This window comes from Herbaspirillum sp. CF444 (assembly GCF_000282135.1).
Taxonomy (GTDB): Bacteria; Pseudomonadota; Gammaproteobacteria; order Burkholderiales; family Burkholderiaceae_D; genus Herbaspirillum.
In genome coordinates this window covers 57057-114021 of the sequence record NZ_AKJW01000115.1, presented here as the reverse complement: position 1 = coordinate 114021, position 56965 = coordinate 57057, and the positions used below count along the sequence as shown (strand labels likewise).

64 protein-coding genes (2 of these 64 only partly in view) are annotated in these 56965 nt (G+C 49.4%); 47 read left to right on the top strand and 17 right to left on the bottom strand.

Features of this window, described 5'->3' with window-relative positions; translation table 11 throughout:
- The 3 genes from PMI16_RS23790 to PMI16_RS26205 form a co-directional block, all read right to left on the bottom strand.
- Window positions 1-652 carry the 5' portion of a C-terminal binding protein gene (locus PMI16_RS23790; RefSeq protein ID WP_007884374.1) on the bottom strand. Its footprint begins 305 nt before the window's first position, so only the first 652 of its 957 coding nucleotides appear in the window; its start codon is at window positions 650-652; its stop codon lies off the left edge, out of view.
- A 109-nt stretch (window positions 653-761) separates the two neighbouring features.
- Window positions 762-2489, bottom strand: a complete 1728-nt coding sequence (locus PMI16_RS23785) for an IlvD/Edd family dehydratase (protein ID WP_007884373.1) — start codon at window positions 2487-2489, stop codon at window positions 762-764.
- A gap of 87 nt (window positions 2490-2576) precedes the next feature.
- Window positions 2577-2804, bottom strand: a complete 228-nt coding sequence (locus PMI16_RS26205; protein ID WP_157212793.1) for a hypothetical protein — start codon at window positions 2802-2804, stop codon at window positions 2577-2579.
- Window positions 2805-3285: 481 nt separating this feature from the next.
- Between PMI16_RS26205 and PMI16_RS23780 the strand changes: the two genes are divergently transcribed.
- The 3 genes from PMI16_RS23780 (at window position 3286) to PMI16_RS23770 (ending at window position 8756) form a co-directional block, all read left to right on the top strand.
- Window positions 3286-4350, top strand: a complete 1065-nt coding sequence (locus PMI16_RS23780) for an Ldh family oxidoreductase (protein ID WP_007884364.1) — start codon at window positions 3286-3288, stop codon at window positions 4348-4350.
- Between the two features lie 66 nt (window positions 4351-4416).
- Window positions 4417-5334, top strand: a complete 918-nt coding sequence (locus PMI16_RS23775) for an FCD domain-containing protein (RefSeq protein ID WP_007884362.1) — start codon at window positions 4417-4419, stop codon at window positions 5332-5334.
- A gap of 401 nt (window positions 5335-5735) precedes the next feature.
- Window positions 5736-8756: a RelA/SpoT domain-containing protein gene (locus PMI16_RS23770; protein WP_007884360.1), complete on the top strand. Its 3021-nt coding sequence runs from the start codon at window positions 5736-5738 to the stop codon at window positions 8754-8756.
- A gap of 75 nt (window positions 8757-8831) precedes the next feature.
- On the opposite strand, the gene PMI16_RS23765 is transcribed toward PMI16_RS23770, so the two are convergent.
- The 3 genes from PMI16_RS23765 to PMI16_RS23755 form a co-directional block, all read right to left on the bottom strand.
- Window positions 8832-9698, bottom strand: a complete 867-nt coding sequence (locus PMI16_RS23765) for a DUF5677 domain-containing protein (protein WP_007884359.1) — start codon at window positions 9696-9698, stop codon at window positions 8832-8834.
- 268 nt (window positions 9699-9966) lie between these two features.
- Window positions 9967-10209 (bottom strand): helix-turn-helix domain-containing protein, encoded by a 243-nt coding sequence (locus PMI16_RS23760; protein WP_034382082.1) that lies wholly within the window; start codon window positions 10207-10209, stop codon window positions 9967-9969.
- A gap of 601 nt (window positions 10210-10810) precedes the next feature.
- Window positions 10811-11023: a hypothetical protein gene (locus PMI16_RS23755; RefSeq protein WP_007884356.1), complete on the bottom strand. Its 213-nt coding sequence runs from the start codon at window positions 11021-11023 to the stop codon at window positions 10811-10813.
- A 26-nt stretch (window positions 11024-11049) separates the two neighbouring features.
- Between PMI16_RS23755 and PMI16_RS26825 the strand changes: the two genes are divergently transcribed.
- Window positions 11050-11307, top strand: a complete 258-nt coding sequence (locus PMI16_RS26825) for an MbcA/ParS/Xre antitoxin family protein (protein ID WP_081493471.1) — start codon at window positions 11050-11052, stop codon at window positions 11305-11307.
- A 41-nt stretch (window positions 11308-11348) separates the two neighbouring features.
- Here PMI16_RS26825 and PMI16_RS26200 read toward each other — a convergent pair whose 3' ends face one another.
- On the bottom strand, window positions 11349-11663 hold the full coding sequence (locus tag PMI16_RS26200; RefSeq protein ID WP_157212792.1) for an EexN family lipoprotein: 315 nt from the start codon (window positions 11661-11663) through the stop codon (window positions 11349-11351).
- 491 nt (window positions 11664-12154) lie between these two features.
- Between PMI16_RS26200 and PMI16_RS23750 the strand changes: the two genes are divergently transcribed.
- The 42 genes from PMI16_RS23750 (at window position 12155) to PMI16_RS26160 (ending at window position 46065) form a co-directional block, all read left to right on the top strand.
- Window positions 12155-12823, top strand: coding sequence for a hypothetical protein (locus PMI16_RS23750; RefSeq protein ID WP_007884355.1), 669 nt, complete (start codon window positions 12155-12157; stop codon window positions 12821-12823).
- Window positions 12823-13524 carry a PIN domain-containing protein gene (locus PMI16_RS23745; RefSeq protein WP_007884353.1) on the top strand — a complete coding sequence of 234 codons (702 nt, stop codon included), beginning with the start codon at window positions 12823-12825 and terminating at the stop codon, window positions 13522-13524. Before PMI16_RS23750 ends, PMI16_RS23745 begins: the two co-directional genes overlap by 1 nt.
- Window positions 13525-14016: 492 nt before the next feature.
- Window positions 14017-14574: a hypothetical protein gene (locus tag PMI16_RS23740; protein WP_007884349.1), complete on the top strand. Its 558-nt coding sequence runs from the start codon at window positions 14017-14019 to the stop codon at window positions 14572-14574.
- 216 nt (window positions 14575-14790) lie between these two features.
- On the top strand, window positions 14791-15447 hold the full coding sequence (locus PMI16_RS23735) for a DUF4272 domain-containing protein (RefSeq protein ID WP_157212791.1): 657 nt from the start codon (window positions 14791-14793) through the stop codon (window positions 15445-15447).
- Window positions 15448-15575: 128 nt separating this feature from the next.
- Window positions 15576-16040 (top strand): hypothetical protein, encoded by a 465-nt coding sequence (locus PMI16_RS26195; RefSeq protein ID WP_157212790.1) that lies wholly within the window; start codon window positions 15576-15578, stop codon window positions 16038-16040.
- A gap of 67 nt (window positions 16041-16107) precedes the next feature.
- Window positions 16108-16500, top strand: a complete 393-nt coding sequence (locus PMI16_RS23725) for a hypothetical protein (protein WP_157212789.1) — start codon at window positions 16108-16110, stop codon at window positions 16498-16500.
- A gap of 59 nt (window positions 16501-16559) precedes the next feature.
- Window positions 16560-17048, top strand: a complete 489-nt coding sequence (locus tag PMI16_RS23720; RefSeq protein WP_051994719.1) for an HAD family hydrolase — start codon at window positions 16560-16562, stop codon at window positions 17046-17048.
- 88 nt (window positions 17049-17136) lie between these two features.
- Window positions 17137-17469, top strand: coding sequence for an SMI1/KNR4 family protein (locus tag PMI16_RS23715; protein ID WP_034382080.1), 333 nt, complete (start codon window positions 17137-17139; stop codon window positions 17467-17469).
- A 71-nt stretch (window positions 17470-17540) separates the two neighbouring features.
- Window positions 17541-17825 (top strand): immunity protein Imm33 domain-containing protein, encoded by a 285-nt coding sequence (locus PMI16_RS25565; protein ID WP_081493470.1) that lies wholly within the window; start codon window positions 17541-17543, stop codon window positions 17823-17825.
- Between the two features lie 7 nt (window positions 17826-17832).
- Complete coding sequence (locus PMI16_RS23710) at window positions 17833-18321, top strand: hypothetical protein (protein WP_081493469.1); 489 nt, start codon at window positions 17833-17835, stop codon at window positions 18319-18321.
- Between the two features lie 303 nt (window positions 18322-18624).
- On the top strand, window positions 18625-19665 hold the full coding sequence (locus PMI16_RS23705; protein WP_157212788.1) for a hypothetical protein: 1041 nt from the start codon (window positions 18625-18627) through the stop codon (window positions 19663-19665).
- A 901-nt stretch (window positions 19666-20566) separates the two neighbouring features.
- A complete protein-coding gene (locus PMI16_RS23695) occupies window positions 20567-21955 on the top strand; it encodes a saccharopine dehydrogenase C-terminal domain-containing protein (RefSeq protein ID WP_007884340.1) in 1389 nt (462 codons plus the stop codon).
- The gene (locus tag PMI16_RS26190; protein ID WP_157212787.1) at window positions 21952-22362 is read left to right on the top strand and encodes a hypothetical protein; all 411 of its coding nucleotides are present in this window, start codon (window positions 21952-21954) and stop codon (window positions 22360-22362) included. Before PMI16_RS23695 ends, PMI16_RS26190 begins: the two co-directional genes overlap by 4 nt.
- The gene (locus PMI16_RS23690; protein WP_007884338.1) at window positions 22362-23480 is read left to right on the top strand and encodes a glutathionylspermidine synthase family protein; all 1119 of its coding nucleotides are present in this window, start codon (window positions 22362-22364) and stop codon (window positions 23478-23480) included. Before PMI16_RS26190 ends, PMI16_RS23690 begins: the two co-directional genes overlap by 1 nt.
- Window positions 23481-23489: 9 nt before the next feature.
- Window positions 23490-23870, top strand: coding sequence for a DUF350 domain-containing protein (locus PMI16_RS23685; RefSeq protein ID WP_007884336.1), 381 nt, complete (start codon window positions 23490-23492; stop codon window positions 23868-23870).
- 288 nt (window positions 23871-24158) lie between these two features.
- Window positions 24159-24881: an ankyrin repeat domain-containing protein gene (locus tag PMI16_RS23680; RefSeq protein WP_007884329.1), complete on the top strand. Its 723-nt coding sequence runs from the start codon at window positions 24159-24161 to the stop codon at window positions 24879-24881.
- A 1182-nt stretch (window positions 24882-26063) separates the two neighbouring features.
- A complete protein-coding gene (locus PMI16_RS23670; RefSeq protein ID WP_034382073.1) occupies window positions 26064-26483 on the top strand; it encodes a hypothetical protein in 420 nt (139 codons plus the stop codon).
- Between the two features lie 204 nt (window positions 26484-26687).
- On the top strand, window positions 26688-27182 hold the full coding sequence (locus tag PMI16_RS26185; RefSeq protein WP_157212786.1) for a hypothetical protein: 495 nt from the start codon (window positions 26688-26690) through the stop codon (window positions 27180-27182).
- A gap of 383 nt (window positions 27183-27565) precedes the next feature.
- Window positions 27566-28426 (top strand): hypothetical protein, encoded by an 861-nt coding sequence (locus tag PMI16_RS23665; protein ID WP_007884325.1) that lies wholly within the window; start codon window positions 27566-27568, stop codon window positions 28424-28426.
- A 137-nt stretch (window positions 28427-28563) separates the two neighbouring features.
- Window positions 28564-29124 (top strand): GNAT family N-acetyltransferase, encoded by a 561-nt coding sequence (locus tag PMI16_RS23660; RefSeq protein WP_007884309.1) that lies wholly within the window; start codon window positions 28564-28566, stop codon window positions 29122-29124.
- A gap of 74 nt (window positions 29125-29198) precedes the next feature.
- The gene (locus PMI16_RS23655; protein ID WP_007884306.1) at window positions 29199-29537 is read left to right on the top strand and encodes a hypothetical protein; all 339 of its coding nucleotides are present in this window, start codon (window positions 29199-29201) and stop codon (window positions 29535-29537) included.
- A 274-nt stretch (window positions 29538-29811) separates the two neighbouring features.
- Window positions 29812-30270, top strand: a complete 459-nt coding sequence (locus PMI16_RS25560; protein WP_081493468.1) for a DUF2846 domain-containing protein — start codon at window positions 29812-29814, stop codon at window positions 30268-30270.
- 80 nt (window positions 30271-30350) lie between these two features.
- A complete protein-coding gene (locus PMI16_RS23650; RefSeq protein WP_034382069.1) occupies window positions 30351-30710 on the top strand; it encodes a hypothetical protein in 360 nt (119 codons plus the stop codon).
- Window positions 30711-30762: 52 nt separating this feature from the next.
- The gene (locus PMI16_RS25100; protein ID WP_051994718.1) at window positions 30763-31071 is read left to right on the top strand and encodes a hypothetical protein; all 309 of its coding nucleotides are present in this window, start codon (window positions 30763-30765) and stop codon (window positions 31069-31071) included.
- A 77-nt stretch (window positions 31072-31148) separates the two neighbouring features.
- Window positions 31149-31541 (top strand): DUF7079 family protein, encoded by a 393-nt coding sequence (locus tag PMI16_RS26180; RefSeq protein ID WP_157212785.1) that lies wholly within the window; start codon window positions 31149-31151, stop codon window positions 31539-31541.
- A 77-nt stretch (window positions 31542-31618) separates the two neighbouring features.
- Window positions 31619-31987 (top strand): hypothetical protein, encoded by a 369-nt coding sequence (locus PMI16_RS23640; protein WP_007884304.1) that lies wholly within the window; start codon window positions 31619-31621, stop codon window positions 31985-31987.
- A gap of 498 nt (window positions 31988-32485) precedes the next feature.
- Window positions 32486-32938, top strand: coding sequence for a hypothetical protein (locus PMI16_RS26175; protein WP_157212784.1), 453 nt, complete (start codon window positions 32486-32488; stop codon window positions 32936-32938).
- 118 nt (window positions 32939-33056) lie between these two features.
- Window positions 33057-33404: a hypothetical protein gene (locus PMI16_RS23635; RefSeq protein ID WP_034382064.1), complete on the top strand. Its 348-nt coding sequence runs from the start codon at window positions 33057-33059 to the stop codon at window positions 33402-33404.
- A gap of 139 nt (window positions 33405-33543) precedes the next feature.
- Complete coding sequence (locus tag PMI16_RS26820) at window positions 33544-33951, top strand: HAD family hydrolase (RefSeq protein ID WP_081493467.1); 408 nt, start codon at window positions 33544-33546, stop codon at window positions 33949-33951.
- A gap of 55 nt (window positions 33952-34006) precedes the next feature.
- A complete protein-coding gene (locus PMI16_RS25550) occupies window positions 34007-34390 on the top strand; it encodes an SMI1/KNR4 family protein (protein ID WP_081493466.1) in 384 nt (127 codons plus the stop codon).
- 46 nt (window positions 34391-34436) lie between these two features.
- Complete coding sequence (locus PMI16_RS23625; protein ID WP_237719941.1) at window positions 34437-34742, top strand: DUF6881 domain-containing protein; 306 nt, start codon at window positions 34437-34439, stop codon at window positions 34740-34742.
- Window positions 34743-35245: 503 nt separating this feature from the next.
- Window positions 35246-36667: a lysozyme inhibitor LprI family protein gene (locus PMI16_RS26170; protein WP_007884299.1), complete on the top strand. Its 1422-nt coding sequence runs from the start codon at window positions 35246-35248 to the stop codon at window positions 36665-36667.
- Between the two features lie 117 nt (window positions 36668-36784).
- A complete protein-coding gene (locus PMI16_RS23620) occupies window positions 36785-37603 on the top strand; it encodes an alpha/beta fold hydrolase (protein WP_007884297.1) in 819 nt (272 codons plus the stop codon).
- Window positions 37604-37724: 121 nt separating this feature from the next.
- On the top strand, window positions 37725-38054 hold the full coding sequence (locus PMI16_RS23615; RefSeq protein ID WP_007884295.1) for a hypothetical protein: 330 nt from the start codon (window positions 37725-37727) through the stop codon (window positions 38052-38054).
- A 243-nt stretch (window positions 38055-38297) separates the two neighbouring features.
- Window positions 38298-39035, top strand: coding sequence for a hypothetical protein (locus tag PMI16_RS25095; protein ID WP_007884293.1), 738 nt, complete (start codon window positions 38298-38300; stop codon window positions 39033-39035).
- Between the two features lie 103 nt (window positions 39036-39138).
- Complete coding sequence (locus PMI16_RS26165; protein ID WP_157212782.1) at window positions 39139-39405, top strand: hypothetical protein; 267 nt, start codon at window positions 39139-39141, stop codon at window positions 39403-39405.
- A gap of 152 nt (window positions 39406-39557) precedes the next feature.
- Entirely contained in the window at window positions 39558-42224 is a 2667-nt protein-coding gene (locus tag PMI16_RS23605) for a CHAT domain-containing protein (RefSeq protein ID WP_007884291.1), read from the top strand.
- A 124-nt stretch (window positions 42225-42348) separates the two neighbouring features.
- Entirely contained in the window at window positions 42349-42648 is a 300-nt protein-coding gene (locus tag PMI16_RS23600; RefSeq protein WP_034382053.1) for a hypothetical protein, read from the top strand.
- 186 nt (window positions 42649-42834) lie between these two features.
- Window positions 42835-43377, top strand: coding sequence for a hypothetical protein (locus tag PMI16_RS23595; protein ID WP_007884289.1), 543 nt, complete (start codon window positions 42835-42837; stop codon window positions 43375-43377).
- A 149-nt stretch (window positions 43378-43526) separates the two neighbouring features.
- Window positions 43527-45113, top strand: a complete 1587-nt coding sequence (locus PMI16_RS23590; RefSeq protein ID WP_007884281.1) for a phosphorylase family protein — start codon at window positions 43527-43529, stop codon at window positions 45111-45113.
- Between the two features lie 108 nt (window positions 45114-45221).
- Window positions 45222-45617: a DUF7079 family protein gene (locus PMI16_RS26815; RefSeq protein ID WP_443134903.1), complete on the top strand. Its 396-nt coding sequence runs from the start codon at window positions 45222-45224 to the stop codon at window positions 45615-45617.
- Window positions 45618-45684: 67 nt separating this feature from the next.
- Window positions 45685-46065 carry a hypothetical protein gene (locus PMI16_RS26160; protein WP_157212781.1) on the top strand — a complete coding sequence of 127 codons (381 nt, stop codon included), beginning with the start codon at window positions 45685-45687 and terminating at the stop codon, window positions 46063-46065.
- Between the two features lie 205 nt (window positions 46066-46270).
- Here PMI16_RS26160 and PMI16_RS23585 read toward each other — a convergent pair whose 3' ends face one another.
- The 10 genes from PMI16_RS23585 to PMI16_RS23555 form a co-directional block, all read right to left on the bottom strand.
- Window positions 46271-47260 (bottom strand): DUF3644 domain-containing protein, encoded by a 990-nt coding sequence (locus tag PMI16_RS23585; RefSeq protein ID WP_034382047.1) that lies wholly within the window; start codon window positions 47258-47260, stop codon window positions 46271-46273.
- Between the two features lie 70 nt (window positions 47261-47330).
- Complete coding sequence (locus tag PMI16_RS26155) at window positions 47331-47681, bottom strand: hypothetical protein (RefSeq protein ID WP_157212780.1); 351 nt, start codon at window positions 47679-47681, stop codon at window positions 47331-47333.
- Window positions 47682-47882: 201 nt separating this feature from the next.
- Window positions 47883-48347 carry a hypothetical protein gene (locus PMI16_RS23580; protein WP_051994715.1) on the bottom strand — a complete coding sequence of 155 codons (465 nt, stop codon included), beginning with the start codon at window positions 48345-48347 and terminating at the stop codon, window positions 47883-47885.
- The gene (locus PMI16_RS26355) at window positions 48319-50355 is read right to left on the bottom strand and encodes a hypothetical protein (RefSeq protein ID WP_007884279.1); all 2037 of its coding nucleotides are present in this window, start codon (window positions 50353-50355) and stop codon (window positions 48319-48321) included. Before PMI16_RS26355 ends, PMI16_RS23580 begins: the two co-directional genes overlap by 29 nt.
- A 3-nt stretch (window positions 50356-50358) precedes the next feature.
- On the bottom strand, window positions 50359-52071 hold the full coding sequence (locus PMI16_RS25540) for a hypothetical protein (RefSeq protein ID WP_007884278.1): 1713 nt from the start codon (window positions 52069-52071) through the stop codon (window positions 50359-50361).
- Entirely contained in the window at window positions 52064-53353 is a 1290-nt protein-coding gene (locus PMI16_RS23575; protein WP_007884277.1) for a site-specific integrase, read from the bottom strand. The genes PMI16_RS25540 and PMI16_RS23575 overlap by 8 nt, the downstream gene beginning before the upstream one ends.
- 37 nt (window positions 53354-53390) lie before the next feature.
- Window positions 53391-53708 carry a GFA family protein gene (locus PMI16_RS26810; protein WP_007884276.1) on the bottom strand — a complete coding sequence of 106 codons (318 nt, stop codon included), beginning with the start codon at window positions 53706-53708 and terminating at the stop codon, window positions 53391-53393.
- Window positions 53709-53757: 49 nt separating this feature from the next.
- A complete protein-coding gene (locus tag PMI16_RS23565) occupies window positions 53758-54288 on the bottom strand; it encodes a C40 family peptidase (RefSeq protein WP_007884273.1) in 531 nt (176 codons plus the stop codon).
- A 17-nt stretch (window positions 54289-54305) separates the two neighbouring features.
- The gene (locus tag PMI16_RS23560; RefSeq protein ID WP_007884272.1) at window positions 54306-55508 is read right to left on the bottom strand and encodes an acetylornithine transaminase; all 1203 of its coding nucleotides are present in this window, start codon (window positions 55506-55508) and stop codon (window positions 54306-54308) included.
- Between the two features lie 293 nt (window positions 55509-55801).
- Window positions 55802-56833, bottom strand: coding sequence for a CDP-6-deoxy-delta-3,4-glucoseen reductase (locus PMI16_RS23555; RefSeq protein WP_007884271.1), 1032 nt, complete (start codon window positions 56831-56833; stop codon window positions 55802-55804).
- A gap of 12 nt (window positions 56834-56845) precedes the next feature.
- Here PMI16_RS23555 and PMI16_RS23550 point away from each other — a divergent pair, with 12 nt between their 5' ends.
- On the top strand, window positions 56846-56965 hold the beginning of the coding sequence (locus PMI16_RS23550) for a sugar nucleotide-binding protein (protein WP_007884269.1). Its footprint extends 771 nt past the window's final position; the window shows 120 of its 891 coding nt (coding positions 1-120); it begins with the start codon at window positions 56846-56848; the stop codon falls past the right edge of the window.

Genomic DNA, 56965 nt, shown 5'->3' with positions numbered 1-56965 from the left:
ACACCGACGCATCGATCATGCCGCGCGTCTCGTCGTTGAGCGGCGTGTGCAGCGAAACGACATGTGCCTGCCGGAACAATTCTTCCTTGCCGACGCGTTCCACATAGGCCGGAAAGTCGCCGTCGATGATGTGCGGATCGTAGGCGATCACGCGCTTGAACAGATTGCGGCTGATATGCGCCATGCGCTTGCCGATGCGGCCCAGGCCGACGATGCCGATGGTCATTTCGGAACAGCGCTGGATCTTGCCCGCGGTGGTGTAATGCCATTGGCCGGATTTGACGTCGCGGTCGTAGCCGGTGATGTTGCGGATCAGGTCGAGCGTCATCGCCAGCGCATGGGTGGCGACTTCGCCGACGCCGTAGTCGGGCGAGTTGCCGACCCAGACGCCGTGCCTGGCGGCGTCGTCGGTATTGATGGTGTCGAAGCCGGCGCCGTAGCGGCTGGCGATGCGGATTTCAGGACGCGCGGCGAACACCTTGGCGTTGACCGGCGCATATTGCACCAGCAGGCCTTCGCAGCCTTCGGCGGCCTTGATGACTTCGTCTTCGGTGCGGCATTGCGCCGTCACGACTTCAACGCCGGCTTCGCGATACAGCGCGAGTTCAAGTTCCACATCGGGAAAATCGTAGTCGGTAATCAATACTTTCATTGCGTCATGTCTCCGTGACTCTGGTTGCAAGCAGCGGAAGTACGCCATCTGATGTGACGCTAGCTTCTTCCGCCGTCTTGTTGAATGATTAAATCCCTACACCTTGAAATCAGTGATTGTCTTTCGGTATTCCCGAGCCGCTCTTGCCGACCAGGAAGTCGAGATCGGCGCCGAGATTGGCCTGCTGCACGTGATCGACGTAAAGCTTGACCCAGCCGCGGTCGGCCGGCGCTTTCGGCGCCTGCCATGATGCGCGGCGGCGTTCCAGTTCTTCGTCGCTGACGTGCAGGTGCAGCTTGCGCGCTTCCACGTCGAGCTCCACCATGTCGCCGTTCCGCACCAGCGCCAGCGGGCCGCCGGCGGCGGCTTCCGGCGTGACGTGGAGAACCACGGTGCCGTAGGCGGTGCCGCTCATGCGCGCATCGGAGACGCGCACCATGTCGGTGATGCCCTTGCGCAGCACCTTCGGCGGCAGCGGCATGTTGCCTGCTTCGGCCATGCCGGGATAACCCTTGGGGCCGCAATTCTTCAACACCAGCACGCAGTTCTCGTCGACGTCGAGATCTTCGTCGTCGATGCGCTTGTGCAGGTCGTCGCTGTTTTCAAACACCACGGCGCGGCCGGTGTGTTTCAGCAGCGCGGGCGTTGCGGCGGATGGCTTGATGACGGCGCCGTCCGGACACAGGTTGCCGCGCAGGATGGCGATGCCGGCGGCCGGCTTGAAGGGCGCATCGAAGGCGTGGATGACGTCGCGGTTCCAGTTCGGCGCGTCCTTGCAGTTGTCCCACAGGGTCTGGCCGTTGGCGGAGAGAGCGCTCTTGTCGATCACGCTTTCGAGTTCGCGGATCACCGACGGCAAGCCGCCGGCGTAGTAAAAATCTTCCATCAGGTATTTGCCCGATGGCTGCAGGTTGACCAGGCAGGGCAGTTTCTGGCCGATGTTGTCCCAGTCTTCCAGCTTGAGGTCGACGCCGATGCGGCCGGCAATCGCCAGCAAATGGATCACGGCGTTGGTCGAACCGCCGATGCCGGCGTTGACGCGGATGGCGTTTTCAAACGCGGCCTTGGTCAGGATCCTGGACATGATCAAATCTTCCTTGACCATCTCGACGATGCGGCGACCGGAGTTGCGCGCCAGCACGTTGCGGCGCGCATCGACCGCGGGGATCGCGGCGTTGCCCGGCAAACTCATGCCCAGCGCTTCCACCATGCTGGCCATGGTCGATGCCGTGCCCATGGTCATGCAGTGACCGTGCGAACGGTGCATGCAGCTTTCGGCTTCGAAGAATTCTTCCTGCGACATCTGGCCGGCGCGCACTTCTTCCGACATCTGCCAGACGCCGGTGCCGGAGCCCAGTTCGCCGCCGCGGTATTTGCCGGACAGCATCGGGCCGCCGGAAATGCCGATGGTCGGCAAGTCCACGGAAGACGCACCCATCAGCAGGGCAGGCGTGGTCTTGTCGCAGCCCATCAGCAGCACCACGCCGTCGAGCGGATTGGCGCGGATCGATTCCTCCACGTCCATGCTGGCCAGATTGCGGAACAGCATCGCGGTCGGGCGCATCAGCGTTTCGCCAAGCGACATCACCGGGAACTCCAGCGGAAAACCGCCGGCTTCCCAGATGCCGATCTTGACCTGCTCGGCCAGCGCGCGGAAATGCGAATTGCAGGGCGTCAGTTCGGAATAGGTATTGCAGATGCCGATGACCGGACGGCCATCGAACTGATCGTGCGGAATGCCGCGGTTCTTGACCCACGAACGGTAGATGAAGCCGTCGCGGTCTTGCCGGCCGAACCATGCCTGGCTGCGGCGCGTAAATTTCCTGGTGTCGCTCATGTTCTTTCCTTTTTTCCTTGCGGCCCGCTCATCGATTGCGAGGGGCGGGCCATGAATGCTGTCTGAATCGGATGGCTGTCGGAAGAATCAGTGGCGAATATCGCTTTGGTCGAAAAAGTAACGGGAGAAATCCATCAGGTGATACGCCAGCATGGCGTCGCCGTTGCCGGCATGGCCGAGGCGGCAGAGGTAGCGGGAGGTCGAGGCAGCGCAGGCGCCGGATTCCGCACGTGCAGAAAAAGACGCCGCTGCCAGGCCGCGCATGCGCGGCTGCGGAACGATGGAAGTACACCCCCGGCCAGTTAAGATCTTCAATGCCTGTCTCCAGTGCTGCGGTATGGTCCGCCGGCAGTTTCTGCTCTTGTATTTTTATGCGTTGCAAATCGGAATGTAAAAACGACGTGCTTCGAAAAGATGCCAGCGAGTCTATTTCAGCATTCGGACTTTGGTCAAGTGGTAATACCAGATTTGTCATACATCTTTTCATCGGCGTCCGACGCGTGCTTCTTTTGCGTCCTATGATGCCCAATGGTGCGCTGCGGCGTAGGTGAATTATTTTCGTGCATCGTTTTCTTTCTTGACACTGCCGGGGTGATATGAAATTCTTTTCCTTATCTGGTCTGACCACATGACCTCTTTGTGTGCGTCGGCAGGAAAAAATACAAGAGTCGAGACGATATCGCTTCTGCTCCATGCGCGCGCGGATCTGCGCCTGCGTCGGGGGCCTCCATGAATTCAAGTTTTGCGCGGGTATCTGCCTGCTACCGATTATCGCAATGAAAGGATGGTTTTTTCCATGGCTGCACCCGAACGTTTTTCCGCCGTCGAACTCAAGCAATTCTCCACGCAACTGCTGCAAAAGGCCGGCTTGCAGCTGGAGCCGGCCGCTTCGGTGGGAGGCACGCTGGTCGACGGCGACCTGCTCGGACACGACACGCACGGCCTGGCGCTGCTCGCCCCTTACGTCAAGGAAATCGAGAAGGGCGCGATGGCCACCTCAGGCGAACCGGAAGTGGTGTCCGATCGTCCCGCGGCGCTGGTCTGGGACGGTCGCCGTCTGCCGGGGCCATGGCTGGTGCACAAGGGCATCGACGCGTTGATGCCGCGTGCGCGCGAACTGGGCACGGCCTCGCTGGCGATTCACCACAGTCATCACATCGCCTGTCTCGCCGCGTATTTGCTGCGCGCCACCGAAGAAGGTTTCCTGATGGTGTTGTCGAGTTCCGATCCCGCCGTGCACAGCGTGGCGCCGTTCGGCGGCACGCGCGCGGTGTTCACGCCGAATCCTATCGCTGCCGGCATTCCGACTTCCGGCACGCCTTTCCTGGTCGACATCTCCGCATCGATCACGACCAACGGCATGAGCAATCGTCTGCACAAGGCCGGCAAACAGTTCGAAGAAGAGTGGTTGCTCGATGCGCAGGGAAATCCCAGTCGCGATCCTGCCGTGTTCGCCGCCGATCCGCCGGGAACGATTCTGCCGTTGGGCGGTTTGTCGGCGGGGCACAAGGGTTTCGGCTTGGCTGTGCTGATTGAGGCGTTGACCGGCGGCCTGTCCGGTTTCGGCCGCGCGGATCCGCCGGCGGGGTGGGGGGCGACGGTGTTCATGAGTCTGTACGATCCGGCGGCCTTCGGCGGCGAAGCGGCCTTCAGGCGCCAGATGGATCACATCGCCGAAGCGTGCCGGAGCAATCCGCCGCGTCCCGGCGTCGAGCAGGTACGCATGCCTGGCGACCGCGGCATGGCGCGTCGCGCGCAGCAATTGATGCAGGGCGTGGCCTTGCATCCGACGATTGCGCCGATGCTGCGCGAAACGGCGCAGCAATATGGTTTGACGTTCCCGGCAGCGCTGGCAAGCTGAATAGTTGCCTGTGGGTGAGATACAATCCGGCGCCAAGATAAAGAAGATTTTGAATCGGAACCCCCTATGCCAATTGAAGCGATCGAGCCGCAACGACTGTATCGCCAGATCAGCGACCAACTGCGCAAGCTGATTGTCGACGGCGAGTTTCCCGTCGGTTCGCGTCTCCCGTCGGAGCGCGATCTATCCGTACAACTGGGGGTGAGCCGACCGTCGTTGCGCGAAGCCCTGATTGCGCTGGAGGTCGAGGGCTATATCGAGGTGCACATGGGTTCCGGGATTTACGTCTGTCCACCGTCCCCCGCGCCTGAAGGCGAGATCGATCTGTCGACCGAAGAAGGTCCGCTGGAACTGATCCGTGCGCGCGCCATGCTGGAAGGCGAAGTGGCCTATGCCGCCGCCAAGAACGGCAAGAAGGCGCAGATCGATGCCATCGAAGAAGCCTTTCGGCAAATGATCGAGCACACCAGCGCCGGCACCAATCCGCTGGAAGCCGATCGGTTGTTCCATATCCGCGTCGCCGAAGCGACCGGCAACAGCGTACTGGTCGGCCTGGTGACGCAATTGTTCGATGCCCGCCTGGGGCCGCTGTTCAATCGCCTGCACAGCCACTTCGACACCATCGAAGTATGGAACGACGCGATCGAAGAACATTCGCGCGTGATGAAAGCATTGCGCGCCCGCGATCCCGAGATGGCGCGCGCAGCGATGCGGCGCCACATGGATATCGCGTTCAAGCGCTATAGCGCCAGCCTGGTCGGGCAGGCGGGTTTGTCTAGCAAAAAAGTCGTCGCGGAGAAGACTTCCAAGGTAGCCAAGGCCAAGCTCGCCGTGAAGAAACCGGCGGCGAAAGAGGGTGTCGTCAAGGTCGCGATCAGGAAATCCGCAAAGCCGGCGACGGTAAAGAAGACATCCGCAGTGAAAGCACCGGCCAAACGTGCGTCGGTTGCCTCGCCACCTAAACGCCGCAGCGCCCGTGCCTGAAACGCCAGAGGAGCTGGGAAGGTATCAGCCCAGCTTGCCGACGTTCTTGTCCCAGTTGCGGCCGTCGAAATCGACGAAGGTCAGCTTGTCGCTGTTCAGGTCGAAGTCATCCAGGCAACGCACATCGACCTAAAGGAAAGTAGATAACCTATGGACATGGTCATAGATGCGGTTGTACGGTCTATTTGCGATATTGGTCTTATGTCCATGGGGACGCAGTAATTCTGGTCAAAACGGACATCATTATGTCCATAGAGAACGTGTTTAGGTGACTATCTCTTCACCGATAGACGTTTCGCTATAGTCAAAAAAGCAGCATCTCAACGCTCCAACATACTTTTCAGTGGCAACGCTATGAGCGATGAGTATTCCATCATAACCACTAAATGTTACGAGTGCCTATGAACTTTGATGAGTTTGAGCGTGAAGGAAAATTCGCCTACTATGCGTTCGCAAATGCCGTTGCGGACATTTTGGAGGCAGCTATCGACGCCGAAGGTGGTTATCGGCTGCAGCAGATTCAGAGGCGAGCAAAATCCTCTGTTTCGTTACGCAAGAAACTTGAAATGCGAGAGATTGCTATGACCGAGCAACTCGAAACAAACATCAAGGATCTAGCGGGATGTCGTGTCGTGTTCTATACAAATAGCGATGTTACCCGGCTTATTCAATCTGGTGTTATTCACGAAAACTTTGAAGTTATTGAGGTCAAGCTGCACCATCCCCGACGAGATGATGCGGAGGCGTCAGAATTTTATATTTCGAATCACTATCTGGTGACCCTTCGCCAAGAGCGCATTGCATTGCCTGAATATGCAAAATTCGCTGGCTTACGTTGCGAGATTCAGATTCAGACAATTCTCAATCACGCTTGGGCGGAAATGGCCCACGATACTATTTACAAGGTTCCTGTTCTAGATAATTTTGGCAGCAGAGCGTTCCAGGGCATACAGAATCGTCTTCAAAAAGTCGCGCAAAAATACTTGTTGCCAGCTGGGTATGAGTTTCAGAAGATCGCTAGTGATTTTAAGCGCCTGGTTGACGGCAAAGCGCTATTTGATGGCGACGCGTTGGAAGCAATCGTCGGCGCGGTGGACAATAATGTTCGAGGTGATGCTCTTGAGGCCTTCGCAGAACATGTATTGCCATTCTATGATGATCTGCCAGGAATATATCCTCATGTCACTGAGCGATTGATTGAGGCGGCTACACGTGCCCGGGCTTCAGAACCGGTGGAAATAGAGACGCCTTACGGTGCACTACCGGCCAAGACCTTTGGCAATATTCTTAAAGCGATCACCGATATTCTAATGCACTATAGGTATGTAGATGTAGAAGAAACATTTAATGCATTTTGTTCGCTTTACGGTTTGGCGCGTAGTGACGACGAACGCAAGCATTTGAACGAGCTTGGTAAATCGATTGCAGAACATCAAATGCATGTTTGGCGTGAACATGGCCCCGCAGTCCAGAATCTGTTGATAGATTGCATTAAGACCTTCAGTGACGAAAAATGTCGGGAACTAGAGGACGGCCTGATCCCTATATTGGGAGAAATTCTTGGTTCTGAAATCAGAGGGACAACGAACAGCTCAAGTGCTATCACTATCCATCGGGGATCGGTTGTAGCATCCGATGCATTGACTGCGGCGCGAGAAGGCGCCATCGATCTACTAAAGAAAATTTACCGTTTCACGACTAGTCAAGAGACTCTTTCCCAGATATTGATTCAACTGGAAAACGCTACGCGCTCTCCACATAGCGGTATGTACTCCAACGCCTTGGCAAAAATTATCATGGCGAATACGTTGACCACTATTGAGTTTCAGACGGCCATTTTGCCCGGGTTAAGTCTGCGCCTAAAGCAGGCAATAGAAGACAGAGTGCACCGTCATTACTGGCGTTACGTAGATCTACCAGAGTCAATGCGTGAGGATCTCGAGCTTGTCACCCTGCGAACCCAGATTTTGGCGGCCGCGATTACTTTTCGGGACGCCGCTAATACCGACACGGACTTTTTGATTTACAAAGTTTTGATTGGCTACAACTCCGTATATCCGCCCGCTTGGGATGACAAAGATTTTTTTTATGCGGAAGCGGAGGAATATCGTACTGCGGAAATTGAAGCGTTATTGGATACTGTCTCCGAAGCCACAGCAGATCTCTGGTTCGACCGTCTGAGTCGCTATGCGGAAACCGATTCAGATGACGCAGCAACATTTCCGACGTTCGGTCGTTTTTTAGAACGCTTGGGAGAAACCAAGCCAGATATTCTTTTAAGTTATATTGATCGATTTGCAAAACCATTTGCAAATTTTCTTCCCGGGATGCTTACTGGACTAGTACGCAGTGAGAAACAAGCAGAGGCGCTGCGGCGTATTAATCATTGGATAGACCACGGAGAACATCTGAATGATATAGCCTGGTATTTGCGTTTCTCCGTTCCATTTGATGAGGCAATGCTACTCCGAGTCTTCAATAAAACGATCACTAACGGTGATAGCCATGTGATGCGTAATGTACTCATTGCAGGTGTGCAGCAGTATGGTACGCAGCCTGGCACCATCATCTCTAATATCTTTTTGCCAGCTTTAAATTATCTTGCAGCGAATGCGGATTTCTCCTGGGTCCGCATGCCATGGTTTTCTTGGCTGGGAAATACATTGGTCAAAGACCTTGATGAAGATCAGGCGAATCAGGTGTTAAGAATTCTGATTCGTTATCCTGAACTGGAAGGCAGTGCTGAATATATCGCTGCTGCAATTGCCGAAAAGTGGCCAGCAGCCGTTGTATCTTTCATCGAGGCGCGACTTGCGTTTGCACGTACCCAAGCAGCACCTCCTCACTATGTTGCTGTACCGTTCTCTATATATCAACTGCAAGCACCGCTTAGCAAGAACGTCGATATTGTATTAAGCGGAGCTCGGAGATGGTACGACATAGACTCGGCTGGATTCGAATATGAAACCGGCAAGCTTATTGCGTCTATATTTCCAGAGCTTTCGAACGGACTGGGGGACAGACTAATAGGAATGATAGAAAGAGGGACTGAGCGTGATATGACATTCGTCCTCAGTATTTTGGCTGCTTTTGACGGAAAGGCATTTGTTTTCGATCTTGTTCGCCGAGTTGTTGCTCGCTTACCGGCCGCAAGTCAGTCATTGGCTAAAGCACGGCAAACATTACGGGAGACAAGTGTTGTCTCAGGGGAGTTCGGTTTTGCAGAGCTTTATGCTGCAAGGCAGATTTTGTTAGAAGGATGGCTCGCAGATGAGAGCGCCTTGGTAAGAGATTTCGCCAATGAACATATCATCGAGTTAAAAGCTCAAGTTGCAGCGGAAAGTCGATCAGCAGAAGCTTCGATTGCATTACGCAAGCTCGAATATGGGGAGGGATTGGATGATCCTGAACCAGAAGACTGATACCACATGGAGCTTTAGAAAGGCAAGCAGAAGAAGATGACTAAAACTAGTTCGATATTTTTAAAATAGATACCATCAAAATTCGAAGTCGTTATCCGCTAAATCTTTTTCAGAATACAACTTATTCCAATCATCGGAACTGATATGCCACTTCTGAATAAGACTTATCGCTGCAGTATCGTTATTTAAAAACTGCTTTGCTGTCGATGAGATTTGTGAGAATTTCACTAGGAAGTGCGTCATATAAAATAAGCATATCTGTACACAGAATCGCGCCATGTCGCTCTGCGTCTGCATATTTCGGGCCTGCGATATTTGTATTGCGCTGATATAGCTTGAATGACTAAATCCAGATAGATGACTATACGTAGAGTCAAAGTACCGAGGATGGATACCTGCATCTATGGCCAGTACTTTCCAATCTCGCAATTGGCTCCATCCCCCAGAGAGAATTCGTTGTGCTTGTTTTTCGGTATAAAAGGCATTCAAATGTGGAGAGCTTTTGATACTAATTTGAAGTTGCTCCATATCTCGTTTTTCCGATGCTAGCTTTAGCTTGTCTGCCGACGTGCCCGGACGTAATTTCTGGCGATCAGCTAGACCGCTTAGCTGCCAAATTTCGCAACGAAATTTGGATAAGGTGAGGTCTTCTTGCCCAAAAATATATGCAAAAGTCAAAAATGTTTCTATCGCTGCTCGAGTAACAATTTGCGCCGAAGAAAAGTCGATGTAATAGGAGGGCGGATGCCCGGGGGGCAGGTCTACATATATTTGACATAGGACCTTAACGGACTCCAAGTGTCGAAACATTTTGAGCGCCAAGGAGTGGGTGTCGCCTCGCCAAGGTTCAAACTCTTGGAATTCGTCAACGCTTCCTTGTACAGCATTGAACAGCGCAGTTAGACCATCAGAATATTCAGACGTTAGTTGATCTAGATTCATGGGCGCTGCTTCGGGTATCCGCGGAAATTCTCAATGATAACAGCTGACAGTTTCATACTTTCCTCCTCTAAGCTGTTGGAATTTTTATGCAGACTATCAGGGTTTTTGCATACGGGAGCGTATGCCTGTGCATCGACGAGCACTTCTTCGCAGCAACGCTGTACTCCAATACCGTTGATACCGCCGGATATTAGAAAACGGTAGGTCGCTGTTCAGGAAATATAAATAGAGAATGAGCGCGTAATCGCTCGACAAGGACTGATATTGATTAGGGTAATGTATCGTCAGACATGAGAAGTTGAGCCGGCTCGACATCGAGAGCGATGGCGATACGTTCAATATTGTAAATAGTGACGTTTTTCTCAGCCCGCTCCAACATCCCCACATACGTGCGATGTACCCCAGCCGCCTCAGCTAAAACTTCCTGAGACAAGCCGAGTGCCACTCTCCTACGCCGAACATTTCGGGCGAAGATCTCAACTAATAGGCTTTTTTGAGGCTTGACAGGCATCCATAAAGTGTCTGTCGTTGCATACTATGATTCTACATACTATGATTAGCGTTTTTTATTGTGCAGCTATGAGCACCGGTTCTCGCTCTATTGATTGCTCACCGACTTTTTATGTTTGTCACAGATACTAGCTGGGAACTTCACGACGCACGCCGATCGCTTTTGGCACCGTTTCGGATATGGGATAGCGTAGCAATTACATATTCGGAACCTTGCTACCTGGTGCAGTTTCCCTATTCACTTGGTACGGAACGAAATGCCTTGGATCGCCAGATGATTTCTTCGGTCGAGCGTCTGCTTGAGGCGACCGCAAACCACGGCCCCACGCGATGTTTAGTTTATTGCGTAGAGTCAGTCTATGAGAAAGACCATTTTAAGATCAGATTGGAGGAAGTCTCCGCGATCGGATGCTATAGGGATGACGACGGAGAAATGACTCATTTTGTTCAATATGATCAAAACCATCGCCCACATCCAGTGTATCCAGGCCAACCAGAACTTCCCCAATATGCTGAGATTCAGCTTCTTGCTGATTTTACTTCCAAGAGGCGCAGCGCATCCGAATAAGAAAACTTCGCCGGCATGAAAGGACTCCGAGAGTTCATTCCTCGATTCTTATGTGTGGAAAGGCTGTTTTCCCTTGTCCCTTCCTGAGATTGGGATCTCTGGACTTCTCTGCGATCTCGGCCCACTCGGCTGCGGTAACACCCCGAGTTTTTTTTGAGCGGCGCTTTATTTCTTCAGGGTCTTGTCTTGTCGCAAGGCCTTTGTCCCTCAAAGCCATCAATCTTTCGGTTGCTTTATCGATAGACATTTAGATTCTCCTGTTGGATAAAAACTATGAAGCAAAGCCATCCTCTTCGGCGCCAGATAGAACAGGATTTGTTCCGATCCGAATTACTAAAATTAGTGGAAGCAATGGTGTTGCAATCAGCACAGGGACATACATTTGATGCCAATCATTGGTTAAACGACTGGCTGGACTCACCAGTACCCGCGTTAGGAAATCACCATCCAACCGAATTCCTGGGTACTGCCGAAGGACAAGACTTAGTCCGGACACTGATCACGCGCATGCAAAGCGGAGCGTTTTCATAGTGATCGCCCTCGAGCAACAATCTCTATTGCTGTAAACACTATCAATACTTCGCCGCCGCTTCACGCATGCTTTTTTGATGAGTATCATATGCACTGTCTACACTTGCGACGCGAGCATTTTCACAGTTGATTCCTACGGTAGTTTCTGACCACGCAGCTCGTTGGGATGGCGACATAGTACTTACCTCACCAGACTTGAGCGCGGTACATTTCTGAAGAGTTGTCTTTGCTTCTTCCAGATTGCCCTTGTAATAGTCTACCGACTTCGCACTTTCAGTCTTTTCGCCACAGGCGATTAGAGATAAAAAGAGCAACGTGGAAAAGACAGACCAAGGTCTATATTGTTTGATGGTCATTGAGCCTCTTTGCGAAATTAGTGTTTCTTTCTGTTAATTGCTAATCATAGTATGCATAACTATAGTATGCAAATAATTTAATGAGGCATGTCGTTCAAGAAATTCTTATGATTTTTTGATGAGAAAATTCTCCCTAAGGCTGGCTAAACTTAGCGGAATTTGCTTCGATGAAGCGAGGTATCCAGCCCTTCCTCGGGGATCGGTATAGTCAGTGCAAAGAAACCGTGGAAGAACATGTAAGCTGAGGACAATGAATAAAGTTGGTCGGGCTGCATATTCCAGTGAATTTGGTCACATAGTTCAACAACATGGATATCGACCGTTCAGCAACGCGGACAGTCGACCCGCGAATAGACGTGCTCGATAGACAGATACTTGAATTAGTTTTCAAAGTCTGCAATCGACGGCGAATATGCATGGGTGCTAAACTTTCAGCTCGTGTTTTTACCTATTTCCGCCCCACCATAGCGCTTAAGCGCAGAGGATAAGTTATGCGCAATCTACCGAGTATCGAGGTTTTTCAGGATCTCTCACTTACTGCCGTCGATGGCGATGGGATCGCCTTGCGCAAAGCCCTAATCAATGAAGCGAAAGGCCTCTGGCACCATGATCTTGAGATGGAATCTCGTGCTATTGGACTTGGGACAGGTTCTGAAAACACATTACTCGCACTTCGTCGTGATGGGGACGAACTAATTCCAGCCGCGGTTGTGACTCTGTTTCCAGAAGGCGATGGTGGCTATAAGGTGACGAATGTCGTTCCGAGTGAGTTATATGCGCTGACTCATCATCAATATAACTCAGTGTTAAAAGACTTTATTGAGTGCGTTGCAAAACCCACCGCTCCTGCGATTGAAATACGCTTAAGCAAAGGTACGAAAAGTCTAATGGACTGGACAAGTGCGGAGGCAGCGAGCGCTCTTGGTATTTTCAGTCGCGCAGCTAACAAATCAACAGGGTCATCTCATCCAGCGGACAGGGATCGATGGATGGCGTTCATTGTTCAACATCACCAAAGCCGCAGGAACGATCTCGATCCAAGTGTTCTTGCTAGGTGGCTATCGGAAGCAGATGGTTGGCCCGAGGATATGGCTCACGAACTTGCTATCGAATTCGAATCAGCGCTTGATCTTCTCGCATACTACGATGGGCATCGATAATGGGATTCGACACACTCGTGCAGGACGTAGCTGCGTTAGGGGCTCCGGTCCTTTGTGCTGATACCTGTTCCATCCTGGACGTGATGCGCGATCCAACAAGGGACGACGCGCGAGCGCATGTCGCGAGCGCAACATTAGAGTTAATATCTAAGATGGAAGTGGGGGGAGGATTGGTCTGCCTGTTAGCAGACCAAGTGAGAAATGAACTAGCGACTCATCTGCAACAAATCCAGGACGACGCGAAAAGCCAGCTTAGTAAGCTGACAGAGCGTATCAATCGCGTCAATTCAATTTCTGCATTGTTCGGCCGGCCTGGAACAACTGACCTAACGCATCTTATAGGCCACGAGATACGCGCTCGCGAAATTGCTGACCGGTGGATCGATTTTTCTAAAGTAGTCCCACAGCGCCAACAAGTAGCAGGCCTTGCTTTTGCGCGCGTGACTGCTCCTAAAGCACCCGCGCGACAAGGCAAGGACTCGATAAAAGATTGTGTTGTCATCGAAACTTACTTTGATGTTATCCGCGCCTTACGCAAGACAGGATTGCAGTCCACGATTGTTTTCCTGTCGTCGAATACGAGAGACTACACGAATACCAAAGACAGTAATCTTCACGATGAGTTGCTGCCGGAGTTCAAAAGTCTCCACATTGAGTATGCGTCGAACGCTGGAGCAGCGAAGCATATACTTGGCTTCTAATCTGGAAATTTCCTTATCTCGGTCGTAGACAACAGCGTTGCCTATGGACGATTGGGAACATCAATGGCAAATCAGTATTTCACTGTTTCAGAATTTCTTGCTGAGGAGTATTTTGTCCAAACCGGCGCAATTTGCCGAATCTGCGCACTGCATGCAAAGCCAGTGTTCACGTCTGGCGAGACTTTGCGGAGTGCCGCCCATATGCTCTTTTAACTCATAATCCGTTGGTGCCGTGTTCGACTCACGGGGGGGCCACCAGCATTGAAGCGGCTTAGCGCCTTATCGCGCTAAGCCGCTTTTTCTTTTGCTGGGGGATTTTTTGCCCAATCTCACCATGTTTTCTCTCACGATCTGGTAAATTGCCAGGTGGACATGTTCGTTTTGAGTGTCCTCAATCGGCCAGTAAGAGACATTAATTAACATGTTGATTCTATCCGGACATCCAATTTTCTAGAAGCGATACCAATGCGTCAGTCCATAGGAAACGATTCAATGAAGAAGACAGATAGTCGAGCTTTCATTTTTTTATCTATTGTTGGAATAGGTGTCGCAGGACTATGGGCGGCATATATCTACATGGACTCCTATAGCACTTTCGAGACCATAGGAAATGTGGACGTCCTATCTCTTGGTCTGTTTGTAGCCATTCCACTCTTCGCCTTATTAAATATCAACTATTTCAAAACGGAATTGGGTCACAAACCTCTGTTGCGGCGAGGGCTTTGGCTTCTGACCATTGCACTCGCCGTCGCCGTCCCAACTAGGAATTTACTGAATATCGCCTTTGACTACAGTGCACTACAAGAAATAATTGTTAAAGTCGATGAGAAATCAACCTTCCATGGACGACGAGCGCATTACAAACTCATAGTGGAGAGTTCGGTTCTTGGGCCAGGATTGCGAGACTTTGAAGTGGGAAAAACACTTTATGACGAAGTAAAAACTGGAGAGAAGCTCGCTTTGCAAGTTCATCCCGGTGCGCTCGGACTTCTATGGTTTTCAGGGATATGGAAGAAAGTAGCTTTAATACAAAAAGAGGAAGTTGCGTAACATAGACACTGGCTGAAATTGGTCGCTGTCCGCAACCGGCCAGGAGTGGACATGCATAGCTGGTGACCAACGAAAAATGAAGGGACTTACATGATGCTTGATGGTTCTCACGCCGGTATAAAACGAAGGATAGTCGTTGGTGCGGCGCTATTTGGGATACTACCTTTGGCAATTTGTGCCCCGTCGGTGGAAGATCGAAGGAAAAAGATTAAGTCCATGGATCAGAAAAATTCTCAAGAAGCCTTACAACGACGCGCGCGCTCCGAAGCTGTACTGAGGGAAGATGGTGTCCCAATCAACCAATACCTCCCAGTTATTGAAACTGAAGATGACGCCAAACGGCGCTCGAAAGCCGAAATCTCTCAGCGAGCTCTCTGCGTCCTTCTCGTCGCGCTCAAGGGCGAAGGTTTGGAGCAGCCTATAGTCGAAAGGATTGCTCAGGACTTCAAGCTGCGCGATTCGCTGACTCCAAAGGAGCGAGTCTTCATTGCCGCTAAGACCTCATCTCAAAATGACCGCGTGCAGTTCTCTTGGAAATACGAGGCCGCATGGGTTCTACTTTGGGCCTTAGGCTACGTGAACGTTCTGGACAGGCCGACGAAAATTTGCGATGTGCAGTTTGCAGTCAAAACGATGCGTGATCATGGCCCCAGCGGTTTTGAAGCTGGCGCTAAGCTGCGTTCTCTTCGAGACATTCTGGATCAGGCTGATCTAATCTACCGCTATCACTGGGCGGTTGTGGATGCACGGATTAAGGGGCGTCCAGCACCTGCAAAGCTGGAGGCAGGAGTGGTACTTGAACGTCACTACGCCTTGAACTGGCTCATAGGCTACATGGATCAAGAGTGGGACGATATTTCCACGGACACGTAACGCCAAGCTCCTGCTATGAGCGGAATGACAGCAGTCGGCCAGTAGCAGCCGTTCAAGCTATTTAGCGAATACGAAAACTGTAACGCGAAACGGAGTCAGCCAAATCCGAACTTCAAGGAATAGACGACATGAACTTCGAATCATCAATACTACTTTCGACATTCTCGTTAGGAGTTACAGAAAAATACTATGGTCTATGCGATAGATTTCCGTATAGAGCTGGAGCCCTGTACGCAAAAATTGCGGCCAAAGAGTTACTCAATGCAGCACAAGGAAAAATCCAAATCTCAAAGCTGCCTGGTCCTGGAGCAGTGTTTCAGCTTGTCGGATTACCAGATGACGTATCTCTCAATTTCATCGTTCAAAGCGGTGGAACGGTTGAAACTGATTTCTCTCTATTAATTGACGGTCAAAAGGCAAGAGGTACTTTCGCAATCTTGTGCAACGAGTCCGTGAAAAATCAAGGTTTTCCTGCGCCGAATCCCGCATACCCTCGTCCCATAGGTAGCTCTGCGGAGGAGATGGTCTCTATTTTTCAAAGTCTTGGAGAGCTAGTGCTTGTACTTGCAAAGGGAGCAGTAAAGGTAGACTAACCATTCCGTAAATGTAGATGACCGCAATCGGCCAAGAGCAGACTTAAAGAAAAAAATAGATAGCGACATGGGAAAATCAGCTATGAAGAGAGATCTCCAATTATTGTATGCAGTCGGATTTGCGTTTTCTTTGCTCACCTTTCTTATCTCGTTAGGAAAAGGAGCACCAATATATAGCCATGACGTGAGTGTCTTATCGGCTCTCGATATATCCGTTGCGACCGGATTAGGCGTCATCATCACGTTCTCACTAGGAGCATTACTTATAAATAACTTCATCTATGCTCGTCAGAAAAAAAACTGGCGAGATTTCTGGTCAAAAGACATGCTTGAATATTTTTATGGCTCCGTAATCACAGAAACGTGGCGAATCGCCCGCGGAAGGATGATGCTGTTTCTCGCTACTTTTTTCGTCACGTGGTTGTTGGGTATATTTTGTGTTTTTTTGCGAACCCTTTAGTGGATTTTCGCAATCGTCCAGAAAACAGCATTAAATCTTAGAGATGATCGCTGCATACTATGCCCGTTAAGCTAGTTATATTTGATTTGGACGAGACGTTGGTTCATGCACGCTTGGAGCCTTTGGTACAGCCTGCCGACTTAAGATTTTCCGGCTATTTCATATATATCCGCCCCTATGCGGCTGATCTGGTTAAATTCGCATCGACCAAATTTTCAGTTGCTGTATGGTCCTCCGCGAGTCCTGACTACGTTGAGTTTATAAGTAATGCACTTTTTGAGGACCAACATACGCTTCTCTTTCGCTGGGATGTGCAGAAGTGTGTACAAAAGGTAGATTCCCGTACCAACGGCTACGTGTACATCAAGGATCTTCGGAAGGTAATGAAGCATGGCTATCAAGTAGAGGAAATTGTTATCGTTGATGACAGTCCTGAGAAAATTCAACGACAGCCTCGTTCTCACCTCGTTGTTAAGCCGTTTCACGGTGACAAGCAAGATAAAGAATTGCACTCGGTCATAGCAAAGCTAGGAGAACTGGCTGTTTAGATGGCCACAATCGGCCAGAAGCTGCCTTTATTTAGGTCGTTACAGCATCACTATTTCAAACACTACTAACGTCGAATAGGGGAAGTCCATGGATTTTAGTCAGATAGTAGGAAAGGTCTTTAGAGCGCAATCCGGCGAAGAATTTGGCACGATACGTGCGCTTGGTGAGGGGCCTTTGCCTAATTGGTTGGGAACCATAAAACAAGTTCCTTTTGCGATAGACGACTCTGGAAACTTCTTTGTTAGAGACAATCAGAGCATTTATTTTTTAGACCACGAGACTGACGAGCTAACAGTATTGGCAATATCCGAGGCCGATTTCTTAGCGGGCCTTTGCTCTCCCCAGCCGGTTGAATTGACGAAGGGTCAAGTAAAGTCAGCTTGGATAAATCCTGAGTTTCTCAAGAAAATATCCAAGTAAGCCATTGCTCACGGACGTCCGTAATCGGCCAGTAGCAGACAATCTCTATAACTTACAAAATTGGGAAACCTATGAATTGGTTATTCGCAGACCCACCTAATATGGCCGTTATCTCGCATCGACGAATCGTTGAAAGAGAAAATTCAATTTCATTTGTTTCACATGATGAAGATGATGGCGGTTGGCAGTTTCTTCCAAATTCGGACGGAGCATTGGACGCCTCCGAAGCGGTGGTCGCTAGCTTCAAAAGCATCGTTGATATTGACTCTTCCATCGTTGAGCTTGCTGACCTTCCCTTGGGGTGGTGTGCTCGGCGCCCGTCACAGACGGAGCAATGGATTCGAGAGAAAATATAGAGCTGCTATGACCGTAATCGACCCGAAGCTAGGACAGCAAAGCGATTTAATTATCAAAGCCAGTGTAGTAAAGATAGCCTGGCTGCTCGTTCTCCTGGGCTTGCTTACTTTATTTTCGGCATTTTGTATCCAGCTTCAGCCTGTTTGGGGGTGGATTGGCACAATTCTCTTTGCGCCGTTATTTGTTTTATCGTTCTATGTATATCGTCCCAGTGCAACATATCTCCGACTAAGCACAGAAGGTATGGATATTGTAAATATGGGCCGGCGATTTAAGCTGCACTGGTCAGATGTCGAAGGTTTCCACCTCGGGAATGTCAAGGGAGATAGGCAGATTGGTATCTTGTATACCGACGCATATCTTGAGCAGCAAACAGCTCATTTCATCCATGACTCTGATCATGCTTGGCTCCGTGACCTCTATAGTTTGCCACTTGACTCCCTTTGTAAAATATTGAATCAATGGAAGTCCACATATGATCAGCGCCAAGCTTAGTGAAATCGGATGTCCGCAACCGGCCAGAACCAGACCCTCGTAAAGAATAAAAGCCCCTTATAGGCAGGCGATTCTATTCTGAACATTCGAAGATACGTAGGGAATTAATCCGCATGCTCAAACTGCGGGAAAACGGAACGCCTGCATTCTTGGTAGGTTGGAATCGCTCGTAAGAATAGACAAAAATCCGTCAGTGGATTGTCAGTTGCTTGTGTAAACATCCAATAGAAATGGCAGCAAGGGATGCTGCTGCTTCCGTACAAGCAAAAAATGAATGCAACAAAACAGTCATCAATATGAGCGATGAAAAAAATAATGAGGGTTGGGTATGTCGTTGCGGCTGCCGCGGTACTTTTTTCCGGTTGCGCATCGACGGTCAGGAACTATGGTCCAGACGATCATTTTTCTAGTACGGAAGCGGCGTCCGGTTCCAGTTCTACACGCGAACAATGTGCGCGTATCAATGATGCCGTGTGGATCGAAGGGAGGACATTTCAAGAATGCATCCGCTATTTTCCTTCCAAAGATTTTAGCAATGGAGCGGTACGCAAAGTCATCGTCTTTATGGCGGGTGACATCCTTTCCACGAGCGGGGTAAGCGCAGCCTATCCAGCGGGGACACCACGCAAGCGCGTCGAGAAAGCAGACCTTGAACAGAGTCGCGGTGGGACTGCATATCTGATATTGGGCAGACCGGGAACCGATGGCAGCAGCGGCAACCAAAACTGGCGACGCACGCAGTACGAAACGCTCGTGATAAATGCCGCGTTGGACAAAATAAAATCCAGGTATGGCATCGAAGAGTATGGATTGATCGGACAATCGGGCGGTGGCGGCCTGGTTGGCGCCCTGATAGCCGAACGTCAAGACGTGCTGTGTGCTGTGTCGTCGTCGGGAGTGACTGCGGTCAAGTATCGGGTCATTGCCGCGGGTCGATCCAGCGACTACACCGGCAAGTCGATGGCAGAAATATGGGATCCAGTTGAACAACTGGACCGGGTGCACCCCATGCCTGGTTTCCGCATGTTCGTGACTAGCGACCAGCGAGACGCTGACGTTGGTTTCAGTTCACAAGATCACTACGTGCAGGCCGCCAAGAAAATGAAATTGCCGATCACGCAAATCATGGTGCTCGCCACTGGCGCTGTACATCATCAGACCTTCGGCATCGGAAACCGCGTCGTAGAGGATTGCATGCTCGGTCTGTCTACCGATTATATATTTCGCACCTATAGCGGCATGTCGAACGACTATCCGCATATGGAAGAGCTCGCCCACAAAGCGCAAGTACAGGCTGGGCAGGAAAGGATAAACCAGGAGGGGGCGCAAATAGAGAATAAATAATAAATGAGCCGATCACACGCAGTCTTTACCGAAATCGATAAAAAATATTAAAAAGGGATGTTATGTTTTATTTTTTAATACCAAATCCTACGTTGATTAACCGAGTGAAATGGCTAAACGCGACTTTCCTTTGCATGGTCGCAGCAGTGGGGTTATGGATTTTTTTGTTGGCATTTAGATCGGTCCTGCCAGAATTTGTCGTTGCGACGTTTGCATACGCAAGTTTTTTGGCGCTTCCTGCGTATTTATATTATTTGTGGATCTTGGACGACTTGGCATTCAAAGCAAAGAAGAATGGAAGTCTATGGGTAGTGGGGGCCTTACTGGGGCCTTTAGGCATCCTCATCACCTACTTTAGGATGCGCTCGATAGCGAAGAAAATGCTTACTTCAGAGTTATCCAAATCGGCGTAATTTCGCTTTGATGTAGCCCACATGGGCGCTGGACTATGTATTCTTCCGGCCGAGGCTGTGTAAAAACACAAATTTGCAAAAAAATCTTGGGTAGGGAAGCCCTTCTGGATATCGAGAAAATTGAATAGCGACCTATCTGAGAGGTCGATTTTTGAGTCAGCTAAAAATTCCTACGTTTTTACACAGCCTCGGCCAGTTGCGGACATGTCACATCAATATTTACGTGTTAGCAGTCAGCCAGGCTGCGAATGGATTTTCCGAATTGATCGAAGTTGTTTTCCTGCAGCCAACATCGGATCGAGTTTCGTCGATTGGCCCATTCTCTGACCAACATTGAGTGCCATCTGATGTCTCGCGTTATTTGCTTAAACACTGCTCCATATCGCTTAGCTGCGTATTGAATTGCATCGAATTCTGCCCCGCTCTTTCTTCACTTTAAATTGGTTTGGTAATATATCTAGACTAAATAAAAGAACACAAGAAAAACAATGGAAAAATCTCCCTCAGCTATTCTGATCGTGGGATTCGGTTGTATAGGTCAGGCGTTGCTTCCTCTCATCATCAGAGAGTTTTCGCTGAGACCGAATCAGATTCAAATCATCGCGGCAGATGCGACGGGGAAAGCAGTTGCCGACATATTCAAGGTTCAGCTTGAGGTCTCACCGTTGATGCCAATAAACCTGGAGTCGATGCTTAAGGATCGACTACACCGTGACGACTTGCTGATTAATCTTTCGGTTGAAGTTTCGTCTCTTGCATTAATAACCTGGTGCAAGCAGGCCGGGGTCCTCTATCTGGATACCTGCGTCGAACCCTGGCCCGGCGGATACTCAAATACCGAAAATTTCGCTGAGACGACAAATTATGCGTTACGGGAACAAGCATTGCATTTGGCCGAGCGAGGGGCGCCAACGGCTGTCATCGCACATGGCGCCAATCCCGGTCTTGTCACCCATTTTGCTAAGGCTGGCCTTCGCGAGCTTGCAAAACTTCGCGGTATTTCTTCGCAACTATCTTCGGCGGAAACAGCTGCAGCTATCGGGGTAAAGGTGATCCAGATCGCAGAGCGCGATACTCAACGCGGGACCTGTCTCATTCCGGAAGAGGATTTCGTCAATACATGGTCCGTGAGCGGGTTTCTGGCTGAGGCGCTTCAATGCGCCGAAGCAGGATGGGGAACTCATGAGCAGTCCCTGCCGCCGCATGGCGTGCATCACGACTTCGGGGAGAGAAGTGCGATCTTTATGCTGGCGCATGGCATCGATGTGCGCGTGAAGTCTTGGGTTCCATCCATGGGCGAGCAAAATTCTTATCTCATTCCCCACCATGAAGCCGCATCTTTGGCTAGTTTCTTGACGGTGCCTTCAGGGAGGTATGCCTCGCCGGTATATCGGCCAACGGTTTATTACGCCTACACCCCCTCTCCTGCAACATGCCAGTCGATTCAATCGTGGAAAGCACGCGGCAGACAGGCGCTGAAGCACGGCTATTTCTTGCGCGACGAACTGGAAGACGGTTTCGACGAACTAGGGATCCTCTTCATAGGCGAATGGGGAGCATATTGGTACGGATCGACTTTGAGTCTCGGCGAGGCCCGTCAAATTGCACCGTTTAATTCCGCAACCTCAATGCAGGTCGTGGCCGGAATCCTCGGCGCCTTGGCTTGGATGAAAAATCATCCGAACGAAGGAGTCGTCGAGGCGGAAGACATGGATTCCGAGCAAGTACTCGACGCGGCCACTCCCTTTCTCGGTGAAATCTGCGGATTCCAGACAAGCTGGCAACCGGCCGCGAATTCAAATCTCCAATTTAATGATTTCCTGGTCAGTAGCATGCCTATGGAAATGACAAAGCGACTTGAGGAGTATGTCAATTGAGGCGTTCTAAAAGTGTCCCACTGATCGTCATCGGTACGATGGTTGCCTTGAGCGGCTGCGGGCCAGACGGCAAACAAGTTGAGCTTAAACAGCAATCGTACAATTCCCTGAGCGAATGCCAGGACGACTGGGGCGATATTAAAAATTGCTCCCTCGTTGATGATGGCGGCAATCGTGGCAGCGGAGGTAGTGGAGGCAGCGGCGGTTACAGGGGGCCTCGCTACTATTGGGATCGAGAAATCGGAAGACCCATCGTGGTTGACGCCAATGGCGAAGGGCATCCGGTCAGCGGCACGCGAATCAGCGGGTCTTCAGGTTCTACCGGCACAAACAGCAGCTTTGCCGGCGCGCATATATCGCGCGGCGGCTTCGGCTCATTTGGGCACGGTTTTTCGATGGGAGGCTAATGAAAAGACTGCAAATAGCGCCGAGAAAGAATTATGGCGAGAAGTTGAGAGAGCAAGGCCTCTCCTTCTACAATTGGGACAACTATTGGAAAGAAGATGCCTGCTATCAATTCACGTTGACCCAAATTGAGGAAATAGAAGCCGTTACTGAAGAGCTGCATCGTATGTCGATAGAAGCCATGTGGTTCGCAGTAAACAACGGGATGCTTGGAAAACTGGGTATCTCGGAAGAATTTCACGCAGGCGTGCGCGCCTCCCTGGAACGTAACGATTTCTCTCTTTACGGCCGTTTCGATCTTGCGTACGACGGCGTATCGCCGCCCAAAATGCTTGAATACAATGCCGACACGCCGACCTCCCTTCTGGAGTCGGCGGCTTGCCAATGGTACTGGATGGAAGACGTCTATCCGGATACTGACCAGTTCAATTCCCTGCACGATAAACTTGTGGAACGTTGGAAGCAGTTTCCCGGAAATGACACAGTCCACGTAGCCACCATAGCCGAAAATGAAGAGGATTGGGTATGCGGGACTTATCTGATCGATACCATCACCCAGGCCGGGCGGGAGGCGAAACACATCAATATCGAAGACATTGGGTGGGATCGTTATCGTAACGCGTTTGTCGACGCTGATGGCGTGACTATTCGCAATCTGTTCAAGCTATATCCTTGGGAATGGTTGGTACGCGAGAAATTCGGAAAACATATCATCAACGGTCAGACGAAATTCGTCGAGCCACTCTGGAAAGCAGGGCTTTCTTGCAAGGGCCTGCTTCCGATTTTGTGGCAACTTTTCCCCAATCATCCCAATCTGCTGCCGGCATATTTTGAATCGGACAAGCTGACTTCTTACGCCAAAAAGCCTTTGTTCTCGCGCGAAGGGGCCAATGTCGAATTGGTGAAAGACGGACGAGTACTTGCTCGGGACGATGGGCCATACGGTGCGGAAGGTTTTATCTATCAGCAGCTGTGCATGCTTCCTCAGTTCGATGGTCGTTACCCAATTATCGGATCCTGGGTTGTCGATGGCGCCTCCGCCGGCATGTGCATTCGCGAGGACGATTCTCCCATCACCACAAACATGAGCAATTTCGTTCCTCACTTCTTCGTCGAATAAGGACTTCTAATGATTAACGCTATTCTTGCCTTTGTCTCCTATCTCGCGACCGCGGTCATACTGCTTGCAGTCTTTGTGTTGATCTACGTATGGGTGACGCCATATCGCGAATTCAAGCTGATTCACGAAGGAAATACAGCGGCTGCAGTTACTTTGGCAGGCGCAGTGCTGGGATTCACTTTCCCGCTTGTGGCCTCGATCTATTACACCCAATCGCTTCTGGAAATGGTGGCTTGGGCGGGGATTACCTGCGCGGTCCAGTTGCTGGTGTTCATTGGCCTTCGCGGGCAAGCGAAGATGATTGAAGATGGACGTGTGGCGCCGGCCATTCTTGTTGCGACGTTTTCGGTTACGATCGGATTGCTCAATGCAGTCTGTATCAGTCATTGAAGATCGCAGCCTTTCCATAGCCCCAAATCCCTCTTCGGAGAAGAACGAGCAGGGTAATTGTCGAATGTCTTGATCCAATGAGTGATGAAGAGCGGGTAAATCGTGCGCTAGCAATGCCACCATGCCGAATGGCCGATGTCCCTCTATCCGAATTTCCAGCAGGGCATCATCCGAGAGTAATGGCTCAATGAATAGAGCTACGGCCACTATGGGCTATGTCTCAAATCGGCCAGAAGCTGACTTCTATTAAATTTGTAAATGTCTTCGTATCTTTAAAGTAGAAAGAGCATGAATTCTTTGAGACTGAAAATTGTATCGACGATGTTTCTAGTAGTGGTCTGTTCACTCGGATTTGCAAATGAACTGACCGTTCTTGGAAAAACCGCCCAAGATGCCTTCCAGGATAAGGGCGTTGTCGATCTTCTACGCGCAGTTACTAGGCGAGATGCCAAAGAAGCAGATCGGCTAGTCAAAACAGGCGTAAATGTTAATGCAGCCGGCTATGGCGGGGTCACTCCATTACTGTGGATGCAGTTCAACAAGAACAAAGACGCGATGAAGCTGCTCTTGGAACTTGGTGCCAATCCGAACCAGCGAATGATGCCTGGAGGCTCACCCCTTTGGCTGGCAGCAGGTGCAGGGAATATCGATCTCCTAGAACTGTTACTACAACATGGAGCAGATCCCAATATACCAATAGGGGCTAATAGCCCATTGAACGAAGCAGTATTAGGAAATCACCTGGATTGCGCCGAGTTACTTTTAAAGCATGGTGCAGACATTAACTTTCATGACGGACTTAATGGGCCGACCGTAATTAGTGCGGCAGTGGTTTCTGGCCGTTTGGATTATGTTAATTGGGCACTTGATCATGGCTATACGTACGATTTGAAGTTTTCGCGTCGTCTAGTTGAGTTGGAGAGGCCTAGATTTGGTCAGGCAGAACAGAAAGCAAAGGCACTAGCGAAAATTGATCAACTGATAGCATCAGGAATAGGAACGGCAAAGTAATTGTTCACGGAGGTAGCCTTAGATGTCCGTAACCGGCCAAAATCGGACGTGCGTATAGCTTGTAGTCACGCCATCGTTTTCGCAAAGAACTCAAATGAAAATAGTCTTCGCAAACATATTGGGATTGATATTTTTTAGTGCCGCGACCTCCGTCTACGCTTCTGGCGTTTTGGAGGATACATTGGAGTATGACGGTGTAGTCGCCACTGCGTGGACATCCGGAGCCACGTTGGACTTTCCTTATAACGACACTGTTTGGCGTTTCTCTCGAGAGGATGACAGATGTTCGGTACTTGGATCGCCGAGGGCCAGATGGAAAATATTCGAGGGACGGCTATGGTTGATCGGCCTCTTACGGTGTAGCGGTCCAGTAAGTCTTCACGATGCCTACGGCGTTTCCGATGAGCAGGTATTCGCGGACTGGATCACGTCGGATATTTCAACTTCTCGAGGAAATCTACTTTGTCGTTTTAGCTTCAGGGGCGGAATTACGGAGAGAACACTCACATTGACAATTGTGAGAGGGGTGCTGCTCCGAGTAACGGAAAAGGATAACGCTGACAATCCGAGAATAGTAGACTTTGATAAATATCTTGGCGAAGCCGACAAGGGAAGCATGAAAGGGATGATAGGGCCTTGCAACTAGTTTGCGGAGTCCGCAATCGGCCAGAAGCGGCCATCGAGCGATGGCCGGTATGCCACGAAGATCTGAAAGTAATTTGTCAGCTTGCCTCGGTAATATTCCTGCCACTTCGTTGTGTCAGCCGTCTATACATAATCATGAACTGAATTGATCGATTACGATGTTCCGCATTATGTTCGTAGTAAGTGGCTCTCTGTTTTGATGCTTTGAAAGCCCCAGTCCATTCCCATTAACTACGTCCAGCTTCCAGAGAACTTACTTAACACACAAAATTTTCCGTTTCCTCAATTTCCATCAAATACATAATGATAAGAACCAAGTTAAAACGACTTTTCGGGATATTGATAATAGTGATTATGACGGGATGTTCGACTACAACCCCACACCCCAATGAGGTTGCAGCGGTTAGTCAAGTTATGATTACAAGGACTCCGACACCACCGTTACGCCTTCCGACATTTAGCGAAGGATTCTTAAGTGGCTTATATAAGAGCTACCCCGCCCTTTTATCATATGGTCCTAAGCCAGATGAAGAAAAAATGGTTCAGCTTGTTCCTCCAACTATCCCAGACTTCGGAGAGATTCTTGCTCAGGAAATATACAAAGATATTCCGAAAGCATTCAAAGCATGGCCTACGACGAAGCTCTCTACTCAGGCTTCCTCCGAGAGCATTCGCCCCGGTGATACGGCGACACTGGAAGTTTCAATATCGAAGCAGTATGCCTCATGGGTGCATGGCCACCTCATGACGTTCGCCCAAATTACATTATATTCAGCCTCAGGTGAGGTACTGATGAAAGAAAAAATACATGTAAATAGCCTCTACGTTCAAGGTAGCAAGAAAGTCGACGAGATCGCCCAAAAAGGGAATTCCGTTCTTATGTCCGAGTATCAACTTGCGTCTTCCGAGATCGTCAGAAAGCTCGCTGAACAGCTAACTTTACTTGGCTTTCGATGAAAAGTAGCAAAAGCACCTTCGGGTGCTTTTTTATGTTTGACAATTTTTCTAGTTTTTCCAGTCTAAAATTTCTACGTTTTTACACAGCCTCGGCCAGAAGCCATTTGACCTGGAATGATGAGCCTCAGCATTTCCGCATGTAGGCTGAAGAAAACAAGATCAACAATTGGAATTCCGCTTTAGCGGAATGATTCCGGAGGAATAGTGATTCCACGCCATATCTTTGCCGTTCCATTGCTGGCGCTGTCGGCTTGCGCACATTTATCTACAGATGCACCTCGTTTCATGCCTGCGCCACCTGCGCCAAGTGGATTCGGCACAGTCTATTTTTATCGACTAGGGGCATTCCCAAAGTTACGAACACCCGCCGTGAGCATTGATGCCATCAAGGTCTATGATCCCCCCGAAGAAGCTTATACGTGGGTCTATGTCAAAGAAGGGGCCCGAGATTTTCGCGTCGAGTGGGCTTGGGATACGAAATGGCCCAAAGTAGAATTCAACGATTGGATTATTGCCGGTCAATCTTATTTTTATAAAATTTCAGGCAGCTTCGAAAACAAAGGGGTGACTGGCTACAATGAAGTGACCCATGTGTTGGGTAGCTCGACACAGCGCATTCCATATGAACGTGCACTGACTGAGCTACAAGGATGCTGTCGGTACCTCCCCCCTGACGTGCACGAAATACCTAAACCGTAAAACACCGCGCTGCATGTCGGCAACCGGCCAAGACCAACCAGCGTATTTACCATCGACAGTAACAGTAATGAATAAGTTAAATAGACTAAAAATTGCGTTCCTCATGCTATGTGTAACTTTGGCTAGATGTGCCGCTTTGGAAGGCGTATCTAACCGAAATTCATACCCATACAAAACTGATGCAGGCATGAAGGTTCTTTATGTTAGCGAAGCTCGAGATGAATGTTGGCTTCAATTGAGCGGGCAGATAGACGAAAGAATTCGTACAGTTTTCACGAGCGTCCGCAATCGGCCAAAAGCTGACAGTCGCGATTACGTTTCATTTGGGCTTCGCGCTAGGCCGCTTCAGATGAGCAGTTAAACAATATCTATTGAGAAAGACGATGAGCTACGACTTGTTTTTTAATTTTCCGCAGGCGGCGCAGCGTAGCGCCGTGGACGAATATTTCACCAGACGTCAGCTGTATAAGATTGATAGCGCGGTGGTTTATGAGAATCCAGATACCGGAGTCTATTTTGTCTTAGAGTTCCGTAATGAGGAAGGCGACCCGAACCGCGTAGTCGGCGCCTCGCTCAATCTCAACTACTTCAGGCCTCACATATTCGGTTTGGAAGCGGAGCCAGAAATTCGCGCTTTTGTCGAACGCTTCGATCTCGCCATTGATGATCCGCAAATGCACGGCATGGCTCAAGGCCCTTATACAAGCGCAGGTTTCTATTCCGGATGGAACGCAGGAAACGCTTTCGGCTATCGCGCCATTACCGCGGAAAACAAAGGGCCGTTCCTTAGCTATCCAGAAAAGAAAGCCGAGGCCGTTTGGAGTTGGAACAAGCAAAAGCGCGCGCTTCAAACCAGGATTGGCGAGAGTATGTTCGTGCCGACAGTGATGTTTGCCACTATTGACGGTCGCGTGCAATCGATAGTGGTGTGGGGAGATGGTATTCCAACGTTGATGCCGTTAACCGATGTGGTGCTCGTGGTACGCGACAAGTTCGCTCCCAAGCCGCTGTTCCGCGCAAAGCAAGGGAAAGATCATTGCCTAGTTTCGCCGGGTGATTTGAACGGGCTACTCGGCCCGTCAACCGACGAGGGCTATGCATTGCCGGTCCGCGTTCCGAACTACATCGATCCGGGAGCAGATATTGTTCGCTGGATAGGCAAATTACAAGCATTCAGTGGCGATCTGAAGCTAGTGAGGCCTGATCAGGTACTGAGCGAAGAGTTGCTTAAGGCAAGTGCCTGAGTTGCGCGTCATTTTGGCCGATCAGTAATACCTATGCTTAGGGGCTCTAACGACGTCTACAATCGGCCAGACGCGGCTGCTCTAAATTTAGTATCGAGCATGTCCGAATGCAATACCAGTAAAGTGAATATTTCAAAATGCCTTTTGAGCAATCAAATCAATTATTAACTGAGCGGCTTCTGCTTAAACGTCCATGCCGACAAGATGCAAACCGGATTCTTGCATATCGCCTGGCAAATCGTGATCATTTGCGGTCTTGGGAGCCAGCGCGGGATGATTTTTTCTACACACTTCAAGCAACCGAAAATCAACTCGGTACGATGCAAAAGCAGATGGAAGAGGAAACGGCAGAATATTGGATTGTGGAATCACGAGCCAATGCAGAGATGGTCGGCGAGTGCAGTTTTACAAATATTGTCCGCGGCTCGTTTCAAGCTTGCCATCTAGGCTTCTCTATCGCCCGAGAGTTCGAAGGCATGGGCTTAATGCATGAGGCATTGCAGATGGCTATATCCGATATCTTCGTAAATCATGGGTTGCATCGCATCATGGCAAATTTTCAGCCAAGCAATTCCCGTAGTGAGAAATTGCTAAAACGGTTAGGGTTTCAGCACGAAGGTCTAGCTTTGGAATATCTCAAAATAAATGGGAAGTGGATGGACCATATACTGACGTCAAAGATCAATCCTGCGGGGTGATAGCGACGTCCGTAATCGGCCAGTGGCAGGCATTCCCTAACAAGAGATTTTTAAATATGCGTAGAGAACCCGCCATGATTTTATCGGTCTTGGTTTCGATTGTGCCGACGTCATTGATAGCTTCCACCGGAGGCAACGATACTAAATATGGGGCGCTAGTGTTGCTTATCGGACTGCCGTTTTATTGTATGTTCACCATGCTGGTACTTGCCATCGTACCCATGCTCGTAAAGAGGTTAGGGTACCGCTCAAAGTTCGCTTATGTGGCTGCCAATGGTATTGCATGTCTCGCATTCGGTATCACGCTTTGCAGTGCCGGTGTCGATGGGCCGGGAATAGCTGCGGGCACGATAGGATTGCTTTCGGCCTTTTTTCTCGCCATGGTTTTTGAGAAAACGATAAGAATCCTGTAATACAACCACGCAGGAAAGTCTTCCAATCTAGCTGATGACCGTCCGCAATCGGCCAAATCAGTTGCCAATCGCGTATTGAAGCATGTCTAGAACTAGTGGCCTCGATCAATGGAGTATTTTCCAAAGCAACGACGGCAGCCGATACTAAGTGTCTCTCACAGGCAATAGTTACTTTTTTTGATACCGCTGTTTTATACTTGGTAGTTAACAAAAAGGGGGAGGTCGCGCTCAGACTGGTGAGTCGGCCTTTGATAACATTTAAAAGAAAGAAAACATGACATCAGGGGTTAGTCGCTTTCTCGCCGCGATCTTTTTGGCTGCGTCATTAGCCGGTTGTGCTTCCGGCCCAAAATACACAGAGGTTACCGGAGCAATCCCGTCTATTAAAAATGGGCAGGGACGTGTCTACTTTTTGCGTTCCTCGACATTCTTCGGTGGCGCTGCTCAGCCGCTCATTTATGTCAACAATCAAGCAGTGGGGCGATCCGAACCAGGTGGATTTTTCTTTGTAGACCTGCCGGCTGGCCCTTATCAAGCCAAAACGACCACAGAAACAGTGACGACTTTGGATTTCACGGTATATCGAAACGAGACCAAATACATACGAACAGGTGCCTCTCTCGGTCTATTCTTCCCACGCATGGAATTTACTATCATCCATGAGTCTATGGCGGAGCGAGAACTAGAGGAGCTAAGCTACACAGGAAAACCGCTTCCGACGGCATCAAAATAAATTTCCCGGATGGTCCGCAAACGGCCAGAAGCCGGCATTCAGCAGCACTGGGGGACATTGGTTCTACACGGGAGACGCGATTGAATATTGACCTAGAAACGTGGTTACTCGAGACTGGCGACATTGTTATTCGAAAAAAAGCCCAACTGGGTGAAAGTGCACTATCTGAATCTGACCGTGCCGTTTACTGGATGTGGTTAATCGACTATTCAGTCCGAAATGCTGGTTGCTTTGGGCCTTTGGAGGACATGGGCGCCAAGACGGCTCTCTCAGACTTGGCCCGTTTTGCGCAAGATACAAAGCTTTCAGCGCTATGTTTGTGGCTGCAACTTTCAGATAACGAAGAAGTTTTCTGCCGCACTTACTATCAACACTTTGATAAAGCATGCGGAGAACTCAAAGATCACTGCGTGCGGACTAGCGTCCAAGTAGGCAGCTAACGGCCAGAAGCGGAAGTATGTCGATATCTCACGTTTTGATGAACGAGGCGCAATGAATTACGTATCAGCAATATTTAACGAGTCGGTAAGGATTGTGACCTCTGGAACGATTCCACCTGACATCGAGTTGCTGGCCGCGAACCTAAATTCAGGTGAAGCTCATCTGCCATTTTCGTCGAAGAAGAACTTGGCTGAGGTTCTTACTGCCTTGCAGCGTGCCAAATTCTTTTTTGCCGATGAGCCGGCGGGCTGGCCACCTGCTGCAGTGTTTCAGCAGCTTCGCGAAGAATCGCTTGTGAGCGGGAAGGTTTTGACGGTTTGTTGGAAAAGGCAAGATGAACCTATTTTCGGAGAGGCATGACTAGTCCGCAACCGGCCAGAAGCCGAAGCTATAAAAGAACATCAACTTGAGGTAAAAATCAAAAGGAAATTCAAAATATGGCGCTCTTGCATCCTAGGGAAGACCTTGCAAATAGAGTTCCCGTTTGGAGCTCAATGACTGCGTTCTTTTTAGATACAGACCTTCGAAGAGAAGACATTCTATATATTGCAAAAGTATGTGCAGCCTCGCCATATTCTGCGAAAGAGTTGGAAAGAATAATGTTTTCAGAGGTATGGCCTGCATTTCTCCCTAATTTGTTCGCTACCGCCGGAGAATGGAGTGGATGGTCTGAAGATTTTGTGAGAGAACGTGTCATGAAGAAATACAAGCGTAGAATTTATTTTTCATGGCGTTTGAATCCACTTAAACGATACTTTTGCAAAGCCTATACGGTTGTCGAAAAAGAAGTTGATGTGAGCCGTAGAAAGGGACGTCCCCTCGGTTCTTAACGACCGCAACCGGCCAGAAGTAGGCGCCAGGTTGCAGCGAAATGATTTTATTATCACTGTAAAAGTAGAAGGACTTTATGAGCAATGCATGGTGCCATCTGCAATACAGATATGGCAATTCATTAGGAGCGCCGACACGCGATGAAATTATGGTCGCAGTGAAAGAGCTATATGAAGAAAACCTGCCGGACATGACTGAAGATGACTACGATGAGCACGGTGCTGCGTCGCTACGATATGGCTTTGACGACGGGCCAATGTACGTGCTTGAAATTACACGTTTGGGAACTGCACGCTGGTCCGAGTGGGCCGACGCAGATTTTCAAAAAGAGTTGTGCCCGACTAGAGAGATTAAGTCGCTTTCTCAAGAAAAGGCTTTTCTATTGTGGGAGCAACTCGGTGCGGGAGAAACTGACCTAGTCCGGATGCATTTTCAAACGGCTTAGTATCTGCTTGGGTCGGAAGCAGAGGTCCGCTAACGGCAAAAGCCGACATGCAAAGACCTAAATTTGCCAGTTCTTATTCATCCCCATTTCGAGGCAACACAACAACATGCGAATTACGCCTAGAACATTGCAGAAAATAGCGTTGATCAGCGGAAGCATCCCATTTGCAATCAGCCTCTTGGCGCATTTGATTATTTGGTTTATCCCAGGCTGTAATCCAAATCCATACTCACTTGGACAATGCACCGTCGGGACGATTAACTGGGCCTCATTTCTACTAATAGCGGGACTCGGCGGATTCTACTTAGGAATTTTGGTATGTGTATTTATCTCCATACCTCTATGCGTCGTTTCTGTTGGGCTTAAGATTTATCAAAAGAGGAAAAATCGCACAGTTCCCAATAGTATTTCTGCGACATAGCGAAAAATGTCCGCAACCGGCCAGAAGTAAAAATTCGGATTTTCTGGAAATATGCCAAACCTCACTTGGGGACAACCATGACCACTAAAAACACTAGTGTTGTAACTTCCATCACCAACTCACCTCGTAGACGGAGTATATGGCGCGGAATTATTGCAGGTGTTATTGCCAAGTTGATTGCCTTCCCCATTTGTATATTGATAGATATGTTTATCATCTGGCCTGCTCTGAACGGGACCACGTACCAGTCGTCGGGCCCGGTGGATGTAAATTCCAACGAATGGTTTATTTACCAAATTCCCGGCGCACTTTCTTATTTTTTTATTGGCTTCATTGCGGCCAGATGGTCTCCACCAGAATCTTGGCGCGCCCCAATCTTTCATATGGGGCTTTCTCTTGTCATGCTGCTTTTATCTCATCTGCCTAGTGTCGATGAAGTTTGGCGCAAAGAATTTTGGTACGTCTATCCGTTGCTCTGTATCTATGGTGGGGCTCTATATTTCAAAAGACGCGAAAGTATGTTGAATTAACTGAGCCGCAATCGAAGAGTTACGAAATTGTATTTGATGAAAAGCCATGACTGTCCGCAATCGGCCAGAAACGGACATTCAGCAGCACTGAGCACATTGCTTCTAAAAGGGGATACGATTGAATAATGACCTTGAAACGTGGTTAGTCGAGGCTGGCGACATTGTTCTTCGGAAAAAGGCCCAGCAGGGTGAAAGTGCGCTATCTGAATCTGAACGAGCCGTTGACTGGATGTGGTTAATCGACTATTCAGTCCGAAATGCGGGTTGCTTTGGGCCTTTGGAGGACATGGGTGCTAAAACGGCTCTGTCAGACTTGGCCTGTTTTGCGCAAGACGCAAAGCTTTCAGTGCTGTCTTCGTGGCTGCAACTTTCAGACAATGAAGAAGCTTTCTGCAGCACTTACTATCAACACTTTGACAAGGCGTGCGGAGAACTCAAAGACCATTGCGAGCGGACTAGCGCTTAGTGCATGCCTACTTTCGGCCGGAAGACGCCATTAAATCTGAGAACAAATTACCAAATGCTATGCCCGTTAAGCTAGTTATATTTGATTTAGACGAGACGTTAGTTCATGCGTGCCTGGAGCCTTTGGCGCACCCTGCTGATTGAGATTTGCTGACTATTTCATCTATATTCGACCATATGCGGCGGACCTAGTTAAATTTGCATCCGCGAAATTCTCAGTCGCAGTATGGTCTTCCGCAAGCCCTGAATACGTTGAGTTTATAAGTAACGCACTTTTTGGAGACCAACATGGTCTTCTCTTTAGCTGGGATGTGCAGAAATGTGTGCAAAAGGTAGACTCCCGCACCAATGGCTATGTGTACATCAAGGACCTTCGGAAGGTAATGATGCATGGCTATCAAGTAGAGGAAATTGTTATCGTCGATGACAGTCCTGAGAAAATTCAACGACAGCCTCGTTCTCACCTCGTTGTTAAGCCATTTCACGGTGACAAGGAAGATAAAGAATTGCACTCGGTCATAGCAAAGCTAGGAGAATTGGCGGTCTAGATAGCCGCAATCGGCCAGTTGCAGACTTCTCTCCTAAAGCCAAGAGCATAAAAATATGAACAAAGTTGATGCAAAAAATAGCCCCCTTCGCCGCCCGACAGACTTGGAGATTGATGCTGCTGAAAATAGTTTAAGGATGAAATTTCATCCGGACTATCGAAAGTTTCTTCTTGATGGAGGAGACGTAGCGAATGCAGTGTTTACTCCGGCGGTCGTTTTGCCAGGGTCGGGATACTGTGACTTGGTGGAGATTGCAGAAACCGCATGGAAAGTGATGGGCGTTCCTCGTCACTATTTACCGTTTATCGAAGATAACGGCGACTATTTTTGCATTACGTCTGACGGAGATATTGTGTATTGGTCTCACGACGGCGCAACAAGCGAACGATGGTCAACGCTGGAGCTGTGGTATCAACAGGTATGCGTGGACCGAAAGTGAATTAGCTCGTCCGCTTCCGGCCAAGCGCGGACGCTCACGATAAACCGTGTATGCCAATATTCAGGGGGCTTTGTTGGAAAAGTACATAAAGGTGCAGTGGCTGCACGATTTCGAATCGGAGCCTGTGATGATATACGTCGAACTCGACGAAAATCGTAATGAACTCCGCAAGGTTGAAGTCTACCGCGACGGCCATCATGATTTTTCCGATGGTTCTAGGTCAACAGGAAATACTAAGCTCAGTGAAGAGCCAATCCCTCTTATCCTGGATATCAATCAGGATGTACAGTTTGAAGCCACTCCGATACAACAGGAAGAGTTCGAAGCTATATGGAAAAACGCTTTGGTTTAATGAAGTCGAAATAGTCCGCTATCGGCCAGAAGCCAACATACAAAGACCTAAACTTGCCAGTTCTCATTCATCCCCATTTCGAGGCAACACAACAACATGCGAATTACGCCTAGAACATTGCAGAAAATAGCGTTGGTCAGCGGAAGCATCCCATTTGCAATCAGCCTCTTGGCGCATTTGATTATTTGGTTTGTTCCAGGCTGTAATCCAAATCCATACTCACTTGGACAATGCACTGTCGGGACGATTAACTGGGCCTCATTTCTACTAATAGCCGGACTCGGCGGATTCTACTTAGGAATCTTGGTATGTATATTTATCTCCATACCTCTATGCGTCGTTTCTGTCGGGCTTAAGATTTATCAAAAGAGGAAAAATCGCACAGTTCCCAATAGTATTTCTACGACATAGCGAAAAATGTCCGCAACCGGCCAGGAGCGATCATCTATTGTGCTCTGAAAAGAATCGCTAGTAACTCCGTTTAGCGCAGAACGATGAAAAAAATGAAAATCACAAAGGGGGAAAATTTGAGTGCATTGCGAGGAATCCCGGTTAAAAATTTAGTCCGAGCGCTCATAGTTAGTTCATTGTTTTTTATGCATCCGATTTGTAAAGCCTCGAGTTTCGATTGTCAGAACGTACCGACGGCAAAGAAGCGCGCGGTGTGTACAAGCCCAACGTTATCTCGATTGAATGAGCAGGTGACTGCTTCGTACCAACGCGCGTTGCTTCAATCGCCAAATCAAGACGAACGGAATGCAATAATCTCTGAGCAGAAAAAATGGCTCACCTCATTGAAGAATTGTCGTAGGGATGACGTAGACTGCTTAGAACACCGCTATCGGCGACGAGTGCTGGAGTTGTCGATTGATTGTACGGTTCCATCCGATCAAGAACAAAATGCTATATGCGGGGCAGAAGATCTACAGGCTCTGTACGATATTGTCGGAAATATGTGGGCAGAGTGGAGACCCTATATATCTCAGTTGCAAAAGATGGAGCGCAACGACGATCGTGCTTATCGACTCTTCTATGTAGAGATCGATCGATGGCATAGGGATAGCATGATGCCCTGTTTGTCATGGCAATGCCGCCGTAGCATGACGAAATCACTCATTGAGCACCAGCGTTTCCCTGTTGAAGCTTATACGCGTTTACGCAATTGGGTGACAAGTGAAGGTATGAATTCATCTCTATTAAATTCCGAAAAATGGAAGTTAACTGATGAGCAGGCCGTCCCCGCATGGAATATTGTTGATTCGAATATCTATATCTTGGGCGAGCTGCCAAAATGGTTCACACGAAATGTTTTTGAAAATCATGCTTTCGACATAGCCCCTTTTATGGATCGGCCATTTACCGATAATGAGCTATGGCACTTGGCGAAGCTCGTCAAACGTCTTTATCCCACTTGGCTATATCCTGATATGAAAGTCGATTTTCTCGGTATAACTCCTGCGGCGTTAAGAAGCGTCATTTTTTTAGATGGTGGAGGTGCAAAATGCAGTCCCCATCCTTTCAATAGTTCAGTCATGATTGACAAGGTGGCGCTGGAGGGTGGGGTCATACAGACAAAAAGTCATGTCCGTGATTCATTCAAAATCATTGAGATACGCGACCAAGCTGGAGAGCAACCTACACCAACTTGTACATCAGATGATCCTCGTTGGAAAGTGCCGAAAACTTATAAATCACGTATTTTTATAAATGAAATTCAGTCGGTTTTCGTACGAGCTGATGGCACTTTCTGGTTAAAATTTTCTGACGGAGAATGGTATCGATTTCGTGCGGATATGACCAGCGATGCATTGGAAATTGGCACAAAATTTCACGTAATTTCAGAAACTGACTTCAATCAAGTCAGAGATGATCGGACAGCCGGACTGTTCGAAGAAAAAATAATGAATGCGATACGGCTACATTAAGGTAGTGATATTTTCGCCGGCATTCCAAGTCCGCAATCGGCCATTTTGAGCCATTCGACAGCGACGAGCCAGTGGTTAATAATCGTGAGTTAAAACGTACTTAAGAGGACAAGGTTGATGCAGACTATGCGGGAAATCGTCACTAGCGGTACCGCACGTATAGCGGCTGAATGGGCCGGTGACGGCCAACCGATCCTCTTCCTCCATGCCAATGTCGCGGACCGACGGATGTGGAGTCATCAATTTAACGCGCTGGCGTCCAGCTATCGCGTAATCGCGTTCGACCGCCGAGGCTTCGGTGAGACGAGCATGGTTGACGAGACTTATAGCCAGACAGACGATCTGTTTGCTGTACTAGATCAACTGGCCGATAGTGACAAGCCGGCCATTTTAGTTGGCTGCTCGAGGGGTGGCAGCATTGCCATTGACGCAGCTCTCGCCTCTCAAGATCAAATTGCGGCATTGGTGCTGGTCGCGCCGGGTGTCGGCGGCGCACCAGCCGCAACACCCATCACTGCGGTGCAGCGGCTGCTCGAGGCTACCGAATTGGCGAGGAAGTCAGGAGATCTAAATAAGGTCAATCAACTGCAAGCGGCACTCTGGCTTGATGGACCGCAATCGGACGAGGGGCGCGTGAGCGGAAAAGCCCGCGACCTGTTCTTGGCTATGAACGCGATCGCTTTGGCTACGCCTTCCCTTGGTCGCGCTGTCGAACCCGAGCCCGCATGGGAGCGACTCGATCAAATTGCCGTTCCAGTACGAATCCTGTGCGGCAATCTGGATATACCGCACATCCAGACACGTTGCGCGCAGCTCGCCGCAAGACTCCCGAAGGGACAGCTCGAGATACTGACCTCCGCCGCCCATTTGCCAAGTCTTGAGCAGCCCGAACACTTCACTGAGTGGCTACTGAAAATACTTGCTGATTGCCAATAGATCGTACGACCATGGCGCTCATCTGCTGGAAGACAGTTTGTAAGTTGTGAAGGCTAGCTTCTTTGTGGATCGCGCTGAAAGTCCGCAATCGGCCAGGAGCAGCCGTTAATAAGGAGAAGCGATGAGCCTAGATTTCATACTCATAAAGTCACAGGGTCATCCTCTTTCTATTGAAGAGATTGAGATGGACGCTCAATTTGGTATAGGCGACTATAAAAATTTGGCGGAGAGATTTTTCGGCCCCGTGGTTTGGTCCGCTGGGACTGGAATTGCGACTCATGGCGATATGAGTTTTGAGCTGACACCGCACGATATTTCACTGTCTGTGACTGTGCGAGGTCATGAAGATAAAGTAGCTTACATTGAAAATGTCGCAGCACTTGCGATTAAGGAGTGCATCGTGACTATCGATGTGCAAGTTTCAGAACTTATCCTACCCTTGAGTGACTAGCTTCAGCGCATACGTCGAGTCGGTTCCAACTCTAGCCACCAGGGTAGCAATCGGTTTGCGAACGGGAGTCCGCAATCGGCCAGTTGCAGACGTTCAATAGACAAACCATTTCCTAAAAATTATGCAGCTATCCGAATTCATAAAAGTACCTCGAGGGATGCCCGCGTTGCAGAAGAACGGACACCTTTCGCGCTCGAATTCATACTTGGAAGACGGTGCCATCACTAAAGGGAAGGATAAATTGTGTTAACTCGGAAAAATTTGGAGGACAATTTCTCCGGTCTCTATGACTTGGGCGATGGAATCTTTAGATGCGAAGATGTGTTGCTTAAATCGACATTTTTCTATTATGTGATGCTAGGTAGAGACGTTGGAAATGCCAGAGATATTCTTCTCCTTTCTGCGGATGAGGCAGACGATGACTTTGCGTTGTTTATTTTTCATAATCAACCTGGCGAGATTAGAAATTCCCCGTTTGATATTTCTGAACTTCCATCGAACAAGCGAAATTTTTCAAACTTGGCTTTTGTGCGTGAAGACTGTCATGAATATTTCAAAGGAAGATTGGATAAAGAGCGTGAAAAATTAACGTTCTGCTTCCCCGTTCATAAATTCGAATTCACCGGAAGCGAGTCAAGAGAGGAATTTTCAATTTTACGTAAAGAGACTATCCCCATCTTGGACTGGGCAAGACAACCATCTCCGAAAATAATGTTGAGGTTTGACAATCCTAGAACGAAATCAGGAACTGGAAATTCGGATGTCTTTGTGAAATTTGAACTGCTGGAGCGAGAGATTAGAAATCTCAGCGGAGTCACAAATGGATTCATTGAAATTTCCAACTATAAAGGCCAGGTTGTGGAAGTGCTCTCACCGTCTGAGGAGTCTTTTGTCCTTATTCGAAATAGAGACGACAACGACCGTCAAAACCTGAGAAGCAAGGAGCTGCTGAAAGTTGTCTTTGATTTTCTAACTCACTAAGCCCGGTTATTAAATTCTGTTTCCGTCAGTGAACGGCCGTAACCGGCCAGAAACGGGCATTCATCAAGAGCACAAAGCGCTACGATTCCTATACAGGAAATATATGAGTAATCGAACTTTTGCCTGCTTGTACTGTAAAAAATTGCAGCGCAAAGACCAAAATATCAATGCATTTCATTGCCCGCTATGTGGTCGCGAAAGCATTCGGGTTCATTGGAAGCTTCATGTTCCGTCTCCTAAGAAAAAGAAGAAATGGAACTCCTTCTGGGATAGATATCTTCTCGAACTACGGCAGATTGAAGAATTTAAGTCCAACAAAAATATTCGCGAACTTCGTTTGCCGCTTTTGAATATTCGTTTGCGGCAATAGTCTGCTAGAAGAAAACGGCTAACCGATGTCCGCAATCGGCCAGAAGGAGACATCAGAGCTTTTCCGTGTCAGCAGGTGGCAGCCCATTCTTTAGAATTCTCGACTCAATTTGACCGCTGATATCAGCACCCGCAATCGGCCAGAGATTAACAATGAAAATAAAAATGCGATCAATCTTGCTTCTGGCGCTGCTGTTTGCTTCGAGTGGAGTCCATGCCGAACTTGCCTATAAAAATATACCGGCGTGCGGGGATGTTTATCGGAAAATCACCAGTCTGGTCGCCGGTGCGAAATATCGGGAAGCGCTGCCGATTGTCCTGCAAGAGCAATCCCGCTATCCATTAAAGAAGGATGCGGATACGAGTGCCGCCAATTTATGCCTGGAGACCCTTGCCGCCAATCTGTATAAGAAGGCAGGGAATATACCCAAAGCCATGGACATGCTGCAGGCTGTTTTGAAGAATAGCAAGAGCGAACTCGGCGAGAGCAATTCAATTTTGGTGTCTGCCGAAGTATCGTTGTCAGAGGTGTATATCGGCACCTCGCGTTTCAATGATGCGGTGCTGATCTTGGAGGACGCCAAAGGTATCGTTCTGCGTGCACAGTCCAGAGATAATTTGAATTTGATTTATACGCATCTTGGGGAAGTCTATGCGAACCTCGGCGCTCCTGAAAAAGCACTTGAGTACGATCTTGCTGCCTATGCCGATTTCAAATCGAATGCCGCCATCAGCGGCAATAAGTTCCGCGAAGGGATTTTTCTCAAAAATATCGCCTACGACTATAACAAACTGAGAAACTTCACCAAAAGCCTGTCGACGATCGAGGCATCATTGCGGCTAATGCAGGAAGTCGGCATCAGCGAAGACAACGCCGAAATATTGGACGCAAAACTGATCTGGGCCACGGCGTTACGTGAAACAGGTTCGCGGGAAAAGGCGATTCAAATCAATCAGGACGTCTACAAAATCACATCGAACCCGGGCTTTCAGAACAAGGTTCTGGCTGGCAAGGCGCAGTCCGATCTTGGCGTCAGTACCAGAGGCGTCGATCTGCAAAAGGCAATTGCCTATCAAAAGGATCTATACAAAAAATATGCCGACAGTAACGAGCTCGCCAGCCCGCAAGCCTTGATCAATGGCTTCAATCTGACTCAAAATCTGATCGCTTCAAACCAGGCGGATGAGGCTTTGTCATACGGAAATGCAATGTTGAAGTCGCTGGTCGACTTCAGAAAGAAAATCGCTGACAACGATCAGTTGTTGTCGACTTGGGTCAGGCAGTCCGAGACGATGATCAATATGTTGATTGGCTTGAATCTGACACATAATCGATTCGACGCATTGTTCTTGATTGAATATTTCAAAAGCCGTTCCTTGTCCGAAAAATTCCAGCTTTCAAACCTGGAAGGGCAGATCAACAGCACTGAATACAAAAATTTTAAAAACATCAAATTTCAGTTGACGCAAGTTAACCAGAAAATTGCGGTGAACAAGAGTCTGCATATCGATTCCCCGGAGCTGAACAAGGCGCATGCCGAACTTGGCAAAACCTTGCTTGATTATTCGCTGAATCATAATTTCAACGATTCCGTTCCGACCTCGAAAACGCCGCCGGCCTGGTATCTTGCGATGAACACGCTGGAGCGGGACGCCCTGAAAATCAGCTATAAATTCCTGGGCGGTTCTCTATGGGTTTTTGTCTATGATGGCAAAGAACTCTATACACGAAATTTGGGCGATTCGACGGCAATCAAAAAGACGATTAACGACTACCGGCTTTACACACGCAATAAAGTGCTGTCCACCAACCGCGCGATTCGCAGCAATGATCAGGAAACTGAAAAATATTTACGTATCCTGAGCGACAAACTGGTTGCGCCGATACAAGAAAAGCTGGGAGCCGGCGGGAAATTGCTGGTCAGTCCCGATGCCGAAATAGGCGGCATCGCTTTCGACGATTTAACGATCAACAATAAAAAGATGTATCAGTCTTTTTCAGTACGCATGTTGCCGACTTTCATGATCTACGACAATCTGACTGAAATGAAAAAGCAGTACACTGACAGTGACCGCAACGATTTTCTCGGCTTCGGCGGTATTTCGTACGAGAGCATCACGAAATACGACAACAACGTATCGCTCCAGCGGGAGCGCTCGCATTCCATGAGCCAGATGGATCTGGCTGTTATCTCCGACCAAGTAAAGAACCAGCCGGAACTGATGCCCATTGCAATGCTGAATTACACTGCTTGGTTCAAGAATCTGCCGTACTCTCTGGAGACCATCGAACATATCGGTCAGAGATTTTCACGCAAAAATATCTACAGCGATGAACGGGCCAGCGAAGCGTCGATCTACGACCTGATGAGGCATGGCAGCCTGGAACGCTATCGGATTATCCATTTTGCCGCGCATGGCTATGTGAATCCGTATAACCCCATGCTGAGTGCCATTGTGCTGGCACAAACCAACCGAGCGCCGAGCACCGACGGCTTCCTGACTGCCTCAAAAATAGCCGGACTAAGCCTGCACAGCGACCTGGTGGTGCTTCAATCCTGCGATACCGCGTATGGTACCTATCAGTCTGGAGATGGGGTCATCGGGCTGACATATTCATTTTTCGAGGCGGGCAGCATCGGTGTGATTTCGGCATTATGGCCAATCGAAGTCAGGAAGTCCGGCGAATTCTTTGAGCATTTTTACGATGAGCTGAAAACCACTTCTGTATCGGAAGCTTTGCGCAGGACCAAGGTTTGGGCCGCAAATCATGATTTTAGCCAGGATGATATCTCGGCCTATGTCTATTACGGGTTGTGATGAGAAACTCGAGCAGTATATTGAGTAGAACCAGCACTTATATAAGACGAATTGAGTGAATTACACCAGCGTTATTATCTCGGGGGAGCAGTTAATAAGTCCGTTATCGGCCAGAAACGGACGTATGAAGACTGACCATGAATACATAATTTCACAAGGGGAAATTGTGCAAGAGAAGAAAATTTACGCGTTGAATGGCATGGAAATAGTGAGACGTGGCGATGCCTATTTTGTGCGCTACGACGGAGGAGCTCATCAAGTTTGCTGGCGAGAAGACCAAATATCTAGAGAAGAGCTTGAGCAGATTAAAGCGGGAAGAACGGGGCAATACGATGTTTTCCTGGCTCTACAAAAGCGGATTATTTCTTTGGGAGAGGACCCGTATAAATCGAACTGGATACCTCTCGGCCCTGTCGGTGAGTGATATTTTTTCGTCCGTTATCGGCCAGAAACGGACTTCCATCGAGCTATATTGTTGCTAACGGATGACTCGGTCAGATGGCGGGCATCTTCAGGGAGGCACCCCGCTTCGTCAGGCCGCTGTCAACAACTAATAGCCGAATAGCCTTAGACTGGGTGTTATAAAGACAACGTATACATCAAGAATAAGATGACGTATCCCAGCGAGTCAAACATCAATAGCAGTGTTCCGCATATCTATGTGAAGTCGTGGATGGCCCTAGCACTGCTTCTTTATTCCGTCGACCAAATTGAGCGTTATGCCGGCTGGACGATCTTCCTATTGCCATGCATGATCCTCTGCTTTTTGGGGCTGTCGATAGCAGGCCTGATAAAAGTGGTGATATCAGTCCAGCGGCGGCAATGGCGTCGACTAATATTTATTCTAGCTGCGCCGGCTATATTTTTTCTGATCGCTCTGGTCATGTCGCTTGGCTTTGATTCGGACTGGCTACGATTCCAGCTTGCTCGTCCCTATTACAATTGGGTTGTTGATCATCTCCCTGCGGAGAAAGAGGGAAAGATGATGTGGGGATTCGGATCACGAGGCCATTTCCTGAGTCGGATCGAAACCCACGCGTTAGTCTATGACCGTTCTGACCGAGCGGCCAAGCAACCGAAGGCAGACGAGGCTTCTGAAATTATCATTCGGCCGCTAGGCGGACATTTCTATTTGATGACCGAAATCTATTGAGCTAGTACGGTACATACCAGAACCCAGCACATTTCATGCTTGGCATGAAAGCCCGCAATCGGCCAGTAGCGGCCATCGCAAGATATTCGGATAATGGGACATGCTCATCAGAAGCATTGCTATCGAAGTAAATTCCTGTAGGAGAGTGTGTGCGTCATCTGCAAGCTTACAAAAGTATTCTCGACCGCGCGTTTGTTATCGTGCTTACGACAAATTCCCATGAACGAAAAGCAGTGTTGGGCGTAATGCAGGCGCATCGTAAGCTTGTTACGCATCATTCATCGCATCGCGCTTACTTGGGTGTTGCAGCTGATCGAATCGTGCTTGTGCTGGACGGCGATGGTGCCTTTGCTGGCGCGGGGGCCGCATCACGCTTTTTAAGTGATTTTATCGCAAACGAAAGATATCCGAAACCGGCAGCGGTTGTGCTTTGTGGTGTGTGCTGGGGAAATCCGAAACTGACGGATATTGGCGATGTTTTGGTGGGGAGTTCGCTGATCTCTGTAAATCGATCGATCGCCAGCAAGTCTGGATTAATGGAACAGCCTAAGACATTCGAGACTTCGATGCCCGAGGAAGTTATTCGAGGATTTGCTGGAGTAGGCGTAATCGCACCATCGATTATGCTTTCTGTGGAAAAATTGTACGAAGAAACAACAGCACGCGATGAACTAATCACGAAATTTCCTAGCGCTCATGGAGGGGAAATGGAGGGATTTGTCGTAGTACCATCTTGCGAAAATAAATCTATTCCGTGGCTCATAATTAAAGCAGTATCTGACTTCGGTGATGATGATTTCAATCGCACGCCGCAGAATAATGTGTCAAAAAAGGCCGCTCAAACTCTCTTGAATGGCTTACCAGCGATTCCGATAGATAGCGAACACAAGGAAGGCTTACAAAGCTTAGCTGATGTTCTTCTGGGGCACTCATTTGAACTTCGAAAAGATTTGTTCTCCGCTGACGACTCCGTTACCCACCAAGTGAATAGAGCCCTCCGAGGGCTTGAGTCTGTAATCGATTTTTATACCGGTAGCGCGGCAATAGACCGTTTTCTTGCTAGCAACTTAACTGTGTTGTTTAAGGAATTGGCATTGAATGCGTTTGAGCATGGCAAGGCTAAGACAGTGCGCGTAAATGTCCTCCCTCATGGTGTAACGTTTGATGATGATGGAGATCCATATGTCATCGATAAACTGACGGTCGAAGCTAAAGGGCGTGGAGGGCAGCTGGCTTGGCAAAAATTTAAACGGGACATGCTTGACTCAGGAAAACTGGTAATGAAAAGTAAATTGCATGCCAGATCGAAGAATGGCGTGCGATTTGAGATTCACAATCCACACCCTAATTTGTCAGAAACAAAGGCGAAGTGTCGTGCTGAACTGGAGTGGAGGGCATCCCCAGCGATCTATGTACATCCCGAGTGTATAGATATCTACATTGATATTCGTCGCATTGAAATGATGACGATTATTTTCGACACTGTTGAAGAATTTCAGCCTCTGCTTGATGCAGGTAAGCGATTGTACGTTGCCTTAACTGATCGAGATGTCCTCTGGAAAATTGAAGCAGCCTTTACTGACGAAATAGCATCACAGGCATTGGTAATCTTATTCGACGAAGATTTAAGCGAGAAAGATCCATTTGCCAATCTGCCAGCAGCCACTCAGCTACAACCATCAAGAATGCCAGGTCTTGGTCTTTTCGCTCGCCTTCGTTCATTGTTGAGTAAGTAAGCTCATTTGATATACAAAGCTCAACTCCGATAAGAAGAATGAAAGCTAAACCGTAAGATATGATATCTACAATCAGCGGCCAAGAGCAGACCTCTAACTAGCAAAAAAATGCCACTCTTACATCCTAGTGACGACATCTCTAATAGAGCGCCTGTTTGGAATGCGATGGCAGCGTTTTTTCTAGACAACGAGCTTCAGGAAATAGAGATTTCACATATTGCGGAAGTTTGCTCCCTATCCCCATACTCACAAAAAGAGCTTGAACGAATAATGTTCTCAGAGGTATGGCCGGCATTTCTTCCTAACTTATTCGCCATTGCAGGTGAATGGAGTGGATGGCCTGAGGACTTTGTCATTGAGCGTGTCATGAAGCGGTATAGAAGAAATAGAATTTATTTTTCATGGCGTTTCAACCCGTTAAAACGATATTGTTGTGGGGCTTGGGCATCAGTCGAAAAACAAATTGACGTGCTCCGTAAAAATAGGAGCACAACAGAGTCCTAACGGCCGCAATCGGCCAGAAGCTGTCGTTCATAACGTTACGTCGTCTTATAAAACAGAGAACCACTAAATGCGAAATATCGCACAAAAAATAATCTTACTGCTGGCTATAGGAGTATCTTCGACGCCAGTATTTGCACAGTATGCGCCAGGAATTCCGCCGGCTAATTATATGGTTTTTGCACTTACGCTTAAGTCATTACGTCAATGTGAATTGCAACATCCCGAATTTCTCGGTGTGATAAATACATTCGAGTCTGAAGTTGTAGATGCTAGCCGCAACCTCGGCGGCTTAGATGATTTTAGAGCATCCCTACCTGTGATTTTTTTGCGTGTCAAAAGCATGGAATCGCTCGCCGAAAAAATCACTCTTGAAGAATGCAAATGGTATTGGGAGAATAGGCTGCCCACCATAGCTCGTCTGTTTGACGAGATGCATAACCAAAAGTAGAGAGTTGGTTTATGAAAGGCGTGTACAATCGTGAGCGATTTTTGATGTATTCCACCGAGGTCAGCAATCGGCCAGAAGAAGACCTCCCTCGCAGTTTGTATGGAACAATTTTTAAGCTTAAATTTGTCTAGTAAAGTCGGGGCGATTCACATTTGCGAAGCGAATTTTCGCTGCCGAATGCGAATACCGAGGACGCGGTAACTCACTATTTTTTTGTGTAATGCTGATCAAAAAACGTCATAATTGCCTCTGAAAAATATGGTTTTTTGGGTGTTTTTGGATTGCCTGGATCCAGCTCTCGCACTCGACAATATTTGGGGTCTTTTGAAACTGATGCTCTTAGGAGGTGAAACTTGTCGTTTGTGAGGAAATCGCTGTACCTTTGACGGCAACGGTTCTGGACTTGGGCGTAGTCCAGCGGATACTTGGCAGTTATTTGCTCTTCCGTCATCTGGATCGGCATCGCGTCAGGATCATTTGATAGCTGCACTGCCATCGCATGCGTGGCAGTGGACCGGACAAACTTTAGATTTACATTCACCGAGACAGCATAATGGCGATCGCTCTCTTTGTTTGTCTCCATACTTTCGATATAGCTGACGACTCGTCTTTGCTCTTTGGTTAGAACAATCGCATCTGCGGCGGCCACCGGATTGAAGAACGCGAGCGGCATGAGATGAAAGTTGTAGTCTGCGTAGTTCATAGAAAACCACTCCTGGCTAGCGATAACGAAATTTTTTACAGCGGCCGTTCCTAGTTCTTGAAGACGCTCTGCCAAACTGGGATTGTCGTTGTAGAAGTGGATCGAGTTATCCCGTACCTCTGTAAGTGCCAACAAATTTCGCTCCACTTCGATGTCAAGGGCTTTGCTGGCAACTAGGCTTTTAACAAAATGGTCGAGGCTATGGGTCATGGGATTGCCGGCTCGATTCGTTTTGTAGCGGAGCCTCGGAGACTTGGGTGAGGACTTTGAGAGCGCCTGTTTAGCGCCGCCCGTATCTGAAACGTACAGGCTTGCAAGCTTATTTTTGTTATCTTTCAGCCACTTTGCTTTAAGCAGCAGCTCCCACGCATTTATGGCGAGGACCGCGAATGTTTCTTCCCGATACATAAAAACAGGTTTGTTATATATCTCGATTGCGGCAACCATCGCAGCGACGGATTTATCAAGAATTACAAGCGAGCGTGCTCTCATATATTCCCCCAAATTAGTCCAGAACTGACGCCATCATAGCGTGCTGACGCTGATTTTCACGCCATCCAGTTCATGCGGAATCAGTGAAGAAAAAAACGCCCCGGGGTGCGTCAAAATGCATCAAATCACTATCGACATTAGAATTAAATCTAGTATGGATAACTCGATTTTCTGTTCGTCGCAGCCCGACGATGGCACGAGATCTCTTTGCACTCATCGGAACGCCCTCAGCTTTCGCCGCCGACATGCGAAACATGAGCATGGGTAAGAGCGATTCAGCCGAGAAAGTTGCGCACGGTGTTGGTGTCGTCAAAATATAGTCACAACATTCACCGCATATATTGCGGTGAATATGGCCGTTAATCACCGCATAAAAGGCGGCGATTAATTTGAATAGCGGTTGCGCCCCTTGGTGACTCATCGCCTGCTCCGAAAATAGATGCGGAGAATATCATGGCTATGCTCGGGATAATCAGTTGGAATGTCCGTTATCACCAGAGGTGATTAGATGGAGCGCGGATCTGCTAAAAGATTTGCCAAGCCTACCAGCATCCAATCGCTAAAAAGTACTCCAAAAAATGTAAAAACAGTGAATAGGTGCTCTTCAGCATCTTAAATGCCTCTAGAGTTTTCTGGAGCCTTGCGGATCAAGTACCAATACGTTCGATGCTGGCAACTGGTCTTCGAGTGTTGCAATGCGGTCGTACAGTTCAAGAATAGTTGCGTTGGCTTCGTTTAAAAGACTAGCGAGGTGATCTCGTTGTTGCGAAATGGTTTCGATCTGATCGCGAAGGCCGCGATTCTTTTTACGTGCCGACAGAGTGGCTTGGCGTATAGATGGCGGTCGGCCTTCAGCGTGTTCTTCAACGTATTTTTGAATTTCCGCAATGAGAATAGGGAAGCGCGATTTTTTTAGTGCAGTGGGATCACTGCCGGCCTCCCTTGCCACGTTGTTTTGTGTCACCTGAGTTCCTTTGGGAAGACGTTCAGGCAGTCCCGTCTTGAGTCTTTCGAACGCCGCACGGTACGATTCAGTGGCGCTCAAATGCTTGGCTGATTCAGCGAAGTTCTGGTTTTTGGATGACATGTCTATAATTTTCTACACTACGTTTTTGAGCTTCCAATGAAGCTTTCAATGGGCTGCCCTCGTCTGCGGCAGCCAAGCGTTTGTCCAAAATAGCTTCTAGCGCTGCAACTTCGTTGAATTTATTGGGGTCATACAGCACATCGGGGCAGGGCTTAGAATCATCAAGTGAATCTCCTCCCCCACAATGAGCGATGTTATCAATGCCACCGTAGGGGCACGGTGTTCGATTAGTGCAGACGCCCAGCAATATGGGACGATGAGCGACGATTCCTTTCTTTGCAAGAGCGATCATTTTTTTTGTTTCAGTCGGAGAGATCAGACGAACAATCTCAGACTTTCTCTTCAGCCCATGTGGGCTGGAAAATCGATCATGCGCAAGTTCTTGCAAGTGCCGCCCCAAGATTTCGTACATCGTGCGAATATACAAAGTCTGCGCTTTCTCTTCTAGCCGGATTCTCGAATGGTTCTGTCCGTAGTACAGACTCATCGCCCTGACCACATGTTTCAGCTGGAACTGCAATGAAGCGTCACTCACTAGACCAGATGCCTGCATATTGACCGCTCCAGTTCGGCGCAATTGATGCCAAGCTAACGGCCATATTTTTCCAACCTCGTACTCGTCGGATAGTGTCGGGGTCGCCAAACGTGCCAAGGTAAGATCTGCTGGCAAGATTCGTAACTCTTCAGGATCGAATAGTGAGTTAAGTTTTTGAATCGTGTGCGCATAGGATGGAATAGTCGGACGAACATTCAATTTGACTTTAATCCTTCTTTGTCCCCATGGCTCCTGTTCGAAATCGATGAAATAGGGCGCAGAAGAATCATTTTTTCTTCTGCGCGCAACCTGCTCCGTCGAGACAGATTGTGCCCGGAGATGGGCGATGGATCGCATGACGTTGACTGCTAATTCTGCTGACGGGGATGTCACCCAAAGTGCATTGTCGTCGGACAGCGTTTTGGTCGTACGGCCACGAAGAACATGAATGTCACCGAAACGAGGGTCATGTTCCACTTGCAAGCAATCGGTGCGGAGATTCCATGCTTCTTCAACTCGCATCAGGCTAAAGTTCAGTAGGTATGCAAGACCGGCTCTACTCACATAGCTCAAATAGCTGGATAGCGCAAGAATGGACATATCATTTCCACTAACTCCTAGCCAGCGTTCGATAAGATCCGCGATGCCAAATCGGCGCGCTGTTTCGATGAACGGGCCGTAATAACGTCGGCCTGTTAATTTTCCCGATTGACCATCTGATGGCCATTTAAACGGATGATTCAAATTGCCTTGAGTCGTCGCGAAATTATGTCGGTAAGCATCTAGACAAAAGCAGAAGCATTTTTCAACTTGCTCACGATGCGCAAGGAAGTCATCTAAACATTCTCGTAAGCGCGAAACTTGATAGTTCCAAATTCTAGGAGGAATGTAAGGAGTTTGGCGAGTATGATGCTCTGGCAAGGAAGCGGCAAGACGCGCCAATCTTCCTCGGTCCAGCAAGATAAAGCCCAAAGATTCTCGTCGTTCGTATAGTTCATGTAATAACGCCAGAAATTCCAACGATCGCGACGATTGAATAATCTCCGGAATGCGATCTACCACCCGAGGAAATCTACATAGATCGGACGCTAGTATCCCTTCTTGAGCGCAGAGGGCAAATAGACGGCGCATTTGGTCGAATCGTGATTTCAGACTCCTATATCCTCGCGCCCCATTGGGCCCATACAACCACCAACCCGTAATGATCCGCAATAAATTCGCGTTTTCAGGATTGATCGGGGTTGCCATTTTTTTTGTTGGGCCGTCGCCGAAATTGAGAGTGACGGATTTTCCGGCCCACGGATATAGCTGCCAAGTAGAATCTCCCCAACGACTTACTACATCGCCATTAGCATCAATGACTACGGGCCAATCTAGTGTCGGTGGCCAGCAAGGGGGGCGGTAATTGGGGGCGCTAGGAATAGCAAGAGGCGACTGGATGGCAAGGCCTAGTTCGGAAATATCGGTTTTCATTTTCTAAATATTATTGAGTTCTGCCAGCCGAATGAACCCATCCCACGCAGGGTGATACTCCCCCTCTGCTATGCGTGCTCGGGCCTCATCTACCCAACGCTTACGGCCGTGGCTACTTTCTTCAAAGAACTTCAGCTTGGCAGTGAGTCGCTCAATGGTAATCAAAGCTGGATGGCGGCTCGCAGCTTGACTATCAGCAATTGGAGGGCGATATAGTGCCAATTCAAGTGACTTAAGGTGGCTCAAGCTAGTGAGTGACCACACATGATCTTCGCTCTCGATATCTCGGTGCTGAGTACAAAATAGGCAGCCGGCTGCGTTTATGCAATCTGGACGTGGCGCGCTTTGGGGAATTTCGTGAATGACTTCAGGAATGGCCGCTACACATCGTCCCGGAGCCGGAGAAGAAATAGATGGGTCTGTTTGTTGATGGAATCGGGTAATCTCCACCATAGCAATTTGTGGATGCGGGTCGACATAGACACGAATTAATGTCTCCATCGTGTGCTGTGCTAATTCCGCAACCTGCTCTGGATTTTGAGATTCACGAAGCAACCAGTTGATGCGTGTTTTTCGCAGTTTCCCTGGGCGTATGATCTGCACTCCAATAGTTTTACAAACGCGCACAAGGTTGACGAACTGTGGGGCTGCTTCCTTGATTCGCCCACCGGTGCGTACTAGCGGGAATAGCAGCCCATCAGATTCGTCTGGAAACCATTGGGCGCGCCAAGCTAAATAACGCTCGAACCAATCTCGATAGTTTGCGTAGATTTCAAACAGCACCTCTCCATTGCGGCGATTCTTGTACGAACGCACCTGATAACCATCTAAGTGGCTGGTGTAGTGAAATTGCTCTACCCGAAGCGTATGAGCCTGTTGTAAATTCATGCCAGTCTGCGCGATAAACATCAGCAATTCGCTCTCAATACGTAAATTGAGGAGTGGAGAACGAGTGCTCAATCTTAGGTCTTGGTTCCAGGCAGCGCGTCTAGCCTCAGACTTCTTATTCTCCCCAATGCTCGGTGGCTTTTTGATTCGAGTCGTCGGTTTATCCAGATTCGTCAGACCTGACCATTGTTTCAATACTTGGCCGGTACGTAGTGTTATGCAAACCGGCAGTGCTCCTGTAGTTGCCTCCCACGTCAGTCCATTGCAGATATCAGCTAAAACGTGGCCGAAGTCGAAGGTGTTTTTCAGATTCTGATTGTCCGACTTGGTTGTTTGACTTCTTCCTTTGCCGATAGGCTTACGAATGCGGGTACTTTTAATCAAACTTGATTCACGCCCTAAGACACGATCAAACATCGTAGCTGTCAGTCTAACAAGGTCGTATAAAGACGCTTGAGTGAGGTAGCTCTCAACACGGTGGCGATGTAATAAGTGATCGGCCCAATGAATGAATACATTGGTCACGGTCTCAAGACTTAAGTGTTCCTGTCTTTCATCGCACCAAGTAAAAAAAGATCGTAGCGCGACGATTTTGTTATTCGCAGAGAAGCGACTACCACCACCTATAAGATCTCCGACCAAGATTTCATGTAGTTGCGACACAAGTTCAACACGCTCCGGTATGACATCACCGAGATGACCTTGTTTTATTTTCTGTAGTGCCTTTTTTACCTTTTCACCGGCACCGCCACGGTATAAGAGTGGACAAAGATCCCAGGGAGCCTGATTTAAACCGTATTCAAGCATTGGAAATGTGAGATTACTCATGACGTTGCGTCTCAAAGTCGATTCCACTGAATGCCGTCATGAAGCTGTTTGCGAGAGCCCGTTTGATCGGTTCTGCTTGTATAAATTTAATGTACTTGAATGTTGTCGCCTCGGAATTTGGACTATGAAGTAACGCATCGCTAACTATTGCGATCACAATAGAGACGTCTGAACAATTGGAAAGCGCCAGGCGAGCTAACTCAGTTCCGAAGGTGCAACGAGATTGATGAAAGCGGAATTTTCGAAGTACCTGCAATCCCTCTTTGAGGCCACGCTTTCGGAATTTGGACATCTCTACATTTACTGCCGAGGATTGATCGCTACCACGCCTGCCGTAGGTATTTCCAAAGCGAGTTAAAAACAGCAAGTCTCGATTCTCAGGAGCTGCTTTCGCTTCTCGCTCCATCCTTCGAGTACTGCGTGCATACTCTAGCAGTTCATCCCGCACAGTTTCTGGAATCCAAACCTGTCCTGTTACTCCAAACTTCGTATGTACAGGCGGAGATGCTCCAGGTCCGATTGCAAGGCGAAGCAATCCTTTGGCCGAAGGGTCAGGAGTGGCATTTTCGAGCGTTTGAATCGTGAGGCTACAGATGCTTCCCAGGCGCATTCCTGAAAAAAATCCAATCACTAGCATGAGATAGAGTTCGGGAGACGCATACTGCGCAGCCAGATTCAGAATGGCATCACGATCAGTTTGCGATACCGGCAGTAACCCATCTTCCAGTGTTTGACCAAGACGTTTGCGATTCGGGATGCTGAGATCGGTTGTGGTTCCGCTCACCGTGCGCTCAAAACCAATCTGATCAAAGTATTTGATGAAATAGGTTTTTTCCTTCCATAAAGGAAGGCGAGACGACAGTAATTCTTTATGTCTGATCCATCGATAGAACATGACGCAATTGCGCATGTATTCAGAGGCTGTGGACGGACTGATCTGGCCATTGTCGCGCATCTTGATCAATGTGCCTCTGTATAGCACTAAACAGCGATCAGCTTTGCGAGTAGGGAATTCGAACCATTGCAGATTTCGAGATTCAAGAAAAGTGGCGTAGTGCAGGAGACCATTCATGTTACTGGCAACGGTTTTCAGGGACGCGTCACCAGTCGTCGCGCGCTCCATTGCCCAAAGGTTTGCTTCTTTCCAGGGGATGCAATCTGCCCAAAAGATTTGAGGCAAATCTTTTATAGAGGGACGATTGGTGCTAGGCAGATATGTGACTGCCTCTGGCGTGTGTTCTAGGAAATGCGGGACGAAGTGAATATGCTCTAGTGTCGCCATTCTTTGTTTTTGAAAGAGTAAATCATGTCCATTGGTGCTATATATTAGTTTGGACGTCCCTACTATACAACTTACTCTTATTGATGGTGTATAGCTCAGGCGCCGCGCGCGGCCGCGTGAAGACGTGCACGCCGCAGGTCGGGCAAAAATGGTGTTTGGCGGCCATGGTGCCGAACTGATAGGTCGCCAATATGTCCGCACCGGCAATCAGGCGGAAATTCTCAGGCTGCACGCGATGGTGCAGAAATCCCTTTTTTGTACAGATGGAACAGTTGCAGATGGTGATGCGTTCGATGTCGACCTCGGCTTCGAAGCGGACCTGGCCGCAATGACAACTGCCTTTGTGGTGGTCCATGTACATCCCGCCTTTGAATGTTCGGTTGACGTAGCTTAGTTGACGCAGTTCAGTTGAAGTACGCGCGGGCCATCTCGAAGCGCGGCGCGAAGTAGGGATTGTCCATCCGCGAGATATGCACCTTGCCGTTGCCCGAAGGCGCATGGACGAAACGTCCGTCGCCGATGTAGATGCCGACGTGCGAGAACGGTCGGTTGAGCGTGTTGAAGAACACCAGATCGCCGGGCCGCAGGTTGGCTTTGTCGATCTTGCGCCCCTGGCGCGCCATGTCGGCGGCGCTGCCAGTCAGTTTGAGACCGGCGGCGCGATTGAAGATATACGACACCATGCCGCTGCAATCGAAGCCGGCGTCCGGATTCTTGCCGCCGAAACGGTAGCCGGTGCCGATCATGTCCAACGCGTAGATCGCCACTTCGCTGCCGTGTTCGGTCGCGGCTTCCGAGCGGACGTCGGTCGGCGCGGGTGTCGTCGTTGACGTTTCCGGCGTACGCATCGGCGCGCTGCCGCAGGCCGTCAGCAAGACGGCGATGCAGCAGGCGACGAGCGCGCGCAGTGGATTCGACGAGCAGATGCTGAGCATTGCTTACCGGCTCCGGATCAATGACCCAGTTGCACCAGTACCCCTTCCAGCATGGTCAGCATCTGGTCGATTTCGTCCTTGGTCACGTTCAGCGACGGCATGAAGCGCAACAGATTCGGACGCGGTGAGTTCAGCAGCAGGCCGAGCGGTTGCAGGTCGCGTGCCGCTTCGACGATTTGCGGGCCGATGTCCTTGCCCAGTTTCAGCGCGCGCAGCAAACCTTCGCCGCGCTCGCCTTCGAAGCCGTGCTTGTCGGACAGCTTGATCAGCTCGGTGCTCAGATACGCGCCTGTCGCCTTGACGGTCGGCAGGAAGTCGGGCTTGAGCAATTCCTTGATCACGGCGGCGCCGACGGCGGTCATCAGCGGGTTGCCGTTGTAGGTGCCGCCTTGTTCGCCGGCTTCGAAGCAGGCGATTTCTTCGCGCGCCAGCAGGGCCGCCAGCGGCACGCCGCCGCCGATGCCTTTGCCCAGCGTCATGATGTCCGGTTCGATGTCCGACAATTGATAGGCGAACAGTTCGCCGGTGCGGCCGACGCCGGTCTGCACTTCATCGACGATGAGCAGCAGGTTGGCGTTCTTGGTCAGGCGGCGCAGGCCTTGCATGAATTCGCGCGTGGCAGGGATCACGCCGCCTTCGCCTTGCACCGGTTCCAGCATGACGGCGACGGTCTTCTTGCTGATCAGGCGTTCGACGCTGGCCAGGTCGTTCAGGTCGGCCTTCGGGAAGCCCGGCACTTGCGGCGCGAACATGGTGTCCCAGCCCGGCTTGCCGCTGGCCGACATGGTGGCGATGGTGCGGCCGTGGAAGCTGTGGTTGAAGGTGATGATTTCAAAGCGGTCTTCGCCGGCGCTGTTCTTGTTGACCCTGCCCCATTTGCGGGCCAGCTTGATGGCGCCTTCGTTGGCTTCGGCGCCGCTGTTGGCGAAGAACACGCGGTCGAACACGGAGTTTTCCGTCAGCAGGTTGGCCAGCTCGATCGACGGCGCATTGTAGAAAGCCGGCGACGGGTTGATCAGTTTCTTGCTTTGTGCGACCAGCGCTTCTTCGATGCATTTGGGCGCGTGGCCCAGCGCATTGACGGCCCAGCCTTGCAGGTAATCCAGATATCGCTTGCCGGTATGGTCGGTCATCCACATGCCGCTGCCTTCGGTGAAGACGATTTCAGGGCGGTTGGTGACATACATCAGCTTGTTGATGGCGAACTCTTTGAATTCCATTGAATGACTCCTGCTAAGGATATGTGAAAGGCGGCGGTAACCGAACTGTAATAATGAACTGGAAAAAAACGATAAAAAAAAGCCACAGGGATTGCCTGTGGCTTCGTGACCAATATCAACTCACGCGCACGGCAAACCTCGTTGAGGTTGGCTGCGGCGTCGCAAGGAAATAGTGGTAGCGTTCATGCGGTCAATATTAGGATGTTTTGCGCGATGCGTCAAAACTAATTTGGTGCGAATTGCCCCGCATTTTCAGAACGCTCGCCACTTTGCAACATGCGCCGCCTCCGGATTTACTGCACCGTCGCCAGATCGGCTTCCGAGGTGAACGAGTCGGCGTAGAACTCGTCTTCCGGCAAGCCGCACTTGGCGACGAAATCGCGCTGCGCCGATTCCACCACGATCGGTGCGCCGCAGGCATACACCTGATAGCCCGACAGATCGGCATGGTCGTCGATCACGGCCTGATGGACGAAGCCGCTGCGGCCGCTCCAGTTGTCTTCCGGCTGGGCGTTGGAAATCACCGGCACGTACTTGAAGTTGGGCAGCGTTTGCGTCCAGCTCTTGCACAGCTCGTCCATGTAAAGATCCTGCGGACGGCGACCACCCCAGTACAGCGTGACCGGGCGCGTCGACTTGCTGTGTTCGAGTTGTTCGACGATCGCCTTGATCGGCGCAAAGCCGGTGCCGGAAGCCAGCAGCACGATAGGCTTGTCCGAATCTTCACGCAGGAAGAAGGTGCCCAGCGGACCTTCGAAGCGCAGGATGTCGCGTTCTTTCAGCGTCGAGAACACCTGGTCGGTGAACAGGCCGCCCGGCATGTGGCGGATGTGCAGCGTCAGGTGCTCGTCCTTGTGCGGCGCGTTCGCCATGCTGTAGCTGCGGCGCTTGCCGTCGCGCAGCATGAACTCGACGTACTGGCCGGCCTTGTATTGCAGGCGGTCGTTGGCCGGCAGTTGCAGCGACAGGATGATGACGTCGTCGGCGACCTTGTCCAGCCTGGCCACGCGCACCGGCATTTTCTTGACCGGGAAGTCGCCGATGCCGGCCACTTCGCGCGCTTCGATGACGACATCCGAATTCGGCTTGGCGCAGCAGAACAGCGAGAAGCCCAGGCTCTCATCGTGCGCCGACAGCGCGCGCTCCTGATGCGGGCCGTGGGTCACGCTGCCTTCGACCAGCTTGCCCTTGCAGGAGCTGCATGCGCCGTTCTTGCAACCATAGGGCAGGCCGACGCCGGCGCGGATTGCGGCGGTAAGGATGGTCTCGCCTTCGTCGCAGGTAAACTGATGGCCGCTGGGCTGAACGGTAACTTGAAAACTCATACAATCCTGACAATGAACAATAAAGTAAAAAAAATCGGCAAGCCGCGTCTGTTGATGCTCGGCTGCGGCGATGTCGGCATGCGCATGCTGCCGCTGGTGCACGAGCGTTTTCGCGTGATCGTCGTCACCAGC

Coding starts and splice junctions, on each gene's coding strand:
- PMI16_RS26355 (WP_007884279.1), bottom strand. CDS start 50,355: ATGAAAACCGATATTTCCGAACTAGGCCTTGCCATCCAGTCGCCTCTT.
- PMI16_RS25560 (WP_081493468.1), top strand. CDS start 29,812: ATGACATCAGGGGTTAGTCGCTTTCTCGCCGCGATCTTTTTGGCTGCG.
- PMI16_RS23595 (WP_007884289.1), top strand. CDS start 42,835: ATGACGTATCCCAGCGAGTCAAACATCAATAGCAGTGTTCCGCATATC.
- PMI16_RS23690 (WP_007884338.1), top strand. CDS start 22,362: ATGAAAAGACTGCAAATAGCGCCGAGAAAGAATTATGGCGAGAAGTTG.
- PMI16_RS23770 (WP_007884360.1), top strand. CDS start 5,736: ATGAACTTTGATGAGTTTGAGCGTGAAGGAAAATTCGCCTACTATGCG.
- PMI16_RS23740 (WP_007884349.1), top strand. CDS start 14,017: ATGAAGAAGACAGATAGTCGAGCTTTCATTTTTTTATCTATTGTTGGA.
- PMI16_RS23615 (WP_007884295.1), top strand. CDS start 37,725: ATGAGCCTAGATTTCATACTCATAAAGTCACAGGGTCATCCTCTTTCT.
- PMI16_RS26815 (WP_443134903.1), top strand. CDS start 45,222: ATGCCACTCTTACATCCTAGTGACGACATCTCTAATAGAGCGCCTGTT.
- PMI16_RS25100 (WP_051994718.1), top strand. CDS start 30,763: ATGAATTACGTATCAGCAATATTTAACGAGTCGGTAAGGATTGTGACC.
- PMI16_RS23585 (WP_034382047.1), bottom strand. CDS start 47,260: ATGAGAGCACGCTCGCTTGTAATTCTTGATAAATCCGTCGCTGCGATG.
- PMI16_RS23605 (WP_007884291.1), top strand. CDS start 39,558: ATGAAAATAAAAATGCGATCAATCTTGCTTCTGGCGCTGCTGTTTGCT.
- PMI16_RS23765 (WP_007884359.1), bottom strand. CDS start 9,698: ATGAATCTAGATCAACTAACGTCTGAATATTCTGATGGTCTAACTGCG.
- PMI16_RS23785 (WP_007884373.1), bottom strand. CDS start 2,489: ATGAGCGACACCAGGAAATTTACGCGCCGCAGCCAGGCATGGTTCGGC.
- PMI16_RS23600 (WP_034382053.1), top strand. CDS start 42,349: ATGAAGACTGACCATGAATACATAATTTCACAAGGGGAAATTGTGCAA.
- PMI16_RS23775 (WP_007884362.1), top strand. CDS start 4,417: ATGCCAATTGAAGCGATCGAGCCGCAACGACTGTATCGCCAGATCAGC.
- PMI16_RS23750 (WP_007884355.1), top strand. CDS start 12,155: ATGCGCAATCTACCGAGTATCGAGGTTTTTCAGGATCTCTCACTTACT.
- PMI16_RS23670 (WP_034382073.1), top strand. CDS start 26,064: ATGGTTCAGCTTGTTCCTCCAACTATCCCAGACTTCGGAGAGATTCTT.
- PMI16_RS23695 (WP_007884340.1), top strand. CDS start 20,567: ATGGAAAAATCTCCCTCAGCTATTCTGATCGTGGGATTCGGTTGTATA.
- PMI16_RS26175 (WP_157212784.1), top strand. CDS start 32,486: ATGACCACTAAAAACACTAGTGTTGTAACTTCCATCACCAACTCACCT.
- PMI16_RS23640 (WP_007884304.1), top strand. CDS start 31,619: ATGAGCAATGCATGGTGCCATCTGCAATACAGATATGGCAATTCATTA.
- PMI16_RS26810 (WP_007884276.1), bottom strand. CDS start 53,708: ATGGACCACCACAAAGGCAGTTGTCATTGCGGCCAGGTCCGCTTCGAA.
- PMI16_RS23725 (WP_157212789.1), top strand. CDS start 16,108: ATGGGAAAATCAGCTATGAAGAGAGATCTCCAATTATTGTATGCAGTC.
- PMI16_RS25540 (WP_007884278.1), bottom strand. CDS start 52,071: ATGAGTAATCTCACATTTCCAATGCTTGAATACGGTTTAAATCAGGCT.
- PMI16_RS26195 (WP_157212790.1), top strand. CDS start 15,576: ATGAACTTCGAATCATCAATACTACTTTCGACATTCTCGTTAGGAGTT.
- PMI16_RS25550 (WP_081493466.1), top strand. CDS start 34,007: ATGAACAAAGTTGATGCAAAAAATAGCCCCCTTCGCCGCCCGACAGAC.
- PMI16_RS23755 (WP_007884356.1), bottom strand. CDS start 11,023: ATGTCTATCGATAAAGCAACCGAAAGATTGATGGCTTTGAGGGACAAA.
- PMI16_RS23555 (WP_007884271.1), bottom strand. CDS start 56,833: ATGAGTTTTCAAGTTACCGTTCAGCCCAGCGGCCATCAGTTTACCTGC.
- PMI16_RS23710 (WP_081493469.1), top strand. CDS start 17,833: ATGACCGTAATCGACCCGAAGCTAGGACAGCAAAGCGATTTAATTATC.
- PMI16_RS23565 (WP_007884273.1), bottom strand. CDS start 54,288: ATGCTCAGCATCTGCTCGTCGAATCCACTGCGCGCGCTCGTCGCCTGC.
- PMI16_RS23680 (WP_007884329.1), top strand. CDS start 24,159: ATGAATTCTTTGAGACTGAAAATTGTATCGACGATGTTTCTAGTAGTG.
- PMI16_RS26825 (WP_081493471.1), top strand. CDS start 11,050: ATGAAGCAAAGCCATCCTCTTCGGCGCCAGATAGAACAGGATTTGTTC.
- PMI16_RS23760 (WP_034382082.1), bottom strand. CDS start 10,209: ATGCCTGTCAAGCCTCAAAAAAGCCTATTAGTTGAGATCTTCGCCCGA.
- PMI16_RS25565 (WP_081493470.1), top strand. CDS start 17,541: ATGAATTGGTTATTCGCAGACCCACCTAATATGGCCGTTATCTCGCAT.
- PMI16_RS23720 (WP_051994719.1), top strand. CDS start 16,560: ATGCCCGTTAAGCTAGTTATATTTGATTTGGACGAGACGTTGGTTCAT.
- PMI16_RS23780 (WP_007884364.1), top strand. CDS start 3,286: ATGGCTGCACCCGAACGTTTTTCCGCCGTCGAACTCAAGCAATTCTCC.
- PMI16_RS23685 (WP_007884336.1), top strand. CDS start 23,490: ATGATTAACGCTATTCTTGCCTTTGTCTCCTATCTCGCGACCGCGGTC.
- PMI16_RS23735 (WP_157212791.1), top strand. CDS start 14,791: ATGGATCAGAAAAATTCTCAAGAAGCCTTACAACGACGCGCGCGCTCC.
- PMI16_RS23575 (WP_007884277.1), bottom strand. CDS start 53,353: ATGGCGACACTAGAGCATATTCACTTCGTCCCGCATTTCCTAGAACAC.
- PMI16_RS23705 (WP_157212788.1), top strand. CDS start 18,625: ATGAAAAAAATAATGAGGGTTGGGTATGTCGTTGCGGCTGCCGCGGTA.
- PMI16_RS23665 (WP_007884325.1), top strand. CDS start 27,566: ATGAGCTACGACTTGTTTTTTAATTTTCCGCAGGCGGCGCAGCGTAGC.
- PMI16_RS26165 (WP_157212782.1), top strand. CDS start 39,139: ATGAGTAATCGAACTTTTGCCTGCTTGTACTGTAAAAAATTGCAGCGC.
- PMI16_RS26155 (WP_157212780.1), bottom strand. CDS start 47,681: ATGAGTCACCAAGGGGCGCAACCGCTATTCAAATTAATCGCCGCCTTT.
- PMI16_RS23655 (WP_007884306.1), top strand. CDS start 29,199: ATGATTTTATCGGTCTTGGTTTCGATTGTGCCGACGTCATTGATAGCT.
- PMI16_RS23560 (WP_007884272.1), bottom strand. CDS start 55,508: ATGGAATTCAAAGAGTTCGCCATCAACAAGCTGATGTATGTCACCAAC.
- PMI16_RS26180 (WP_157212785.1), top strand. CDS start 31,149: ATGGCGCTCTTGCATCCTAGGGAAGACCTTGCAAATAGAGTTCCCGTT.
- PMI16_RS23715 (WP_034382080.1), top strand. CDS start 17,137: ATGGATTTTAGTCAGATAGTAGGAAAGGTCTTTAGAGCGCAATCCGGC.
- PMI16_RS26200 (WP_157212792.1), bottom strand. CDS start 11,663: ATGACCATCAAACAATATAGACCTTGGTCTGTCTTTTCCACGTTGCTC.
- PMI16_RS26160 (WP_157212781.1), top strand. CDS start 45,685: ATGCGAAATATCGCACAAAAAATAATCTTACTGCTGGCTATAGGAGTA.
- PMI16_RS23620 (WP_007884297.1), top strand. CDS start 36,785: ATGCAGACTATGCGGGAAATCGTCACTAGCGGTACCGCACGTATAGCG.
- PMI16_RS23580 (WP_051994715.1), bottom strand. CDS start 48,347: ATGTCATCCAAAAACCAGAACTTCGCTGAATCAGCCAAGCATTTGAGC.
- PMI16_RS23745 (WP_007884353.1), top strand. CDS start 12,823: ATGGGATTCGACACACTCGTGCAGGACGTAGCTGCGTTAGGGGCTCCG.
- PMI16_RS26170 (WP_007884299.1), top strand. CDS start 35,246: ATGAAAATCACAAAGGGGGAAAATTTGAGTGCATTGCGAGGAATCCCG.
- PMI16_RS23660 (WP_007884309.1), top strand. CDS start 28,564: ATGCCTTTTGAGCAATCAAATCAATTATTAACTGAGCGGCTTCTGCTT.